The following is a 48,147-nucleotide window of genomic DNA, read 5'->3' as shown; positions in this document are numbered from 1 at the left end:
GGTGGATGCCGACCGGTCCGTCCCTGCCGCGCACGGGGCGGCGGGGACGGGCCGGGGAGCGCCGCTCAGAAGCGGCCGAGCTCCTCCCGCAGCGCCGAGCCGAGGTCGGGGTGGCGGAACCGGTAGCCGCGGTCGATGGCCCGGTCCGCCGAGACCCGCTGGTCCGCCAGGGCCATCAGCTCCGCGCCCTCGGAGCCGAGCACCAACTTCGGCCCGAACCCCGGCGTGGGCAGCAGGGCGGGTCGGCCGAGGACCTTCCCGAGGGTCCGGGCGTAGTCGCGTCCGGTCACGGGCATCGGGGCCACGGCGTTGACGGGTCCGTGCAGGCCGGGGGAGAGCACCGCGTGGGCGAGCAGTCCCACCACGTCGTCCAGCGAGATCCAGCTCAGCCACTGGTCGCCCGAGCCCAGCCGGCCGCCGAGTCCCGCGAGGAACAGGGGCAGCTGGGCCTTGAGGGCGCCCCCGGCGGGGGTCTGGACCACTCCCGTGCGCACCGTGACCACCCGGGTGCCGATGGCCTCGGCGTCCTGGGCGGCCTGCTCCCACGCGGTGCAGACCTCGGCGAGGAAGTCGTCGCCCGGCGGGGACTTCTCGGTGACGGTCCGCCCGTGGGTGTCCGCCCCGTAGTAGCCGACCGCGGAGGCGTTGACCAGCGCGGAGGGGGCCTCGTCGCCGAGGGCGGTGAGGGCACGGACGAGCAGCCGGGTGCCCAGCACGCGCGAGTCGTGGATCTGCTGCTTCGCCGTGTCCGTGAGCCTCCCGCCGATGCTGCGCCCGGCCAGGTTCACCACGACGTCCACGCCCCGCAGCGCGGCGGGGTCCAGCGTCCCGGACTCGGGGTCCCACGAGATCTCGAGAGGGGTGCGCGCCTCCCGGCGCACGAGGCGCAGCACCGTGTGGCCCCCGGTGCCGAGCAGCGCGGTCAGCTGGGCGCCGATGGTTCCGGAGGCGCCGGTGACGGCGACGGTCAGCGGCCGGGCGGGGTGCCGGGTGTGGAAGTCGAGGTCGGCGGCCAGCCGCCGGGAGCGGGCCTCGAACTGGCGTCCCAGCGCGGAGCTCATCAGCCGGTCCCCGAACGGCCTGCTGCCCGGCAGCGCCGCGTACTCCACCGTGTCCGTGACCAGCGTGCCCCCGTGCCCGTCGTCGTCGAACCGGTGGTGGTGCTCCCACGAGGCGAGCGGGCCCTTCACCATCCGGTCCCGGAACTCCCGGCCCGGGACGAAGCCGTGGTGCTCCGCGGTCCAGGGGACCGAGGCCAGCCCGTAGGATCCCGGCACCGCGACCCGGAGCCGGGACCGCGTCCCGTCCCGCAGCGGAGGGGAGGACTCCTCCACCACGGAGCCGGTCCACGCGGGGGTGAGCCGCGTGAGCGCTCCCGGGCGGGCGTGCCAGGCGAAGACGTCCTCGGGGGAGTGGGGCACGCGGGAGCTGAACGTGAAGGTGGTCATGCCTGCCACTCAACCCCCATTGCCCCGGTTCGTCCAGGACCCCGCGCCGTGGGCCGTCCGTGTCCTGACCCCGGCGGGACGGGCCCCGCGCGCGGGCCCTTCCCCGGGCAGGCCGGTTTCGCTAGGGTGGACGCACGTTTTCGCGAAGGAGGTTGCCATGACCACCCCGGACAACGACGACGCCCCGGACCTCGACGACGTCATCCGGCCCGAGGAGGACGCCCTGCCGCGTCCGATCCACCAGGGCCACGCGGGCATGCCGGAGCGGCTCGACGACGACGCCCTCGCCGCGGCCACCGAGCAGGAACGGGTGGCCGCGGGGCTCGAGGACTGGGCGCCCGGCCAGGTCCCCCCGGCCACGGACCCGCTGCCCGAAGGGTCCTCCGAGGCCGCCGAACGGGCCCAGCGCGGCCTGGACGAGTAGAGGACCGACCGACCGACCGATTGGCGGCCCGCCACACCGCGACCGTCCCACCCCGGCAAGGAGACCGACATGGCAGAGCGAGGGAACACCAAGCACGGCGCAGAGCTGGACGACCAGATGAAGCAGGAGGTCGCCGGCGAGGTGGGCGGCGTCCAGCCGGACCACGTGGAGGAGCACCGGCAGACCGACCCGTGGGTCGACGAGACCGACAGCCCGGAGGTGCGCTCCGCCGTCGAGGAGCGGGAGCGCGCCCCCCGCCCGGAGGACCGGCAGTAGCGTCCGCGGAGCCCGCTGAGCCCCGGTCCGCCCCGGAACGCGGACCGGGGCTCCGCCGTGCGCCCCGCTTGCCCCGGGGCGGGCGGTCGCCCAGAGTGGGGGACGTGAACACCCCCGGACGCATCGTGCTCATCCGCCACGGCCAGACCGACTGGAATCTCGAGGAACGCCTCCAGGGCGCCACGGACGTGCCGCTCAACGACGCGGGACGGGAGGAGGCCCGGGTCGTGGGCCGGCGCCTGGCCGCGGAGGCCGCCGGCTGGGACGTGCTGGTCTCCTCGCCGCTGGGACGGGCCGTGGAGACCGCGCGGATCATCGGCGGGGTGCTGGGCCTCGAGCCGGCGGCGACCTACGACGAGCTCGTGGAGCGCAGCTTCGGCCCGCACGAGGGCTCCCGACTGGCCGGTCTCGAGGGGGCCGCGCGCGAGCGCGTCCTCGCCGGCGGGGAGCCGGCGGACGCGGTCGCCCGGCGCGGACTGGCGGCCCTGCGCCGGATCCGCGACGACCACCCGGGGCGCGACGTCCTCGTCGTGGCGCACGGATCGCTCATCCGGCTGACGGTCTCCGAGCTCAACGGGGAGGCCCACCCCAGGGTCCGCAACTGCGAGGTGGTGCCCGTGCGGTCCGAGGCCCTCGACGCCACGCGGCTGCGAGATGACGTGTCGGAGTCCACCGCACCCTGACAGCCCCGTCTTCCTTCAATAAGCTGGGGGAACCAGGGACGGTCCCACGAGGTGCCGTCCACCCCTGGGGCGGCGAGGACGGCGCACGGAAGCCGGTCCCGGCCGCCCACGGCGACGAAGGCGTGATGCGGCTGTGGCCCCTGACCAGTACACGATCCCCGACGAGGACCGCACCGAGGCGCTCCGGGTGATCCCGGAGCCGCCCGAGTGGACCGGCGACCGGGCGTGGATCAACGAGTACTACCGTCACGTGCCGCAGGAGGACATGCTCGCGCGCACCGAGGAGCAGCTGCGCGAGCGGGCCGACCACCACCACGAGGTGGGGCGGGTCCGCGCTCCCCGGGAGATCGCGGTGGGCGTGCGCCAGGAGGACGAGACCTCCGCGGTGTTCGTGGTCACGGAGGACGTCCCCTACCTCGTCAGCACCGTGTCCGCGGAGATCGCCGCCAAGTGGGGCGGTGCGCGCCTGGTCATCCACCCCGTGTTCGTCGCCACCCGGGACGCGGACACCCACGAGCTGCGCGAGCTCCAGCCGGTGCCGGACTTCTCGGCCACCTCGAGCGGGGACACCACCGCGCTGCCGAGCCTGGCGGGGCTGCGCTCCGACGACGGCACCACGCACGTCGTCGAGTCCTGGATCTCCGTGGAGCTCTCCCGCCAGATCTCGGACGAGACCGCCCAGGAGCTCGTGGACCGGCTCTCGAGCCTGCTCGGGGACGTCCAGCGGGTCGACCACGACCAGGTCGAGCTCAAGGAGCGCGTCGACCGGCTCGCGGACGAGCTCGACCGGCTGCGGCAGCTGGACCTCCCCGAGGGCGGGCACCCGCCGCTGATCGGACCGTCCCAGGACTTCCTGCGCTGGCTGACCCGGGGCAACTTCATCCTCATGGGGTTCAAGGAGTACGACCTCGAGGACTCCGGTGACGGGCTGTCCCTGGTCAGCCGTCCCGACACGGGCCTGGGCCTGCTCGTGGAGCACGACCGCAAGCCGCACCGGCAGGAGCTGACCGGACTGGGGCGGGAGCACGCGCGCGAGGCGGGCACGCTGTTCATCACGAAGGCCAACCGCCGCTCGTCGATCCACCGCCGCGAGTACCTCGACTACGTCGGCGTCGCGAAGTACGACGACGAGGGCCGGATCGTCGGCGAGTACCTCGTGCTGGGCCTGTTCACCCGCCGCGCCTACAACACGCCGGCGCGGGAGACGCCGCTGCTCCAGGAGAAGCTGGCCGCGGTCGCCGAGCGCTTCGGCTTCCTCGAGGACTCCCACTCGGCCCGGGACCTCATGGGCAACATCGAGGACTACCCGCGGGACGAGCTGTTCCACATGACCGCGGACGAGCTCTACGACATCATGCGCGGCGTCATGGGCCTGGACGAGCGGCGGCAGACCCGCCTGTTCCTGCGCCAGGACCACTTCGGGCGGTTCATGTCCGCCGTGGTCTTCCTCCCCCGCGACCGGTACAACACGTCGGTGCGCGGGCGGATCGAGGCGGAGCTCAGGCGCACCTTCGACGCCGAGTCCATCGACTTCGACGCCCGGCTCTCCTCCTCGACGCTCGCCCGGCTGTTCTTCCGCATCCGGCTGCCGTACGCCGGGCAGGTGCAGTCCTTCGACCGCGAGGGCCTCGAGTCGCGGCTGCGGGCCGCGGTGCGGTCCTGGCCCGAAGCGCTGGCGCGGGCGATCCTGCGGGGGTTCCCGGAGGAGCTGGCACGGAACCACGCCGAGAACTGGGCGGAGGCGTTCCCCGACGCCTACCGGGCGGACTACGAGATCGAGGAGGCGATCGCGGACCTCCAGCGCTGCGAGGAGCTGTGGGGGCGGGACCCGGACCTGCCCGCGGAGGTGCGGGTCGTCGAGGACCCCGGGGTGGTGCGGCTCAACATCTACCTCACCCGGTCCATGTCCCTGACCGAGCTGCTGCCCCTGCTGCACAACCTCGGCCTGACGGTCCTGAACCAGAAGCCCTACGAGGTCACCCCCGCCGACGGCCGGCACTTCCAGCTCTACGACTTCAGCGTGCGCCTCCCCGAGGGCGTGGACCCGACCGGCCCGGAGGGCGCCCGGACCGAGGACCTCATCGAGGACACCCTCTGCGCCGTCCTGGCCAACCGCTCCGAGTCGGACTCCCTGAACCGCCTGGTCCTGACGGAGCGCATGACGTGGCGGACCGTGGCCGTGCTGCGCTCCTACGTCCGGTACCTCCTGCAGCTGGGGCACCCCAACTCGTTCGACTACATCTCGGACACGCTCCTGGCGTTCCCGGCGGTCACCCGGGCGCTGGTCGAGTTCTTCCGGGCGAGCTTCGACCCGTCGCTCGACGACGCGGTGCGCGGCTCCCAGCGGGACGCCGCGCAGGGCCGGCTCACCGAGGCACTGGAGGACGTGCCGACCCTGGACGCGGACAAGCTGCTCCGGGCACTGGCCGAGATCATGGCCGCCACGCTGCGGACCAACGTCTTCCGGGACCGCCCCACCATGGCGTTCAAGCTGGATCCCCGCCGGATCAGCACGGCTCCGCTGCCGCGACCGATGTTCGAGGTCTGGGTGTGGTCCCCGCGGGTCGAGGGCACGCACCTGCGGTTCGGGCCCGTGGCCCGCGGCGGCCTGCGCTGGTCGGACCGCCGGGAGGACTTCCGCACCGAGGTGCTGGGGCTGGTCAAGGCGCAGATGGTGAAGAACTCGGTGATCGTGCCGAACGGGGCCAAGGGCGGGTTCTACCCGAAGCAGCTGCCCGAGCCGGCCGTGGACCGGGACGCCTGGGTGCAGGAGGGGCAGGAGGCGTACAAGCTGTTCATCGCCTCCCTGCTGGACATCACCGACAACCTCGTCCGGGACGAGTCCGGCCAGGACGTCGTCGTGCACCCCGAGGACGTGGTGCGCCGCGACGGCCAGGACTCCTACCTGGTCGTGGCCGCGGACAAGGGAACGGCGTCCTTCTCGGACACGGCCAACGCGATCTCCGCGGAGTACGGGTTCTGGCTCGGGGACGCCTTCGCCTCGGGCGGCTCGGTGGGCTACGACCACAAGTCCATGGGCATCACGGCCCGGGGCGCGTGGGAGTCGGTGAAGCGGCACTTCTTCGAACTGGGCGTCGACACCCAGACCGAGGACTTCACCGTGGTGGGCGTGGGCGACATGTCCGGCGACGTGTTCGGCAACGGCATGCTGCTGTCCGAGCACATCCGGCTGCTGGCCGCGTTCGACCACCGCGACATCTTCCTCGACCCCGATCCGGACCCGGCCGTCTCCTACGCCGAGCGCGAGCGGCTGTTCGGCCGTCCCCGGTCCTCGTGGCAGGACTACGACCCGGAGAAGATCTCGGCCGGCGGCGGGGTGTACTCGCGCACCGCGAAGTCCGTGCCGATCTCCCCGGAGGTCCGGGAGGCCCTCGGCCTCGGGGACGGCGTCGAGGAGCTCTCGCCGATCGACCTGATGCGGGCCATCCTCACGGCACCCGCCGACCTGCTGTACAACGGCGGCATCGGCACGTACGTGAAGTCGGCGCTGGAGTCCGCCACGGACGTGGGGGACAAGGCCAACGACGCGATCCGTGTCGACGGCCGGGACCTGCGGGCCAAGGTCGTCGGCGAGGGCGGCAACCTGGGCTGCACCCAGCTCGGCCGGGTCGAGGCCGCGCTGAACGGGGTGCTGATCAACTCGGACGCGATCGACAACTCGGGCGGCGTGGAGTCCTCCGACCGCGAGGTCAACATCAAGATCCTGGTGGACCGCATGGTCGTCGCCGGAGAGCTCTCCGCGGAGGAGCGCGCCGGTTTCATCGAGGCCATGACCGACGAGGTCGCCGGGCTCGTCCTCGAGACGAACACGGCGCAGAACGTGCTGCTCACCACCGAGCGGGCGCGCGTGCGGAACCTCAGCGAGGCCTACATCCGGTTCATGCACTGGCTCGAGGAGACCGCCGACCTCGACCGCGAGATCGAGTTCCTGCCCTCCGACGAGGAGCTGCGCGAGCGGGTCCGCGACGGCCACGGGCTGACCTCGCCGGAACTGTCCGTGCTGGCGGCCTACGCCAAGATCCAGCTCTCGGAGGCCCTGGTCGAGGGGGGCCTCGCCGAGGACCCGTGGTTCGACGAGGTCCTGGGGGCCTATTTCCCGGAGCAGATCACGGACCGCTTCGGCGAGCTCGTCGGCACCCACCCCCTGCGCGCCGAGATCATCGGCACGGTGGTGGCCAACCAGATGATCAACTACGGCGGCATCCCCTTCGTCTACCGGGTGCTCGAGGAGACCGGGTGCGAGACCGTGGAGGTGGCCCGGGCCTTCGTGGCGGCGGTGCAGATCTACGAGATCGACCGCTACGCCCTCCAGCACCGGGAGCTGCCCGCGGACGTGCCCACCGAGATGTGGGACCGGATGTTCCTGGACATGCGCCGGCTGCTGGACCGTGTGGTGCGCTGGCTCATCAACCGGCAGGAGACCGCCCACCCGGTCGCCGAGGTCATCGACCGGTACAAGCCCACCGTGGACATCCGGTTCCTCGAGGACAAGCTGCTCGGGGAGAACTCCCGGCAGCGGGTCGACTCGCAGGCCGAGGCCGCCGAGCGCCAGGGCGTCCCCGGGCCGCTGGCCACGGAGTGGTCGCAGCTCCTGGACGCGTTCGCCCTGCTCGACGTCGCACGCCTCGCCCACGCCTCCGGTGAGGCGGTCGCGGAGGACGGCGGCCTCGACGAGGAGCAGATCAAGACCATCGCCAAGGTCTACTTCCGGCTCTACGACCGCTACCGCATCGACAGCCTGCTCAGCCGCATCACCGGCCTGCCGCAGACCACCCGCTGGGAGAACCTCGCGCGGATGTCGATGCGGGAGGACGTCTACGCGACCCTGGTGGCGCTCGCCGACCAGGCGCTCGAGGCGCCGGGGCAGGACGCGCGGGAGAAGGTGCGGGCGTGGGAGTCGAACAACGAGTCCCGCCTGGGCCGGCTGCGGGAGGTGCTGGAGGAGATCGAGTCCGAGGACACGGACGAGACCGCCACGGAGCTCGCGTCCCTGTCCGTGGCGCTGCGGACCATGCGCAGCGCACTGGCGGAGTAGGCCGGGGGCCGTGCAGGGAACGGCCGCGGTCGTCGGCTCGGGGCCCAACGGGCTGGCCGCGGCCGTGGTCCTGGCCCGCGCGGGCCTCGACGTCACGGTCCACGAGGCGGCAGGGGCCCCCGGGGGTGCGGCACGCTCCTCGGACGTGCTCGGCGCCGGCACCGTGGTGGACCTCGGCTCCGCCGTGCACCCCTTCGGGGTTGCCAGCCCGCTGTTCACGCAGCTGGGCCTGCACCGGCACGGCCTCGAGTGGCTGCACCCGCCGGTCGTCGCCGCGCACCCGCTCGACGACGGCCCCCCGGGGCTGCTGCACCGCTCGCTCGAGCGCACCGCGGCGGGGCTGGGCCCGGACGGCCGGGCCTGGTCCGCGCTGCACCGGGGCGTGGTGGAGCGCTGGGAGGAGACCGTCGAGGCGGTGCTCGGACCGCTCGTGCGCGTGCCCGAGCACCCGCTGGCCCTGGCGTCCTTCGGCCTCCGTGCGCCGTGGCCCGCCGCGGCCACGGCGCGGGCGCTGTTCCGCACCGAGCAGGCCCGGGGACTCTTCGCCGGCTCCGCCGCGCACGCGGTCCTGCCTCCGCGCCACGCGCTGACCTCCGCCTTCGGGACGCTGTTCGGCGCCGCGGCCCACGCCACGGGGTGGCCGGTCGCCCGCGGCGGGTCCCAGGCGGTGGTCGGCGCCCTCGTGGCCGACCTCGAGGAGCACGGCGGCCGGGTGGTCCTGGACTCCCCGGTGACGGACCTCGCCCAGGTGCGGCCGGCCGACGTGGTCCTGCTGGACCTCACGCCCCGGCAGGTGCTGGGCCTGGGCGGGCTCGAGCTCCCGGGCCGGTACCGGCGGGCGCTGGCCCGGTGGCGCTACGGGTCGGCCTGCTACAAGGTGGACCTCCTGCTGGACGGGCCCGTGCCGTGGCGCGACCCGGACGTGGCGGGCGCCGGCACCGTGCACCTGGGCGGGACGCTCGCGGAGATCGGCGCCGCCGAGACCGGGGCCCGCGCCGGCCGGCTGCCGGAGCGACCGTTCGTGCTCGTGGCCCAGCAGGGCGCGGCCGACCCCTCCCGGGCGCCCGCCGGGCAGCAGGTGCTGTGGGCCTACGCCCACGTCCCCCACGGGTGCGACGACCCCCGGGCGGGGGAGCGGGTGCTCGACCAGATCGAGCGCTTCGCCCCCGGCGTCCGCGACCGGGTCCTCGGGCGCGTGGACACCCCGCCGTCCCGGCTGGAGGCGTGGAACGCGAACCTCGTGGGCGGGGACATCGGGGGCGGGGCCCTGGACGGGCTGCAGCAGGTGTTCCGGCCCGCGGTGCAGGCCGACCCCTACGCCACGGGCGTGCCGGGCGTGCTGCTGTGCTCGTCGTCGACGCCGCCGGGCGGCGGGGTGCACGGCATGGCGGGGTACCACGCGGCCCGCAGCGCCCTGCGCGGGCTCTCGCGGAGCCGGCGGACCGCCGGCTGACCGGGGGCCGGGCGAGGCCGCCCGGACGGTGGCAGCCGTCCGGGCCCGGACAGAGGGGCGCGCCAGCCCCGGTCCGCGCTCCCTCGCGGCACAACCCGGTCCGGCGCCTACGATGAGAACGTGACCGCCGAGATCCTCGTGACCCTCCTGACCGCCGTCCTGCTCGTCGTCGGGTGCCTCGGCGTCGTCGTGCCGGTGCTGCCCGGCTCGATCCTGATCGTGGTGGGGCTGCTCGTGTGGGCGCTCACGGTTCAGGCCGTCGAGGGGTGGACCGTGCTGGCCCTCGGCTCCGTGCTGGCGATCGCCGGGATGGCCGCGGGTGCCGTGCTCACCGGGACCCGGCTGAAGCGACGGCAGATCCCCAACCGCTCCCTCCTCTACGCGGCGGCCGGCGCCGTGGTGGGGCTGTTCGTCATCCCGGTCGTCGGGATCCTCGTGGGGTTCTTCGTGGGTCTGCTGCTGAGCGAGACCGCCCGCCAGCGCGACCTCCGGGCGGCCCTGGACTCGAGCTGGGTGGGTCTCAAGGCGGCGGGCCTGGGCATCGTCGTGGAGTTCGCCTGCGCGCTCGCGGCCTCCTCGGTGTTCGTGCTGGGCGCGCTGGTGCTCTTCGCGACGGCCTGATCCGGGCCGTGGGACGGGCCCGGCGCGGGCACGGCGCGGGCCCGGACACCGCCGTGCGGATCCGGGCCCACGCCGTGCGGTGCCGGCTCAGCGCCAGGGCAGGGGGACCACCTCGACGTCCTGCCCGGCGGCCACGCCGCCCGGCGGGACCACGATGATGACGTCCGCGTGCGCGAGCCCGCGCAGCATGTTCGCCCCGACCCGGTGCCGGGGGGAGACCCGTCCCTCCTGGACGTAGCCGGGCACCAGGCCGGTGACCTGCTGGCCCGGCAGCTCCTCGGCCGCGGTCAGGGTGCGCGTGGCCGGGGCCGGGTCGCCGTGCAGCTTGGCCAGCAGCGGCTGGGCCACCGTGAACATGCTGGTCATCGCCGCCAGCGGGTTGCCGGGCAGGCCGACGACGAACGGGCCGTCCTCGGGCAGCCGCGCCAGGAACGTGGGATGGCCCGGGCGCTGGGCGAGGCCGTCGAGCAGGAAGACGGCCCCGAGCTCCTGCAGCGCGGAACGGACGTGGTCGGCGTCCGAGTGCCCGGTCCCGCCCGTGGTGATGACCACCTCGGTGCGTGCGTCGAGCACCGAGGCCATGCCCGAGGGCGCCTCCGTGAGGGCGGAGAGCATCGCCTTGGCGGTGTCCTCCACGCGCCGGAGCTGGTCCACGGACCCGCCCAGCATCTCCACGAACGTGGGCAGCTGCGGGCCGAAGGCGTCACGGACCTGGCCGGGCTCGGGGATCCCGTCCTCCACGACCTCGCTGCCCGTGAGCAGGATGGTCACGCGGGGACGGCGGCGGACGGGGAGCATGTCGTGGCCGCTGATCGCGGCGAAGGCGATGTGCGCGGGGTTGAGCAGGCACTCGCCGTGCAGGATGACGTCCCCGGCAGACACCTCCTCGCCGGTGCGGCGGATGTTCTGCCCGTAGGGGATGTCCTCGGCCGAGGGGGCGTGGGCGGCGATGGTCAGCACCGTGCCCTCCTCGGCCAGGACCGCGTACTCGTCCCGTAGCACGGCCCGAGCCCCGGCGGGGACGAGCCCACCCGTGACGATGCGCGTGGCCTGCCCCGGCTCCAGGTTGAGCACCGGGCGGTAGAGCTCGTTCGGCGGGATCGTCAGCATCTTGCGGGGGTCCGTCTCCACGGGCTCGGGGTAGACCACGGTCCACGGCTGGGGGCCGGCCACGGCGTAGCCGTCCATGGCCGAGGAGGCGTAGTGCGGGACCGGGATCGGGGCGGTGACGTCCTCGGCCAGGACCCCGCCGAGCGCCTCCTGGAGCGGCAGCCAGTGGCTCGGCAGCGCGGTGGCGATCTCGTAGGAGTACTGCCGCGCCCGGTGCCACTCGGCGTCGTGGACGGTCTCGACCTCCTCCGGTGCGGCCGCGGGCGTGTCGCTGTCGTCCTCGATGACGGGCAGCGCGTGCGTGTACGGGCTGTTGGTGTCGTGGGGCAGGGGAAGTCCGGACATCAGTTCTCCTCGGGGGTTCGGCGGTCGGCGGGGACGAGGTCGCCGACGGTCTGCAGGGCGCGGTCCAGGACCCGCTGCTCGTCCTCGCCCGCGGCCGCGGCACGGCCCACGTGGTAGCCGAGCAGGTAGGCGGTGGGCGGGACGGCCGGGCGGACGGTGCTGTGGGCGATCCGCCCGGTCAGGCCCAGCACGGCGTCCATGGGGAGGCCTGCGTCGGGCACGTCCAGGGCCGCGCGCACCGCCGCGAGCCACTGCTCCAGGGTCTCGTTCTCGGACGGGCTCAGGTCCTTGGGCATGCGCTGCTCCTCCCGGGCGGTGGGACCGCCCGCTCGTGGTCAGGTCAGGTGGTGCCTCTGCACATCGTCCCACGTATCCACGTCCGCGGTGGCGTCCTGGGGGACGGTGACGTCCCGGAGCGGGAGGTCGCGCACGAACGAGGACACCGAACGGTCCGTGGCGTCCCGGCCCGCGTACGCCCCGTGCAGCACGTCGCTCCGGTAGAGCGCCGCGAGGGGCTGGCGGCGCCCGTCGGGCGGGACGCAGACGTAGCCCGCGGCGTCCGGATCCTCTCGGGCGGCGTCCAGCAGGCGGGGCACGGCCCGCGCGACCCCGGGCATGTCGCACGCCAGGGTCATGGTCCAGTCCGCGCGGGGGAGTCCGTCGAGGAGGCGCAGGCCGGCGGCGATGCCCGCGGCCGGCCCGGAGAACGGCGGGTCCTCACGGGTCCGCAGCACGCCCTCGGGGACGGCCAAGTCCGGGGGCCCGACGACGACGACGCCCGCCGCCTCCCGGACCGTGTCCAGCGTGAGCTCCAGGAGGGTGCGTCCCCCCTGCCGCAGCCGGGCCTTGGGGCGGCCGCCCAGGCGGGAGGAGCGACCACCTGCCAGGACCACGGCGTGGAAGCCGGGGGAGCCGCCGGGGTCGTGCACGGGCTCATCCGCCCGAGAAGGGCGGCAGGACGTCGAGCACCGCGTCGTCGTGGACGGGGGTGTGCGGGTCGGGGCAGGCCACGCCGTCGAGCAGGTAGCTGGAGCGGGCCAGGACCTCCGCCAGCGGCGGCTGACCGGGCGGCGGGTGCGGGTGCCGCCGGGCCAGCAGCTCCTCGACCTCCCGGCGGGCGGGGGCGGGCCCCTCGAGCGGCAGGGACTCGCTGTCGGTGCCGGCGGCGGCGCGGGCGGCGGCGAAGTAGCGCACGAGCACGTGCCTCAGCCTCCGATCGCGCTCATCGAGCGCTCCGGCTGGACGTAGTCGGCGGAGTCCAGGCCCACGTGGTCCATGCCGTGGGCGGCCGGCTTGAGCCACATCGCGGCCCGCCACCGGTCGGCGAGCTCGGTGTCCGAGGCGCCGGCCCGCAGCAGGGGCAGGAGCTCGACCTCCTCGTGGGAGAACAGGCAGGACCGGATCCGGCCCTCGGCGGTGATCCGGGTGCGCTTGCAGTCGGCGCAGAAGGGCTCCGTCACCGAGGCGATGATGCCGACCGTCCCCAGGGGCACGTCCGCGCCGCCGGAGCGCACCGCGGCGGCCGCGGCGGTGGCCCCGGTGCCGGCCTCCGTGCTGACCCCCGTGGGGGTCGCGCGGGCGCCGACGTCGCGGGGCTCGGTGCCGGCCGCGGTCGCGGGGTGGACGTCCCACAGCTCGGCCGGGGCGCCGTCGCGCCGCCCCGGGTGCGGGGCGAGCCGGAACCGGCCGGCGAGCCGGTCCCGGATCTCGGCGGCGGTGACCATGTCCTCCCGGGTCCAGCCGTGGTCGGCGTCCAGCGGCATCTGCTCGATGAAGCGCAGGGCGAAGCCGCGCTCCAGCGCCCAGGCGAGCAGTTCGGGGGCTTCGTGGTCGTTGACCCCGCGCATGAGCACCGCGTTGATCTTCACCGGGGTCAGGCCGGCCGCGGCCGCGGCCTCGGCCCCGGCCAGGACGTCGGCGAGACGGTCGCGGCGAGCCAGCGCCCGGAAGGTCTCGGCGCACAGGCTGTCCAGGGAGATGTTGATCCGGGTCAGCCCCGCTTGAGCCAGGGCCGCGGCGCGGGCGGCCAGGCCGATGCCGTTGGTGGTCAGCGAGATCGGCAGGTCCGGGTGGGCGACCCGGATGCCGGCGACGATGTCCTCGAGGTCGCGGCGGACCAGGGGCTCTCCGCCGGTCAGGCGCAGCTCGGCCACCCCCAGCTGTGCGACGGCGACGTCCACAATCCGCACGATCTCCGCCGGGCTCATGAGCTGCGCCGCGGGCAGCCAGGGCAGGCCGTCGGCGGGCATGCAGTAGGTGCAGCGCAGATTGCACTTGTCGATGACCGACAGCCGCAGGTCGGTGGCGCGGCGGCCGTGGCGGTCCACGAGCCCGGCCTCTCGCGGCGCGCCGCTGGGCGCCGGACCGGCACTGCGGACCTGCGGAAGCCCCAGGGAAACGCTCATGTCACCGCCTCGGTGGTCTCGTCCGGCGCGCAGGGTGTCCCCGCGCCGGGCTGGTCCGCCCAGTCTAATCAGTCCCCTGCATGCCGAGAATGCCGTGCGTCCCGCCCGGCGTCACACCGACTCCGGCGGGGCCAGCGCGTCCAGCTGCGCGAGCGCTCCCGTCCACCGGGCCTCCCGCTCCGCGGGCGACTGCTCCCACCACGGCGTGCCGCGCTCGCCCAGGCCCAGCTTGGCGAGCCCCACCCGGTCCCGCACGGCTCGCAGCTCCTCCTCCGTGCCGTCCCGCCGCACCGTGCGCACGGCCGCGCGGGCCCGGCCCAGGTGGGACGTCAGCCGGGCCGCGACGTCCGCGGGCAGCCCGGGGTCCTGGCGGCGCCACCGCCGGCCGTCCACCACGATCCAGCGGCCGTCCGGCGTGTGCTCCACGTCCTGTCCCGTCATGGCACCGATCCTGCCAGGACCGGCCCGTCCCGGCACCTACGCTGGGGGGATGAGCAGGCACACGCAGCACCCGGTCCGCAGCGTCGACGAGCACCGCCGTGCGGTCGTGGACGCCCTGCGGGACCTGGGGGCGCGGGTGGAGACCGTCCTCCTGGGCGACGCGCTGGGCCGGGTCCTGGCCGAGGACCTCGTGGCGCCCCTCAGCCTGCAGCCCTTCGACAACTCGCAGATGGACGGCTTCGCGATCCGCGCCGCCGACAGCCGGGCGGCGCGGGGGGACGACGGGCTCGCGTCGTTCGTCGTCGTCGCCCCCGTGCCCGCCGGCCGCGTGCCCGGTCCGCTGGGCGCGGGGGAGGCGGCCCCCGTGATGACCGGTGCCCCGCTGCCGACGGGCGCCGACGCGGTGGTGCCCGTCGAGGAGGCGCTGCCGGGGGGCTTCCCGGAGCCGGGGTCCCTGCTGCGGCTCCCGGTCGGCCAGCCGGCCGGGCGGTTCGTCCGCCGGGCGGGGGAGGACGTCGCCGAGGGCGACACGGCACTGGTCGCGGGCCGGCGGCTGACGCCCGCCCGGATCGGTCTCGCGGCCGCCCTGGGGCGCGCGGAGCTGCCCGTTCGCGCCCGCCCGCGGGCCGTGGTCTACACGACGGGCGACGAGGTCGTGGCCCCCGGCGCCGAGCGCGGCCCCGCCCAGATCTTCGACGCGAACGCGGCCATCCTGGGCGCCCAGCTCGCGGAGGCGGGCGTGGAGGTGGCCGGGGCCCACCTGGTGTCCGACGACCCCGGAGCCTTCGCCGCGCGCCTGGCCGAGGACGCGGACGGGCGGCCCGACCTCTTCGTCTCCTCCGGCGGGGTCAGCGAGGGCGCCTACGAGGTGGTCCGGCAGGTGCTGGAGCCCCACGGCGAGTTCGTGCACGTCGCGATGCAGCCCGGTGGGCCCCAGGGGCTCGCGCTGGTCCACGGCGTCCCCTTCGTCTGCCTGCCCGGCAATCCCGTGAGCACCCTCGTCTCCTTCGAGATGTTCCTGCGCCCCGCCCTGACGGAGGTCGTCGGGTCCCCCGCGCCGCGGGCCCGCCGCACGGGGCCCCTCGCGGAGCCCGTCCGGCCGCTGCCCGGCCGGACCCAGGTCCGCCGGGCCGTGTGGGACGGCGCCACGGTGCGGACGGCGGGCGGGCCGGGCTCCCACCTGCTGGCCGCGGCCGCCCGCGCCAACGCCCTCGCGCTCGTGCCGCCGGGCGAGGCCGAGCTGCCGGCCGGGACTCCGGTGGAGCTGCTGCTGCTGGACTGATCCGCCGCTGGTCCCGCCCCTGCAGGACCGGCCCCTGCTGGTCCCGGCCGTTGCCGGGCCGAACGGCTGCCGGGCCGGACCGCTGCCGGGCCGGACCGCTGCCGGACCCGACCCGGGCGCCGGATCCGGGGACGCCGCGGTGGTGCCGGCGCCGCTCGCTAGACTGGTTCGCGCCCCCGCCCGGACGATCGCACAGAACAGGTCCTCATGACGTCCCTGCTCGCCCCGCTGCTCCTCGCCGCCACCGCCGTCATCCAGGCGCTCGGCCGCTACGAGTACCACCAGCACGGCATCACCGTGGTGGGTCAGATGGTCTTCCCGATCTTCTTCGCCGTCCTGGCGGTCTTCCTCGCCCGCCGCGGCGAGCCGGGCGCCTACGGCACCGCGCACCTCGCGGTGCTCGCGGCCGGCGCCGTCCTGTTCGTGCTGTCCCTGGTCGGCTGGAACGGCACGGTCCCCCAGCTCTACCCGTCCGTGGGGATCTACTACGCGGCGTTCGCGCTCCTGGCGATCCAGGCCGCGCTGCGCATCGCGGGGACTCCGAGGAGCCTGCGCGAGGACGCCTCGGCCGAGGGGCCCGCGCGGCGGGACTGAGCGGCTACGCCACGACCCGGCCGGCGCGCTCGAGCACCAGACCGGCCAGCTCCCCGGCCCGCGTCTCCGGCAGCCAGTGGCCCGCGTCGAGCTCCACGAACCGGTAGGGGCCCCGGACGTGCTCGGCCGTCAGCTCCGCGGCCCGCCGGCCCAGGGCTGCGTCCCGGCTGCCCCACACGTACGTGGTCGGTACGTCGACGGGCCCGGTGCGCAGCCCGGACAGCGGCAGGGCGCGGTACCAGTTCAGGGCCCCGGTGAGCGCACCGGGCTCCCGCATCCGGGCGGCGCAGCGGGCGGCCTCCGCCGCGGGCAGGCCGGAGCGGCGCAGCAGGTCCTCGAGGCGCGGACCGAGCAGCGACTCCGGGAGGCGGGGAAGCTGGAAGGCCGCGACGTAGGCGGAGCGCAGCGCCTGCGGCGACCGGGTCAGGGAGCGGGCCAGGGCGCGGGGGTGCGGGACGGAGGCCACGGTGAGGGACGCCGTCCGCTCCGGGTGCTGCGCCGCGAGGGCCCAGGCGACGATCCCGCCCCAGTCGTGGCCGACGACGTGCGCCCGCTCCAGCCCCGCGGCGTCGAGCAGCGCCACGGCGTCCCGGACGAGCAGCTCGAGCCGGTAGGCCCGCCGCCCGGCGGGTCGAGCCCCGGGGGCGTAGCCCCGCTGGTCGGGCACGAGCGTGCGCAGACCCGCGGCGTGCAGGACGGACGCCACCCGCGACCAGCTCGTGCCGTCCTGGGGGAAGCCGTGCAGCAGGAGCACCGGCTCCCCGTCCACGGGGCCGTCGTCGCGCACGTCGAGCAGCAGATCGCCGGACGGGCAGCGGATCAGCCGGTCCGGCCGCGCGGACCCGGCGCTCACTCGTCCGGGGCGCGCCGCACCTGCGACCACGGGGTGCGCCACACCCCCGGGTCCGCGACCGGGAACCGGCGCCCGGTCACGGAGTCCGGCACGACCCGGACGAAGATGCCCTTCCGGCCCGCCTGCCACGGGAAGAGCGGCAGGTCGAGGGTGTCCGTCAGCTCCTGGACCTGCTGGATGCGCTCGGCGCGGCCCCTGACCACCACGCTCCACGCCTCCGCGGAGGACTCGTCGTACCCGTCGGTCTCCACCGCCACCGGGACGTCGGTCAGGGCGGACGCGAGCTTCGTCCCCTCGGCCGAGCGGAAGACGAGGGTCCCGTGGTCCACCACGAAGTTGACGGGGAAGATGTCCGGGTGGTCCTCCACCCACACCGCGAGGCGGCCGACACCGGCGTCCCGCAGCAGCTCCCAGCACCTGTTGGCCGCCAGCTCCTCCACGTCGTGGCCGTGGGTGTCCGTCATCGTGTCCTCCGTCATGGTGTCGAGGTCGAGGTCGAGGTCGAGGTCGAGGTCGAGGTGCAGGTCGGGGTCGGGGTGCAGCTCGAGGCCGTGGTCGTCGGTGACCCGGCCCGCGGCCGCGTCCTGCTCGTGGTGCCGGCGGCGTCGGCGGCCCCTGGTCGCGTCCCGCCAAGCTAGCACCGCCCCGGGTGAGGGACCAGGCCATGACGCGGCGGTGCGCCGCCGCGCACGAGCCCCGGACGCCGTGGTCCGGGGACCTCGCTTCCGGGATCCGTGGTCCAGAATGGGGAGGGACGCACCGTCCGGGAGAGCCGAAGGGACCGAACCGACATGACCGATCAGCAGCAGGGACTCACGCACGTGCGGGCGGACGGGTCCGCGCACATGGTGGACGTGTCGGGCAAGGCCGTCACCACCCGTGAGGCCACCGCGACGGCCACGCTGCGCACCCGCCCCGACGTCGTCGAGCAGGTCTTCGCCGCGGACCTCCCCAAGGGGGACGCCCTGCCGGTGGCCCGGGTGGCGGGGATCATGGCGGCCAAGCGGACCCCGGACCTCGTGCCGCTGTGCCACCCGCTGCCGATCAGCAGGGTGACGGTGGACTTCGAGCGCCTGACGGACGGCGTGCGGATCACCGCGACGGTGCGGACCCGCGGGGTGACGGGCGTGGAGATGGAGGCGCTGACGGCGGCCTCGGTGGCGGCCCTGACGCTCTACGACATGATCAAGGCCGTGGACAAGCTCGCCGAGATCGACCGGGTCCGGGTGCTCGCGAAGTCCGGCGGCGCGTCCGGGGACTGGGCGCGGACCGGCGGGGACGCCGCGTGAGGGGCGCCGCCGTCATCGTCGCCTCCACGCGCGCCGCCGCCGGGCTCTACCAGGACCGCAGCGGGCGGATCGCGGCCGACTGGTTCGGCTCGCACGGCTTCGAGGTCGAAGGTCCGTTCGTGGTGGCCGACGGCGAGGACGTCCGCGCCGAGCTCGAGCGGCTGCTCGTGGCGCGCGCCCCGCAGGACCGTCCCCGGGTGATCGTGACCAGCGGGGGGACGGGTCTCGCCCCGGACGACCTCACGCCGGAGGTCACCCGGCCCTTCCTGGACCGTGAGCTGCCCGGCGTCATGGCGGCCCTGTGGGCCGAGGGCCGCCGGACCACGCCGCTGGCGGTCCTCAGCCGCGGTCACGCCGGGGTCAGCGGGCACACCTTCGTGGTCAACCTCCCCGGCTCCACCGGCGGTGTGTGGGACGGGCTGAAGGTGCTCGAACCGCTCCTCGACCACGTCTGCGACCAGCTCGAGGGCCGGCTCGACCGCGGTCACGACGGGCCCCGCCACGACCCCCGACCGCACGAGGAGACCGACCGATGAGCACACCCGGACCCGTCCAGGCGCAGACGGCCGTGATCGGCGCCTTCGTCACCGACGAACCGCTCGACCACGCCCGGGCCGTGGCGGCGGTGCAGGACGAGCGCACCGGCGCCGTGGTCAGCTTCAGCGGCGTCATCCGCGACCACGACGGCGGCCGCCCCGTCACCAGCCTCGACTACACCTGCCACCCCGGCGCGGACCGGGCCATCGAGGACGTGGCCCGCCGGGTCGCCGAGGAGTTCCCGGGCGTGCGGATCTGGGCCGCCCACCGGATCGGCCACCTGGGGATCGGGGACTCCGCCCTGGAGGCGGCCGTCGCCGCCGCCCACCGCAAGCTCGCGTTCGCCGCGTGCGACGCGCTCGTGGACCGGATCAAGACCGAGGTGCCCATCTGGAAGGAGCAGCTGTTCGCCGACGGCTCCACCGAGTGGGTCGGGCTGGACGCCTGAGCACCGTGGACCTGGACCCGCTCGTCGAACCCGCGGCCGCGCTCACCGAGGCCGAGCTGCGCCGCTACGCCCGTCACCTCACCGTGCCCCAGATCGGGGAGGAGGGCCAGCGGCGGCTGAAGAACGCCCGGGTGCTGTGCGTGGGCGCGGGCGGACTCGGCTCGCCGGCGCTGCTCTACCTCGCCGCCGCGGGGGTGGGGACCCTCGGGGTCGTCGACGACGACGTCGTGGACGCCTCCAACCTGCAGCGCCAGGTGATCCACGGGGAGGGGACCCTCGGCGTGCCCAAGACGCGATCCGCGGCCGCGCGGATCGCCGACCTCAACCCGCTGGTGCGGGTGGTCGAGCACCGCGAGCGGCTCACGGCCGGCAACGCCGTGGACCTCCTGGCAGCCTACGACCTCGTCCTGGACGGCACGGACAACTTCGGGAGCCGCTACCTCCTCTCCGACGCCTGCGAGCTGACCGGTCTGCCGCACGTGTGGGGCTCCATCCTGCGCTTCGACGGCCAGTACTCGGTGTTCTGGGCCGCCCACGGACCGACGTACCGGGACCTCTATCCCGTGCCGCCGGCCCCGGGGTCCGTGCCCGACTGCGCCGAGGCGGGGGTGCTCGGCGTCCTGCCGGGCCTGCTGGGCACCGCCATGGCGGTCGAGGCCGTCAAGCTCGTCACCGGGATCGGCACCACGATGCTCGGCAGGGTGGCCACCTACGACGCCCTCTCGGCCCGGTGGTGGGAGATCCCGCTCGCGCCCACGCCGGGCCGCGCGCCCGTGACGGCCCTCGCGGGGACCGGCGACGGCACCCCCGCCCGCTCCGCGCCGAGCCCCGGTCCGGTGCCGGAGGCCGTCCCGACCGTCACGGCCGGGGAGCTCGCGGAGCTCCTGGCGGCGCGCGAGCGCGGCGAGACGGACTTCGAGCTGGTCGACGTCCGGGAGCCCTACGAGGCCCGCCTCGCGGCGATCCCCGGCGCGCGGCCGGTCCCGCTCGGACAGTTCGAGTCCGGCGAGGCCCTCGCGCGGATCGACCCGGGCCGCCGGGTGCTGCTGCACTGCAAGGCGGGCGCCCGCTCCGAACGGGCGCTGCGGCTGCTGCGGGCCGCGGGGCACACCGACGCGGCGCACCTCGAGGGCGGGGTGCTCGCGTGGATCGAGCAGGTCGATCCGTCCCAGCGGCCCTACTGAACCGGCCCGGCCGGGCCCTCCCGGCCCCTGCTGCCCGGACCTCGGTGCGCGGAGCCGGGACCGGGCGGGGGCCGGCGGGCAGGCCGTAGGCTGATCATCCCCATGTCGCCGACCGATGGACACCGCATGCCCCCTCCGCACCCCCGTCACGCCACCGGTCCCGAGAGTGCCCGGGAGGCCGCGGCGGCCCTGCGCGAGGCCCGGCCGGGTGCCCTGGCCCAGGCTCTGCGCGTGGCCCGTGCCCTCGGCGAGGAGCTCCCCGTTCCCGGCGCCGGCCGCACCGGGCAGCTGTGGCTGCGGCTCTCCGAGCTCGCCCGGCTCGACCTGTCCCTCGCCCGCGTCGTGGAGCCGCACCTGGACGCCCTCGCCGTCCTGCGCCAGGCCGGGCTGGAGGAGCTCGCCGGTCTGCCCGCCGCGTGGGGCGTGTGGGCGGCCGAGGCTCCCGGTCACGAGCTCGCGGCCCGCCGCGGGCCCGGTGGCTGGGAGCTCACGGGCAGCAAGGCCTGGTGCTCGCTCGCCGCGCACCTCGACCGCGCCGTCGTCACCGCGAGCACGGGAACCGGGCGCCGCCGGGCCTTCGTCGTGGACCTCGCCCACCCCGGAGTGGTCCCGGGGAGCACGCTGGAGTGGCGGCCGGCCGGGCTGGGGGACGTGCCGACCGGCGGCGTGCGGTGCACGGCGGTGCCGGCCGTGCCGGTCGGGGAGGACGGGTGGTACCTGGAGCGCCCCGGCTTCGCGTGGGGCGGGATCGGCGTGGCCGCGTGCTGGTACGGCGGCGCGGCCGGGGTCGCCGACCTCCTGTGGGACGACGCCGTGCGCCGCCGCGAGCCGGGGCGGCGACCGCTCGACCAGCTGGGCCACGCCGCGCTCGGCACCGTCGACGCACGCCTCCACTCCGCCCGCACTGCGCTGCGCACGGCGGCGGAGCAGGTCGACGCAGGCCGGGCCGGCGGGGAGCGCGGCGCGGTCCTGGCCCTGCGCACCCGGCGGGTGGTCGCCCGTGCCGCGGAGGCCGTGGTCGGGGAGGTGTCGGCCGCCACCGGGCCGGGCCCGCTCACCGGCGCCCCCGAGCACGTCCGCCGGGTGAGCGCCCTGCAGGTGTACGTCCGGCAGGAGCACGCCCAGCGGGACGCCGCCGCGCTGGGGCGCGCGCTGCTCGGGGGCGCCGCCGGGGACCGTCCGTGGTGAGCTTCGACCACCGGGAGCCGGGCACCCCCGAGCCGGTGTGGGCGCAGGCGCCGCGCCTGCGGGCGGCGCGTCCGCTCGGGCTCGACGGGATCGACCGCCTCGTGGTCCTCGCCGCCCACCCCGACGACGAGAGCCTCGGCGCGGGCGGGCTGATCTCGCTCGCGTCCCGGGCGGGAGCCCGGGTGCGGGTGGTCGTGGCGACCCTGGGCGAGCGCTCGCACCCACTGTCCCCGACCCGGACGCCCGCCGATCTCGCCCGCGTGCGCCGGGCCGAGTGCGCGGCGGCCACGGAGTTCCTGGCCGACGGTGTGGCTCCCGAGCTGCTGGGGCTGGCCGACGGAGCCCTGGACGCCGCGGGCGAGGCGCTGCGCGCACCCGTGGCCGAGGCCGCGGCGTGGGCCGCCGCCGGGCGGCGGGGCGTGCTCGCCGCCCCCTGGGGCGACGACGGGCATGTCGACCACGAGGTCCTGGGCCGGGCCGCTCGGGCGGCCGCCGCGGCCCACGGTGTCGAGTGCCTCGAGTACCCCGTCTGGCTGTGGCACTGGGGCGGGCCCGAGGACCTGCCCCCGCACGGGGTCCGGGTCCTGGCCCTGGACGGCGCGGCCCGCCGGGCCAAGGACCGTGCGCTGGCCGCGCACGCCTCGCAGGTGCTGCCGCTGTCCCCGGCCCCGGGCGACGAGGTCCTCCTGGGCCCGCACGTGCTGGCACGCTTCCGCCGCCCGGCCGAGCACTTCTTCGTGACGCCGCGGCCGGGCGGCGCGCCCGACCCCGCCGCCGTGTTCGACGAGGTCCACCGGGGGGACGGAGACCCGTGGCGCGTCGACTCCTCCTGGTACGAACGGCGCAAGCGCTCCGTGACCCTGGCCGCCCTGCCCCGGTCCCGGTACCGCCGTGCCCTGGAGGTCGGCTGCTCCCTCGGCGCCCTGACCGCCGAGCTCGCGGACCGGGCGGATTCCGTGCTGGCCGCGGACGCGAGCGGCGTCGCGGCCGAACGCGCCCGGCACCGGCTGGCGGATCGTCCCGGCGTACGGGTCGAGCAGCGCCGGCTCCCCGAGCAGTGGCCGCCCGGCACGTTCGACCTCGTGGTGCTCTCCGAGACCGGCTACTTCCTCGACGCCGCGCAGCTGACCGGTCTCCTCGACCGGGTGGCCGGGACCCTCGAGGCGGACGGCCACCTCCTGCTGTGCCACTGGCGCCACCCGGTCGAGGGCTGGCCGCTCGACGCGGCCGACGTGCACGCGGCCGTGCACGCGGACGCCCGCTTCGGATGCCTGCTGAGCCACACGGAACGGGACTTCCTGCTGGAGGTCTTCGGACGGGGTGCCCGCCGGGTCCCCGGTGACGGCACGTGCTGAGCGGGATGGAGCGCGTGGTCGTCGTGGTCCCGGTCCGCAACGAGGAACGGCTGCTCGGCCGGTGCCTGGCCACGGTGCAGGACGCGGCCGAGCTGCTGCGGACGGCCCGGCCGCGGGTGCGGCTGGACGTCGTCGTGGCCCTGGACCGCTGCACCGACGGCAGCGCCCGGATCGCCGCGACGGCGGGGGTGGACGTCGTCGCCGGGACCTGGGGCACCGCCGGGGCCGCACGGGCCGCCGCGGTGCGCGCCGCCGGAGCTGCCGGGGACCGCACCTGGATCGTGTCGACCGACGCCGACAGCGCGGTGCCCGCCCACTGGCTCACCGGCCACCTCGGCGCGGCCGGGTGCGGGACGGAGCTGCTGCTGGGCACCGTGGAGCCGGACCAGCGGGACCTGCCCGCCGGCGTTCTGCGGCGCTGGCACGCCCTGCACCGCCTCGAGGAGGGGCACCCCCACGTGCACGCGGCGAACCTGGGCGTCCGCGCCGACGTCTACACCGCGTGCGGGGGCTTCCGGCCGCTGCCGCACGGCGAGGACGTCCGCCTGGCGGCGGCGGTGCGGGCGCGCGGGCACCGCGTGCTCGCCACGGACCGGGTCCGCGTGCTGACGTCGGGCCGGAGCGTGGGCCGGGCCGAACGGGGCTTCGCCGCGTATCTGCGGGCGCTGGCGGGGGACCGGCAGACCCTCGGCGCCGGGACGGACCGACCGGGGCCCGGCTACGCGGGGAGCGGACAGCCCTGGCCACGAACCGGTGACGTCTGCCTACGGTGGGGTCGTACCGAACCGACGAGAGGATCCCGCATGTCCGAGAACAGCATTTCCGCCAGCCGCGTCATCGACGCCCCCGCCGACGCCATCTTCGACGTCCTCAGCCTGCCCTCGCGCCACCAGCAGATCGACGGCTCCGGCACGGTCGTCTCCGGCGACGACCAGCGCATCCAGGACGTCGGCCAGGTGTTCGTGATGAACATGAACGGCGAGCACATGGGCGGCGACTACGTCATGGAGAACACCGTCTCCGGCTACGACAGGAACAAGCTCCTCGCCTGGAAGCCCAAGCCGCAGGGCGCCGAGCTGGAGGGCTGGGAGTGGATCTGGGAGCTCGAGCCCCAGGGCCCCGGGTCCACGCTGGTCACCGAGACCTACTCGTGGGAGCACGCGACCCCCGAGGCCAAGGAGGCCGTGTCCTTCCCGCTCTTCGCGGAGGGCGCCCTGGAGCACTCCCTCGAGCGGCTCGCGGCGGCGGTCTCCGAGAAGTGAGCGCCTGAGCGGCCCGCGCACGACGGAGCCCGGTCACCCCTGCCGGTGACCGGGCTCCGTCGTGCCTGCGGTCACTGTTGCTGGTGGGTGGCGCGGACGGAGGCCGCCGCGGGGTCGACCCAGAGGATCTCCCACTGGTGTCCGTCCGGGTCCCGGAAGCAGCGCGAGCGCAGGAAGCCGTAGTCCTGGGTGTCGCCCTCGGTCCCGCCCGCGCGGACGGCCCGGTCGACGATGGTGTCGATCTGTTCGGGGGAGTCGACGCTGAGCGCGTTGACGACGGACGCGTCGGCCGGGGTGCCGGGGGTCCCGGGACGCACCAGGCGCAGGTGGCGGTCCTCGCTCAGGACCATGACGTGCTCGTCCTCACGGATCTCGACGGTCCCGGCGCCGGCGCCCTCGAACGTGGGGTGCAGGCCCCAGCCCAGACGGGAGTAGAACCGCTTCGACCGCTCGAGATCCGTGACGGGGAGGGTGATGAAATCTGTCGGTGCCATGGCGTGCCCTTCGTGGTGCGGCAGGACTCGTTCCCAGGATGGTCCGCGACCGGCGGGGGCGCAACGGTGTGACGGGCCCCGCACCGGCATGTCAGGACGGCATCGGCCTGCCACCGGCCCGGCGCCTCGACCTCACCGGAATGGGACGGCGCCGCACGGGGTTGGAACGGGCATGCAGGTCATCGGAGTCGAGTCGTTCGGAGGGCCCGAGGTCCTCGCCCCCCACGAGGTGCCGGACCCCCATCCCGGGCCCGGGGAGGTGCGCATCCGGGTCAGGGCGGCCGCCGTCAGCCCCACGGACACCGTGTTGCGCGCCGGCGGTCAGCCGCTGGAGCACCTGCGACCGCCGTACGTGCCGGGGATGGACGCGGCCGGGGTCATCGACGAGGTCGGCGAGGGCAGCGCCTGGCACGCGGGGGAGGCGGTCATGGCCATCGCGCTGCCGCGCGGGGAGCACGGGGGCGCCTACGCGGAGCTCCTGGTCGCCCCCGACGACTCGATCGCCCGCCTCCCGGCGGGCACGGACTTCGCCACGGCCGCCACGCTTCCCATGAACGGGCTCACGGCCCTGCAGGTCCTCGAGGTGCTGGACCTGCAGCCCGAGCAGACCCTGGCCGTCACCGGGGCCGCGGGGACCCTGGGCAACTACGTGGTGGAGCTGGCCAAGCACGAGGGACTGACCGTCGTGGCCGACGCATCGGACCAGGACCTCGAGCTCGTGGAGAGCCTGGGCGCGGACCACGTGGTCGCCCGTGGCGACGACGTGGCGGAGCGCATCCGGGAGTTCTTCCCCGACGGGGTCGACGCCCTGGTGGACGCGGCCGTCCTCGACGAGAAGGCGGCTCCCGCGGTCCGGGACGGCGGGGGCTTCGCGACCGTCCGCCGCTGGCAGGGCGAGCCGGGCCGCGGCATCACCGTGCACCGGATCAGCGTGCCCCGGGAGTACCACTCGGGCCACAAGCTGGACCTGCTGCGCGGGTACGTGGAGGACGGCGTGCTCTGCCCGCGCGTGGCCGACGTCCTGCCCGCCGCCAACGCCGCCGAGGCGCACCGCCGCCTCGAGGCCGGGGGCGTGCGGGGCCGGCTCGTCCTCGTGTTCTGAGCCGGGCGGGTCTCAGAAGTGGGACCGGTACTGGTGGTCGATCCCGACCTGGTCGACCCTGCGGTGGAAGCGCATCCCGGTGAGTCCGCCGAGCACGGCGGCGAGCAGAGGGATCAGGACGGCGACCAGCAGGGCGATGATGCCGCCGGTGGTCAGCGCGCCCTCGCCGACGGGGACCCGGGGGAAGCTGTTGAGGTCGCGCAGGACGTTGAACTGCTCACCCGCGAGGGCGCCCAGGACCGCCAGGACGATCGCCATCAGGATCGCCCACAGCCACACGGCGACCCCCTGCTTGGCGCCGTCGAACCGGGCCATGCGCCCGGCCACGTAACCCCCGGCGAAGTAGGCGACGAAGAGGACGAGAGCGAGGGCGATCCCGCTGACGATCCCCACGGTGCCGGCGTCCTGGGACACCTGCTCCGCGATCTCCCCGGGATCCGTGCTGGTCGCGACCCCCACGCCCGCGCCGATCGCGGCGAGCAGGGCGGTGAGCAGCACGGCGATGCCGGTGGCGGTCATCCAGCCGAAGAACGCGGAGCCGAACTTCATGCCCCCGTACTCCTGCTTCTCCGCGGCGACCACCTCGTTCCGCCGACCTCGCGGGGTGGACGCCCCCGAGCGGGCCGGGGGGACGCCCCCCGGCTCCTCCGGATCCCCGGGGACGGTTGATCCTGACGGGCCCTGGTGCGCCATGACGTTCTCCTCGTCCTTCGACCATCAGTGTGCTGAACAGCTTCCTCCGAACACCCGGGGACCGCAACGGTCCGCCGCCGACCTCGCGGGCGCCGGTGCCCCCACCGGTGCTCGGTAGTAGGCTGATGGTTCCGGCAGCACCTCGAGAGCAGCCCGCCCGCGGCGGGCGGAGAGGACCGACCATGGAGTTCGCTCCCCGCACCGCCGTCGTCACCGGCTCGGACTCCGGCATCGGGCGCGCCACGGCCGTCGCGCTCGCCGCGGCCGGGATGGACGTCGGCATCACGTGGCACCGGGACGAGGCCGGCGCGGAGCGCACGGCGGAGGAGGTCCGTGCCTGCGACCGCCGGGCCGTGGTGGCGCGGCTGGACACGACGGAGCTGGACCGGTGCGGCGCCGCGGTCGACGACCTCGTGGACCGCCTCGGCGGCGTGGACGTGTTCGTGCACAGCTCCGGGACGGGCGCGAACGTCCCGTTCCTGGAGACGCCCCTGGCCACGTGGCGCAACGTCCTGGCCACCGACCTCGACGGCGCGTTCCTGTGCCTGCAGGCGGCGGCCCGGCACATGGTCGCCGCCGGCCGGGGCGGCCGGCTCATCGCCGTCACGAGTGTCCACGAGCACGTCCCCCGGGTCGGCTCGAGCGCCTACGACGCGGCCAAGCACGGCCTCGGCGGTCTCGTGAAGACCATCGCCCTCGAGCTGGGGGAGCACGGCATCACCGCGAACTCGGTGGCACCGGGGGAGATCGCCACCCCGATGACGGGGCAGGAGGACGAGGACCCGCGGAGCGCCCACCGTCCCGGGGTGCCGCTGGGACGACCGGGGGACGCCCGTGAGATCGCCTCGGTCATCGCGTTCCTGGCCTCCCCGGCGGCCTCCTACGTCACCGGCGCGTCCTGGGTCGTGGACGGCGGCATGGTGCAGATGGGTCCGCAGGCAGGCTCCCACCTGACGAGCGACGAGTGGCGGCAGGGATAGTCGTGGAGAGATCGATCGCCGACCAGGGCGTGCACGAGCTCGGCGGGCGGCTGAGCGTGCTGACCCGGCAGAAGCAGGACCACGTCGAGCTGGACCGCCTGCTGCGGCAGCTGGACGGCGCGGACGCATCCGCCCAGGGGCTCGTGCTGCTGCGGATCCACCGTCTGGTGTTCCCGCACGCCTTCGCCGAGGAGGCGGTGCTGTGGCCCGTCGTGCGGCGGGTGCTGCCGGACGGTCACGAGCTGACGCTGGAGGTGGAGCGCGAGCACCAGGAGGTCAACGAGCTCGTCACCGCGCTCGAGGCCATGGCCGCGGAGGACCCCGCCCGGGGGCCCCTGCTCGCCCGGCTCGCCGCGGTGCTGCGGGAGGACGTGCGCGACGAGGAGGACGTCCTGCTCCCGCGGCTGCAGCGGGCCCTGGGCCGCCGCCGGCTGCGCGCTCTGGGCCTGGCCTGGGAGGTGGTCCGCCGCACCGCGCCCACCCGCGCCCATCCGGTGGTGGCCCGGCGGCCGCCGGGCAACGTGGTCGCGGCCGTTCCGCTGTCGGTGCTCGACAGGCTCCGGGACCTCGTGGACGGGGCCGTCCTCCGCGGCCCCGGACGGAGCGCGCCCGCCCTGCGCTCGGTCAGCACCCGCCTGGCCGGGCTCGCCCACCGGGTCGAGCACCTGTCCGTGATGCGCCGGGGCGAGGACCCCTCGACGAGGCCGCCCCGCACCTGAGCACGGCCTGCGGTGCGGGACGCCGGACGTCGCCCGCGAGCACCCGGCGTGCGGATGCCCGGCTCGTACCGGTCCGGTCCGGGGCGGGCCACGGGCCTCGACGCCCTCGCGGTGGTCGACTACGGTGGAGGGCGGTCGAGCAGTGGCCCACCGATCGTGCGCGCCCGAAACGCACCGAGAACCCAGGAAGCCGCTGTGGACCACATGTCCTCCCGCACCGCCCGCACGGAACGCCGCCGCGCCCACCGTCCCGGAGGTGCCGCGTGAGCGATGCGCTGACCGTGACCTCCGACGACCTGCCCGACCCGTCGTCGCCCTCCGGTCCCCCGGAGGCGGCGGCCGATCCCGGTCCCGACAGCGTCGACGCCTTCCCGCCCGACCTCTCCAGGCTGAGCCTCGTCGAGCTGCACGTGTGGCACAGCCGCATCTCCGGGCAGCTCTCCCAGGACCTCGCCGACCCGGCCGGACCCCATCCGACCACGCGGGACCGGCACCAGGAGCTCGTGGCCGAGCTCGACGCCCGGGGGACGTGGCTGCGGCCTCCCGGTGACGCGACCTGAGCGGGACGTCCCGGCCGGGCCGGCGGATAGACTCGCGGGGCCAGCGCCGGAGAGCGCCGGCCCCGGCCGGCACGCGCCGGGACCTGCGACGGACGGAATCCCATGACTGAGCAGGCGGGCGGGTCGTCCGCCGAGCAGTTCCAGGACCTGCTGCTCAACAGCGACGACATCACCGACTTCCTCGACGAGTTCACCCGGATGATGGCCCGGAGCCTGTCGGCCGACGGCGACGAGGTGTGGTGCGCGGTCACGCTGCTCCGTGACCGGCGGGCCGGGACCGTGGCCTCCAGCAGCGAGCGCGCCGGGCTCCTCGACGAGATCCAGTACGCGTACGGCGACGGGCCGTGCCTCACGGCGGCCCGGGAGCACCGCCTGGTGCACATCCCGGACCTGCGCGCGAGCGACGTGTGGCCCGACTACACCGACGACGCCGACCGCCACGGCATCCGCTCGGTGCTGGCCGTCCCCTTCGAGCTGGCCGGCGAGGCCGACGCCGGTCTCAACCTCTACTCCGACCGGCCCGGCAAGTACGACGCCGCCGCCATCGGCGCCGTCGAACACGAGGTGCGCTCCGCGTCGAAGGCCCTGCGGCTGGCCCTCCGCCTGGCCGGCCACCGGGACGCCGAGGAGCACCTGGGCGCGGCCATGCGCTCCCGGACCACCATCGACCTGGCGGTCGGCATCGTGATGGGCCAGAACCGCTGCAGCCAGGAGGAGGCCTTCGGCATCCTGGCCGCGGCCTCCAGCCACCGCAACGTCAAGCTCCGCGACCTCGCCGCCGAACTGGTCGCCACCGTGGGCAAGGGGCCCGCCACGACCCACTTCGACCGCTGACCGGCGGCACCGCGCACGGCGGGCACCGGAGACGTCGTGCCGGGCGGGACCGCCTGTCACGGGACGCGGCAGGCCGGGCTTAGAGTGGGCATCGACCCCTCCCGCCGCGCCGGGCCTCCTGCTGCGCACCGGCACGGCCGTGACCGGCCCCGCCGTCGTCGTGCTCGCCCGGACGCCCGACGCGGCCCCCGTCCGCTCCCTCCGGAGCACCGACCGAGATCTGAGGCCCTGGTGAGCTCCACCGCCGTCGCGCCCCGCACCGCACGATCGACGGCGCTGACCGTCCTGGCGTGGCTGCTGCTGGCGGCCGTGCTCGTGCGGTCCGTCTGGCTGGCCCTCGACGTCAGCCTCGACCTGGACGTCTACCGGCTCGGCGGCATGGCCGTGGTGGACCGGCACGGGTTCGACGACGAGCTCTACGGACCGGGCCTGAGCGTGCACGACGACGGAGGGCTGCCCTTCACCTACCCCCCGTTCGCGGCACTGCTGTTCGTGCCGCTCGCCTACCTCCCGGAGCCGCTCACCGAGCTCGCCCTCGTGCTCGCCACGATCGCCCTCGCCGCGGGTCTCGCCGCCGTCCTCCTGCGCTACGCGCGCGACCGCGGCCGCCCGCTGCCCCTGCAGACGCTGCTGGGCCCGGCCACGGCCGTGGCCGCGGGCACCGCGGTGCTGCTGTGGTCGGGGCCGTGGATGCGCAACGTGGGTCTCGGGCAGATCAACGCGCTGCTCATCGCCCTCGTGCTCTACGACCTGCTGCGCACCCGTGACGACACCCTCCTGGGCAGGATCCCCCGCGGGTTCTGGATCGGGCTGGCCGCCGGCATCAAGCTGACCCCCCTGGCGTTCGGCCTGGTGTTCCTGGTGCGCGGGCAGCTCCGGCCGATCCTCACGATGGGTCTCACGTTCGCCGCGACCGTGCTGATCGGGTTCCTGGCCCTGCCGCGGGACGCGGTCGAGTTCTGGACCGAGGCCGTGGTCAGCGACGAACGCGTCGGCGACACCGGGTACATCGACAACACGTCCCTGCAGGGGGTCCTCCTGCACCTCGGCGTGCCCGCGGACGCGGAACCCCTGCTGCGCTGGGCGCTGCTCCTCGCGCTGGTCGTGGGCGCCGCCCTGCTCATCCGGGTCCTGGCGGCCCGGCAGATGATCCTCTCGGTCGTGGCGGTCAACGCCCTCGTCATGCTCTACATGTCCCCGGTCACCTGGTCCCACCACCACCTGTGGTGGGGGCTCGTGTTCACGGCGCTGTGGGTCGAGGCGTGGCCCGGATTCCTCCGGGGCGGCCCACGCCGGCTCGCGCTGCTGCTGGGCGGGGTCGCCCTCGTGGGGCTGTACGTCGGGCCGATCCGCTGGGACGCGTGGCTGAGCCCCCTGGGCGTTCCCGCGCCCGCGGTCGAGGTCGTGGCCACCCTGTCCTACCTCGCCCTGTTCCTGCTCCTGGTCCTGTGGGTGGTCACCGGGCTCCGGGCCGGGGCCCGGGAGGTCGGCGGCCCCGGCCGTGGCTGAGGCCGTCCCGCCCGGCGACTGGACCGGCTACGACCGCGGCAGCCGGGGCTACCGCAAGGTGCTGCTGGCCCTGCTGTGCGCCGGCGTGGCGACGTTCGCCCAGCTCTACTCGGTGCAGGGCGTGCTGCCGCTCATGGCCACGGACCTCGGGATCGACGCCGCGCGCGCGTCCCTGGGCGTCTCCGCCGCGACCCTGGGACTCGCCGTGGGCGTCCTGCCGTGGTCCGTGGTCTCGGACCGGTGGGGCCGGCTGCGGACCATGGTGGTGGCCGTCGTGGCGGCCACCTGTCTGGGGCTCGTCATGCCCCTGGCGCCGACCTTCGAGACCGTCGTGGCGCTGCGCTTCGCGGAGGGCGTCGCTCTGGGCGGGATCCCCGCCGTGGCCATGGCCTATCTCGCGGAGGAGCTCGACCGCCGGCACGCTGCGGTGGCCGCCGGCACCTACGTGGCCGGCACGAGCCTGGGCGGACTCGCCGGGCGCATCGTGGCCGCACCCGTGGGCGACGCGTTCGGCTGGCGGACGGGCACGATCACCGTCAGCGTGCTCGCCGCGCTCGCCGCCGTGGTCTTCGTGCTGATCGCCCCACGCCAGCGGGGGTTCGTGCGCCAGACCGTCCGGCTCACCGGGCCGGCCGGGCTCCTGGGGCGTCTGCGGGCCAACCTCGGCGACCCCGGCCTGGTGGTGCTCTACCTGCAGGGCTTCCTGCTCATGGGCGGGTTCGTGGCGATCTACAACTACCTGGGCTTCCACCTCGGGGAGGAGCCGTTCGGCGTGTCCCAGACCGTGGTGAGCCTCCTGTTCCTCGCCTACCTCTCCGGCACCTGGTCCTCGGGGACCGCCGGGCGGATCGCCGCGGCCCGCGGGCGCCGGGTGGTCCTGGCGAGCAGCGGGGCCGTCATGCTGACCGGACTGCTCGCCACGCTGGTCCCGTCGATCCCCGTGATCGTGCTCGGGCTGCTGCTGTTCACCGCCGGCTTCTTCGCCGCGCACGCGATCGCCTCCGGGTGGGTGCCGGTGCGGTCCCGCACGGGCAAGGCGCAGGCCTCGTCCCTCTACACGCTCTTCTACTACGCCGGCTCCTCCGTGCTGGGCACGGCGGGCGGCGTCTTCTACACCGCCACCGGGTGGACCGGGGCGGTGGGCTTCGTGGCGGGGCTCGTCGTCCTCGCCATGCTCCTCGTGCTCACGGTCCTGCGGGAACCGGACCCGGCCTGACCGGTCCCCTCGCCCCGGCGAGCGCTCACTCGTCGCTGCCGCCCCACCGGAGGGGGAACACCTCGAAGGAGCTCGCGAGCGGCACGCCGAGGCGCTCGCCGGTGGCAGCGGCGCCGTCCCGCAGGAAGGCGTCCGGGTCGAAGTCCTCCCAGCCCAGCCCCTCGAGGTAGGCGCGGTGGGCGCGCAGGGACTCCACGCCGGCCCCGAAGGTCTCCGTGACGTCCGCGGCGTGCCGGGCACCGGGGGAGGCCGCCGCCCACACCGCCGTGACGTCCGGCCACGGCTGCAGGCCCGCCTCGACCTGCTCCGGGAACACCCACCGGTTCCCGGCGTCCCGCGCGGCGTCCAGCGTCGCCCGGCCCGTGGCGACGTGGTCGGCCTGGTTCAGGGCGGTGGCGCCGTCCCAGGTGTCGCGGAAGTTGTTGGTGATCACCACGTCCGGGCGGTGCCTCCGGACCACCTCCGCGATCCGCCGCCGCAGGGCCACCCCGTACTCGAGCACCCCGTCCGGCAGGTGCAGGAACTCCACCTGCTCCACCCCCACGATCCGGCAGGACTCCCGCTGCTCGTCCTCGCGCAGCGGGCCGCACTGCTCGGGCTCGAGCCCGTCGATGCCGGCCTCCCCGCTGGTGACCAGGCAGTAGACCACGTCCTTGCCCTGTGCGGTCCAGCGGGCCACGGCCGCTGCGGCCCCGAACTCCATGTCGTCCGGGTGCGCGACCACCACGAGGGCGCGCTGCCAGGTCTCGTCGACGTGCGTGAGCGGTGTCTCAGTCATGGTCCCCATCATGGCCCCGACCCCGGGGACCGGCAACGGGGACCGGCAACGGGGCCCGGCCGGCCGGTCGGCCGCCCGGCCGCCCGTGACGTTCCCGGAGCGACGTGGCGGCCGCCGCGAGGCGATGAAGGGGTCAGCCGCCGTGCCGGACGGCGGGCACCACCGGCAGCGGCTCCGTCGGCGCGTCCGCCGGCGACACGGTCCCCACGGCCCCGTCCGCGCGCCGACCGCGGTCGCGGGCCACGCCCACGAGCTGCCACAGGGCGTAGCCGAACAGGGCCGCGGAGGCCAGGACGATCCCGCCGCGCTTCTGCTCCGCGTCCAGGAGCGTGGCCGCGTGGCCGGCCCAGGGCACGTGGTACTGCACCACTCCGCGGAGCTGGGTGGCGGTGACCGGGTCCGCGTCCGGGGCGGCGTTCGCGTCCCCCCGGGTCGTGAAGCTCCGGCGCCCCTCGCCGTCCACCGCGACGCCCACGATCCGGTGGGTCACGAGGGTGGGGTCGTCCGGGTGGGGCATGAACGTCACGACGTCCCCGGTGCTCAGCCCGGCGGCGTCGGCCTCGCCCTCGAGGGGCTGGACGACGACCTGGCTGCCGGTCGGGACCGTCGGCTCCATCGAGCCGGAGAGCACCGTCAGCGGCACCCACCCCAGCACGAGCGGGACGACGACGACGGCGAGCAGGAGCGCGGCCACCGCGGCGAGGAGGGCGGCGAGCACGGCGTGCACGGCGCGGCGGGCCACGGCCCTCACCGGGACACCCCGTCGACGCCGGCCGCACCGGCCCCGGGGGCGGCCGTCACCGTGCCGCAGGACAGGCGGTTCCAGAAGTTCGCCGACCGCGTCACCGACCACAGGTCCGCGCTGTCGACGTAGGTGTCGCTCGCGGCGGACGGGTACGCCCGGATCATGGCCTGGTACTCGCCGTTGCCGGGCAGCTCCGACCGGCTGACGCCCAGCGCCCGGAGATCGCCGGACCCGCTCCTGACCTCCGTCCAGTCGGCGGTGCCGACGCGGCGCACCATGAGGCTCCAGCGATGGACGGCCGGCGTCGCCACCGGGTCCGTCACGCTGCTGTCCGGCCAGGCCCAGCGCAGGGTCGCCGTCTCGGTCCACCGTGCGGTCGTGCAGGCCAGGTGCCGCTGGGGATGCCGCTGCGCGGGAGGAAAGCCCACGGTGTGCGGAACCGTCCACTCGTGCGCCCGCGACCAGGAACCGGTCCCGGCGGAGACGGTCTCCAGCGTGGTGACCACGTCGAAGGTCCGACCCGCGGAGGCCAGCAGCACGTCCCGCTCGGAGGCCGTCGTGGCGACGCTCAGGCACAGCGGCCGGTGCTCTCCGGCGGGGAGCGGATCGCGCGGTCCGCCGCCGACGGACGTCACCGGGGTGCCGGCCGTGCCCCGGACGACGGCTCCCCACCGGCCGGTCGTGCCCGAGCAGCCCGTCGCTCCGGTGCGGTAGGCGATCGACGGGCCGGTGCCGAGGAAGTCCGCGACGTCCCCGGGGACGGATCCGGCGGCGGGCCGGACCTCGACCGCGGCGGGCCGGTACTCGAGGTCGGCGGCCGAGGCGTTGTCCAGGCGGGCGGCGTCGCCGGCCGCGGTCAGCGCCACGTCGAGCCCGCCCATGGCCAGGGCCGGCACGGCGAACGACTGCCGGTCGACCCACGCCGCATCGGTGCCGGTGCCGGGGGTCGTCAGGACGATGGTGGCGAGCACGGCGAGGACACCGAGCACGTAGGCCGTGAGGTGGCGGTACTGGCGCATGGCGTCTCCTGGGGGTCAGTTCTGGGCGAGCGTGACGGTCGGCGTGCCGAGGTCGAGCGTGACGTGCTGCAGCTCGGAACCCCACCAGTCGGCGGGGTCGGCGTCGTGGCGCGCGGCGCCGCTGCGGGTGGCCGGCACGCGGTAGGTGACCTCCACGTCGTAGGCCGCGCCGTGGTGCTCGGGCGTCACGGTCCACGTGCCCGCCGCGCCCGGGGCGGCCGGGAGGGCGGGCGCGGCGGCCACGGGAACCACCCGCGCGCTGCCGAGGACAGGGCTGCCCGCGGGGACGCCGGGATCCACGCGCAGGGTGGCGGTGAGCCGGGTGCCTTCCACGGCGAGCACGGCACGGGTCGTGACCGTGACCGCGTCGCCGACCGTCACGTGCGGGACCGCGGCCAGGGCGGTGACGTCGGTGCTGCCCGAACCGGACCCGGACCGGTCGTGGACGGCCGTCGTGGGTCCGAGCTCGACGGCCAGGCGGCCGGTGCTGACGGCCTGTGTCCCGAGCGGGGCCTCGGCGGACCAGCGGGCGGCCGTCCCGAACCCGCTGCCGAGCAGCGTCAGGGCCAGGAGGGCGGCCCCGGCGGCTGCCAGGGTGCGGCCGGTGGCCGGGGGGCGGGGCCCGGGGGAGCGGGTCATGGGAGCCTCTGCGGGGGGAGGGGACGGGGCGGGGGTGCGAGGAGCGGAGCGCCCCGGTGCGGCGGCGGAGCCGCACCGGGGGCCGGACCGTCTCACACGGTCTGCGTGAGGAGCAGCCTGGTGTCCTGCAGGGGCAGGCCGGTGATGTTCTGGCCGGCGGTCCCGTCGACGCTGTCGGCGTTCCAGAGGAACGTCGCGGTGACGGTGACGTCCTGGTCGTCGTCGACGTCACCGGCGACGGTGTACAGGTCGTCACCGTCGGAGTCCACGTCCTGCAGGCCCGTCATCGTGAGGCTGTAGGCGAGGTGGCCGGCCTCGACGGCCTGCTGGAGGGCGTCCGGCAGGTCGAGGGCCAGGGTCCCCTTCAGGTTCTCGCCCTCCGCCTGCACCGTGGTGACGGTGCTGAAGGTCAGCGTGTCGCCGGGGACGGCCCGGAAGACGGCCGGGTCGATGGTGTTCTCGCCGTCGGTCCAGACGGGCGTGCTCGGCGTGCCGAGCCGGAGCTCGCCGGTGGACAGCGAGGTGCCGGCGGCGAAGACGTCCTTGTCGTCGGACCACTGCGAGAAGGTGCCGCCGCCGGCGGCGAGGAGACCGACGGCCACGGCACCGGCCAGGACGGCCCTGCCGGCGCGCCGGTTGCCGCCACCCGGCGCGGTGGACTCGGACTGGGGGTTCTGCGGTGCAGCGTTCATGGTTCCGCCTTCGAGCGAGAGGAGTTGGGAGTGCAGTGGAGGAGCGGTGCGCCGGGTCGGGGCGCGGGCGCCCGGTGGGGTGCCCGCGGGATGCGGCGGGCACCGGTCCTCCCTTGCGCGGGGACCGGGCCCGCCGCGCCTCGCGCACCGAGCCGCGGCACCGCCGTGGAATCGGGGTGGACCGCCCGGGGAGTCCGCCGGCAACCCGGCCCGCCCTCCCCGTGACACGTCAACTCTAGACAAAAGTCTATGCAAACGAACAGAGGTGTCCTGTCCCCACTTCGCCCGACGTTACTGTTCGGTAATGTCCCCGCTCCGGCCGGTCCCGGTGCGGGCCTAGGATGCCGGGGGAGGGCTTTCACCCCGAAGCACCCGGACCGGAGGACCACCATGACCCGTGCATCCCAGCGACGCCGCGTGCACCGGTACACCGCCGACGGCGACGGTGCCGGGCGGGCGGACACCCTGGCCGGCGAGGAGCCCCTGGAGATCCGGCTCGACGGCAGCCCGTTCACCGTCACCATGCGCACCCCCGGCAACGACTTCGACCTCGTGGCGGGGTTCCTCGTCTCCGAGGGCGTGGTGCGGGGGCCGTCCGACATCGTGCGGATGGACTACCGCAGCGGCGTCGGCCCGGACGGGCAGCGGACCTACAACGTGGTCGAGGTGCGGCTCGATCCCGGCGTCGTCCTGCCGGACACGTCCATGGAGCGGCACGTCTACACGTCGTCGTCGTGCGGGGTGTGCGGCACGGCGTCCATCGAGGCCGTCACGAAGGTGTCGTCCTTCGACCCGGCCGAGGACGCGGTCCGGCTGCCCGTGCCCGCGCTCCTGGGGCTGCCGGACCGGCTGCGGACGGGGCAGAAGCTGTTCGACACGACGGGGGGCGTCCACGCCGCGGGGCTCTTCCGCTTCCCCGGCGGTCCGGACGGGGCCGGCCGCGAGGGCGCCGCCGAGCCCGAGCTGCTGTGCGTGCGCGAGGACGTGGGGCGGCACAACGCCGTGGACAAGGTCGTGGGCTGGGCGCTGCGCGAGGACCTCCTGCCCCTGCGCTCGACCGTCCTGCAGGTCTCGGGCCGCGCGTCGTTCGAACTGGTGCAGAAGGCGTACATGGCCGGGATCCCGGCGCTCGCGGCCGTCTCGGCACCCTCGGCGCTCGCCGTGGACCTCGCGGACCAGGCCGGTGTCACGCTGCTCGGGTTCAGCCGCGGAACGTCGTTCAACGCCTACGCCCACCGGGAGCGGCTGGCCGCCCGGCGAGGTCCGGGAGGGGCTCCCCCGCTGACTACCATGGAGTCATGAAGCCCTTCCTGCTGCTCGCCACCCGTGCCGAGGACGACATCGCGGACGAGGAGTACGAGACCGTCCGCCGGTTCAGCGGCCTGCCGGAGAGCAGCCTCCACCGGGTCCGTCTCGAGGCGGGGCCCATGCCGCCGATCGACCTGGGACGCTACTCCGGAGTCATCATCGGGGGGTCCCCCTTCAACTCCTCCGACCCGCCGCAGCAGAAGTCCGCGGTCCAGCGGCGGGCCGAGTCCGAGATGCGGGACCTGCTCGACGAGGTCGTCGCCCGGGACTTCCCCTTCCTCGGCGCCTGCTACGGCGTCGGCACCCTCGGCACGCACCAGGGCGGGGTCGTCGACCGCACCCGCGGCGAGGAGATCGGGGTGGTCGAGGTGTCCCTCACGGAGGAGGGGCTGCGGGACCCCCTGCTCCGGGAGTTCCCCCCCGCGTTCCACGGGTTCGTGGGGCACAAGGAGGGCACGCGCCGCCTCGCGCCGGCCGCGGTGCTGCTGGCCACCGGCACGGGCTGCCCCGTCCAGATGTTCCGGATCAAGCAGAACCTCTACGCGACCCAGTTCCACCCCGAGCTGGACGCCCCCGCACTGCTCAACCGGATCGAGGCGTACAAGGAGCACGGCTACTTCCCGGCGGGCGCGGCCGAGCAGGTCAAGGACCGGATCCGCAACGGCCCGGCGGTGACCGAGCCGGAGAAGATCCTCGCCGCGTTCGTGGACCGCTACGCCGGCTGACGCCCCGCAGACCCCTCCGGCGTTCGCGCCGCAGACGTTCCGAGAACATTTTGCGACTCTGAGAGAGCGCTCTCTTGACGCTGTGACCCAACGCACATACAGTCGTGGCACAGCACAGAGAGCGCTCTCTCAGTACCACGAGCTCCTCTCCGGCCGTTCACACACCAAGGAGTGATCGTGGGACACAAGCGACTCAAGAACATGACAGCCCTGGCGGGCGCGGTGACGCTCGCCGCCGTGGCCTCGGGCTGCGGCGCCGGTGCGGGCGAGCCGGCCAGCGCCGACAACCCCGTCGAACTGACCGTGACCACCTTCGGGACGTTCGGGTACGACGAGCTCTACGGCGAGTACGAGGAGCTCAACCCGGGCGTGACCATCAAGGCCACCAACATCGACCGCGGCTCCAACGCGCGGACCGACGCCTTCACCAAGATCGCCGCCGGCTCCGGTCTCAGCGACGTCACCGCCATCGAGGAGGGCTGGCTCGGCTCGATCATGGAGGTCTCCGACCAGTTCGTCGACCTCAACGAGCACGGCGCCGCCGACATCAAGGACCGCTGGGTGCCCTGGAAGTTCGAGCAGGGGACCGACCCCGAGGGCCGCGTCATCGGGTACGGCACCGACATCGGCCCCCAGGGCCTGTGCTACAACGGGAAGCTCTTCGAGGAGGCCGGCCTGCCGAGCGACCGCGAGGAGGTCGCGGAGCTGTTCGGTGGCGACGACGCCACCTGGGAGACCTACTTCGACCTCGGCCGCGAGTACCAGGCCACCACGGGCAGGGCCTGGTACGACCAGTCCGGGTTCGTGTGGAACTCCATGGTCAACCAGCTCGAGGAGGGCTACTACACCGCCGACGGCGAGCTGAACGTGGAGGGCAACGAGGAGCTGCGCGAGCGCTTCGACCTGCTCGCCGCCGGCACCCTGGACGGCCTCTCCGCCAACCAGACCCAGTTCGACTGGGGCAACGGCCAGGCCTTCGTGGACGGTTCCTTCGCCACCTTCGTCTGCCCGGGCTGGATGCTGGGCACCATCGAGGGCCAGCTCGAGTCCGCCGGCGGCGGCGAGGACAGCGGCTGGGACTTCGCCGACGTCTTCCCCGGCGGCGCCTCGAACTGGGGCGGGGCGTTCCTCGCCGTCCCGGAGACCTCCGAGCACCCGGAGGAGGCGGCGAAGCTCGCGGCCTGGCTGACCGCGCCCGAGCAGCAGGTCAAGCAGTCGGCCGCGGCGAACAACTTCCCGAGCACCGTCGAGGCCCAGCAGAAGCTGGTCGAGGAGGCCGCCCCGAACCCCGTGTTCAACGACGCGCCCACCGGGGTGATCCTCGCGTCCCGCGCCGAGGGCGTCGTCGCGCAGTTCAAGGGACCGGACGACTCGGTGATCCAGGAGAACGTGTTCCTGCCGCCGCTCAAGCGGCTCGACGCCGGGACCGCCACGGCGGACGAGGCCTGGGACGAGGCGCTCACGCTCCTCGACGACCTCGTCGTCAACAACTAGCAGGACCGGCCACGGGGTCTCCGGAATCCGCCGGAGACCCCCTCACGGAAGCGCGAGAAGCCTCATGACCACCACCTTGAACCGGCCCGGCGCCGCGGCTCGCCCCGTGACGCCGCCGGCCCCGCCCCGACCCACCCGCAGACAGCGGCTCAGCGTCCTGGACCTGAAAGCCTCTCCCTACCTCTACATCGCACCCTTCTTCGTCCTCTTCGCCGCGGTGGGGCTGTTCCCCCTCGGCTACACGTTCTTCGTCTCGCTCTTCGACTGGCACCTGCTGACGGGCCGGGGCGAGTTCGTGGGACTGGGGAACTTCGCCGAGGTGCTGCAGGACCGCTTCTTCTGGAACTCGCTGTTCAACACGGTGAGCATCTTCCTGCTCTCCAGCATCCCGCAGGTGACGGTCGCGGTCGTGATCGCGGCGGTGCTGGACCAGAACCTGCGCGCCAAGACCCTGTGGCAGATGAGCGTCCTGCTGCCCTACGTGGTCACCCCCGTTGCCGTCGCCATGATCTTCACGAACATGTTCGGCGAGCAGTACGGGCTCATCAACAACATCCTCGGCAGCCTCGGGATCGACCCGATCATGTGGAAGAACGAGACGCTGCCCAGCCACATCGCCATCGCCGCGATGGTGAACTGGCGGTGGACCGGCTACAACGCGCTGATCCTGCTCGCGGCGATGCAGGCGGTGCCCCGGGACCTCTACGACGCCGGCGCGATCGACGGCGCGGGCCCGGTCCGCCGGTTCTTCAGCATCACGCTGCCGAGCATCCGCCCCACGATGGTGTTCGTGGTCATCACCACCACCATCGGCGGCCTGCAGATCTTCACGGAGCCGAGGCTCTACGACCCCGTGGCCGCCGGCGGCACGCAGCGCCAGTTCCAGACCACGGTCCTCTACCTGTGGGAGATGGCGTTCCAGCGGCAGAACTTCGGCAAGGCCTCGACCATCGCCTGGCTGCTCTTCCTGATCATCGTGCTGTTCGGCCTGGTCAACTACCTGGTCTCGCGCCGCATCGCGACGGCGTCCGAGCGGCGGGAGCCGCGGCGGAGGAACGGACGGGGGTTCCGGCGGCGTGGTGCAGGGGCCGAGGCCCCTCCGGCGGTGACGAACGCCGGCGCCGGGGCACCACCGGCAGCACCGGCCCGCAGGACCTCGAGGAGGACACGATGACCACCACCACCACGCCGACGAGGACACGGGCGCGGCGGAGCCGGGCGCTGCCCGTGCGCCGGCGGATCCTCGGCGACGGGCACCGCCCCGGCTTCCTCACCTACGGTCTGCTGACCGCCTTCTTCCTGGCCAGCGCCTACCCGCTGTGGTGGTCGGTGATCATCGGCAGCCGCTCCAACGAGGCCCTCGGGCGCACCTGGCCGCCGCTGCTGCCGGGCGGCAACTTCTGGACGAACGTGGGCGAGGTCTTCGACACCATCCCGTTCTGGCTGGCCCTCGGCAACAGCGTGCTCATCTCGGGCATCATCACGGTCTCGGTGGTCACGTTCTCCACGCTGGCCGGGTACTCGTTCGCGAAGCTGAGGTTCAAGGGCCGCGACGGGCTGATGGTCGCGGTCGTCGCGACCATGGCCATCCCCACGCAGCTGGGCATCATCCCGCTGTTCATGCTCATGCGCGAGCTGGGCTGGACCGGTGAGATCGGCGCGGTCGTGATCCCCACGCTCGTGACCGCGTTCGGCGTGTTCTTCATGCGCCAGTACCTCGTGGACGTCATCCCCGACGAGCTCATCGAGTCGGCACGGATGGACGGGGCGTCGATGATCGCCACCTTCCGGCACGTCGCGCTCCCCGCGGCCCGCCCGGCCATGGCCATCCTCGGGCTGTTCACGTTCATGACGGCGTGGACGGACTTCCTCTGGCCGCTGCTGGTCCTCGACGCGAGCAACCCGACCCTGCAGACGGCGCTCAGCCAGCTGCAGTCGGCCCGGTACGTGGACTACTCGATCGTCCTGGCCGGCGCCGTCATGGCCACGCTTCCCCTGCTGGCGCTCTTCGCCGTCGCGGGCAGACAACTCATTTCCGGAATCATGCAAGGAGCAGTGAAGGGCTGATGCCACGAACCGCAGGACACCCAGCAGCGCACCACCGCACCTGGCCCGAGGGCTTCCTCTGGGGCTCGGCCACCGCCGCGGCCCAGGTGGAGGGGGCGGGGCACGAGGGCGGCAAGGAGGACTCCGTGTGGGACGCCTTCGCCCGCCTCCCCGGCGCCGTGGCCAACGGCGACACCCTGGAGGACGCCGTCCGGCACTACCACCGGATGCCGGAGGACGTGCGGATCATGAAGGAGCTCGGACTCGGCTCCTACCGCTTCTCCACCAGCTGGGCGCGGGTGCGGCCCGGGGACCGGGCCCCGAACGCCGAGGGACTGGACTTCTACTCCCGCCTGGTCGACGAGCTCCTGGAGGCCGGCATCCTGCCCTGGCTGACCCTCTACCACTGGGACCTGCCGCAGGCGCTCGAGGCGAAGGGCGGGTGGGCGCACCGGGACACCGCCCACCGCTTCGTCGAGTACGCCGACGACGTCCACTCCGCGCTCGGCGACCGGGTGCGGCACTGGACCACGTTCAACGAGCCCTTCTGCTCGTCGCTGCTCGGCTACGCGGCCGGGGTGCACGCGCCCGGCCGCCAGGACCCGCGCGCCGCCGTGGCCGCCGTGCACCACCAGCACCTCGCCCACGGCCTCGCGGTCGAGCACCTCCGGTCCCGCGGGGTCGAGCAGCTCGGCATCACCCTCAACCTCAGCAACTCGATCCCCCGCGACGCCTCCGACCCGGTGGATCTCGACGCCGCACGGCGGTTCGACTCGCTGCAGAACCGCCTCTTCCTGGACCCGATCCTGCGCGGCGCGTACCCCGAGGACACCCTGGCGGACCTCGAGCCGTTCGGCCTGCGCGACGTCGTCCGCGACGGCGACCTCGAGATCATCGGCGCCCCCCTGGACTTCCTCGGCGTGAACCACTACCACGACGACCTGATCAGCGGACACCCGGACCCGTCCGGCGGCGACGGCCACTCCGGCGGTGCCACCCGTCCCACGTCGTCGTGCTGGATCGGCTCCGAGGACATCGCGTTCCCGAGCCGGGGCCTGCCGCGCACGGCCATGGACTGGGAGGTGAACCCGGACGGTCTCCGCAGGCTCCTGGTGCGCCTCGGGCAGGAGTACCCCGCGCTGCCGCCGCTGTACGTCACCGAGAACGGCGCGGCCTACGACGACGTCGTGAGCGCCGACGGCGCGGTGCACGACACGGAGCGCACCGAGTTCGTGCTCGGCCACATCGCGGCCGTGGGGGAGGCGATCGACGAGGGCGCGGACGTCCGCGGCTACTTCGTGTGGTCCCTGCTGGACAACTTCGAGTGGTCGTGGGGCTACGGCAAGCGCTTCGGCGTCGTGCGGGTGGACTACGAGACCTTCGAGCGCACGGTCAAGGACAGCGGACGCGCCTACGCCGGGGTCATCGCGGCGGCGGAGCGCACGCCGGTGGCACCGTCCACCGGCGCCTAGCATGGATGTCAGGGCACACGACGAGAGCACCGGAGATGACCATGATGCAGGACACAGGCGGTCCCCGGCCCGTGCCGACCCTCGAGATGGTGGCGGCGCTGGCCGGGGTCTCGCGGGCGACCGTGTCCCGGGTGGTCAACGACTCGCCCAGCGTCGACCCCGACCTCGCGCAGTCGGTGCGCGAGGCCATCACCGCCCTGGACTACACGCCGAACCGGGCGGCGCGGTCGCTGGCGAAGCGGCGGGCCAACTCGGTCGCGCTGATCATCCCGGAGTCGACGTCGAAGGTGTTCGCGGACCCCTTCTTCACGACCGTGGTCCAGGGCATCGCGATGCACCTGACGGACACCGACTTCACCCTGAACATGGTCATCGCCTCCGAGGCGAAGCCCGAGAAGACCCGGAGCTTCCTGCTGGGCGGCAACGTGGACGGCGCCCTGGTGGTCTCGCACCACAGCGGCGACCACTCGTGGACCCACCTCTCCGGTTCGCTGCCCATGGTGTTCGCCGGCCGCCCGCTCGTCGGCGCCCAGGACGCCTGCTACGTGGAGGTGGACAACGAGGACGCCGCGTGCAGCGCCACCCGGCTGCTCACCTCGCGCGGGCGCCGGAGCATCGCGACCATCGCCGGTCCGCAGGACATGCCGCCGGGCATCGACCGGCTGGCCGGCTGGCGGACCGCGCTGCGTGAGGCAGGCCTGGACGACCACCTGGTGGAGGTCGGGGACTTCACCCTCGCGTCGGGGGCCGGCGCCATGCAGCGGCTGCTGGACCGCGGCCGGCCGATCGATGCCGTCTTCGCCGCGAACGACCAGATGGCGGCCGGGGCGTACACCGTGATCCAGGGCCGCGGCCTGCGGATCCCGGAGGACATCGCCGTGGTCGGTTTCGACGACGACTCCTTCGCCACGTCGGTCACGCCCGCGCTGACCACCGTGAACCACCCGATCATCGAACTCGGCCGGAAGATGGCCGAGACCCTCGTCGACATGATCGAGGGGCGGCCGACGGACCGCGTGACCATCATGTCGACCTCGCTGGTGCTGCGGGACTCCGTCTGACCGGCCCTCCCCGTCCGCCGGCACCGTCGACGGCCCTCCGTGCTCCCGTCCGAAAGGCGACCATGCCTCCTGCACCCTCGACCGCCCCGGCTGACCCTCCTGCTCCGGCCGCCCTGTCCGCCCCGGCGGAGCGCGACGACCCCACGGCGGCGACGGGCAGGCCCGTGCGCTGGGGCGTCGTCGCCACCGGTTCGATCGCCGGCCGCGTCGTCGAGGACCTGGCGCTCCTCGACGACGCCGTGCTCACGGCGGTCAGCTCCCGCTCCGCGACCTCCGCCGCGGCCTTCGCGGGGCGCTTCGGCGCGGTGCGCGGCTACCACGACCACGGCGGCACCACGGGCTGGGAGCGTCTCGTCGCGGACCCCGACGTCGAGGTCGTCTACGTCGCCACGCCCCACGCCCAGCACCGTGCGGTGGCCGGGGCCGCCCTCGCGGCCGGCAAGCACGTGCTCTGCGAGAAGCCGCTGACCATGAACGCCCGGGAGGCCCGGGAGCTGCGGGAGCTCGCCCGGGACCGCGGCCTGTTCCTGATGGAGGCCGTGTGGACCCGCTTCCTGCCGAGCTTCGGGCGCGTCCTCGACGTCGTCCGTTCCGGTGCGATCGGCCGGGTGCGCTGGCTCCAGGCAGACCTCGGCGCCCCGGTCCCCTTCGACCGCGCGTCCCGGATCTGGGATCCCGCGGCGGGAGGCGGAGCCCTGCTCGACCTCGCCGTGTACCCGCTCACCTGGGCGCTCGCAGCGCTCGGCGCACCGGACGGCATCACGGCCCGCGGCGTCCTCCACGAGGACGGCGTGGACCTGCACAACGGCCTGACCCTCTCGTACGCGGACGGCGCGCACGCACACCTCACGACGTCCATCGAGGCGGACTGCCCGGGCACGGTCACCCTCAGCGGGACGGACGGCTGGCTGCGCACCGGGGCGCCCCTGTACAACCCCGGTGAGCTGGTGGTCCGGTCCGGGCGCGCCGCGCCGCGGACGGAGCGCTTCCAGCCCGTCGGGCACGGTTTCGCGCACGAGCTGCGGGAGGTCACGCGGTGCCTCCAGGCCGGACTGACCGAGAGTCCCCGCATGCCCCTCGCGGACACGGTGCTCGTGCTGGAGCTGCTCGACGAGGCGCGCCGGCAGATGGGCCTGCGCTACCGCAGCGACGCCCCGTGATCCGTCCGGCCGCCGCGGCGACGGGCACGGCGACGGGCACGGCGACGGGCGCCGGGGCCGCACCCCGACCTGTCGCGTGTCCCACCCGCGCCGGCTGCGGCTAGCGTGGGAGGCATGACCACACGCGCAGCCCCCTGGGGGCAGGGTTCCCCCGACGACCACCGGGAGGATCCCCGTCCCCGGCTCCTGCCGTACCACCGGCTCGGCCACGCCGACCCCGAGCACCGGTGGTGGAAACCGCTCGTGGAGCTGCTGCTCTTCGGGGCCTTCTACCTGGTGCTGGCCATCGTGTTCGGCATCGTGTGGGCCGTGGGGCTCATGGTCTCGCGCGGCGAGGAGGCCCTGGACGAGATCTTCCTGGGACCCGCGGAGCTCGAGATCATGGACCCCGCGATCTTCTTCATGCTCTTCTTCTCCCTGGTCCTCATGATCCCCGCGCTCCTCGCGGCCCGGGCCATCATGGGCCCCCGGCCCGCCGGGCTGCTGCTGTCCGTCACGGGGCGGCTGCGCTGGGGATTCCTCGGCCGGTGCCTGCTCGTGGCCCTGGCCGTCTACGCGGTCGGCCACGCGGCCGCCGCCCTCGTGGAGTACGCACTGCTCGGTCCGCCGGCCGCCCCGCGGCCGGTCGAGGGCTTCTGGTGGCTGATCGCGATGATCGTGCTCGTGGTGCCGCTGCAGTGCGCGGCCGAGGAGCTCGTCTTCCGGGGCTATCTGCTGCAGACCGTCGGACGGTGGCTGCGCCGGCCCGTGTTCGCGATCCTGCTCCCGGTGCCCCTGTTCACGTTCGGGCACCTGTACGACACCTGGGGGCTGCTCGCCGTGGCGGTCATGGCGGTCGTCGCCGGCTATCTCACCTGGCGCACCGGTGGCCTCGAGGCGGCGATCGCCCTGCACGTGGTCAACAACGTGATCGCGACGCTCTTCGGCGCCCTCGGACTGGCCGACCCGGACGCCGAGGAGTCCTCGTGGATCGCGCTCGTCATCTCGGCGGCCATGCAGGTGCTCTTCGCGTGGCTGGTGGTCCGCGCCGCAGGCCGGCGCGGCGTGGAGGTGACCCGGACCGTGCACCCGCCGCGGCCGCCCGTGCTCCCCGTGGTGGGTCACGTCCCCGGGGGCCACGGTCCGGGCGGACCCGCCGGGACGGACCACCTTCCCGGCGGCTGGATCTGCCCCGGCCCGCCGGCCTGTCCCGGTCGCCGGGCGGAACCGGTGCCCGGGCCCGGGACGCAGCGCCTTCCGTAGACTGGCGGCATGGACTCCCGCGCCACCCCCACCGCCGCGCCCCGGCCCGCCGTCGAGGACCTCGGCCGCTACGTCATGGACTCGCCGAGCTCCTTCCACGCCGCGCACGCGGCGTCCGTCCGGCTGGACGAGGCCGGGTTCGTCCGGCTGGACGAGGCGCAGGACTGGGCGCGGACGGGCGTGCGCGGACGTCGCTACGTCGTCCGCGACGGGGCGGTCGTCGCGTGGTGCACGCCCGCGGAGGTCCCGCCGGCGGCGGGGTTCCGGATCCTCGGCGCGCACACCGACTCGCCGGGCTTCAAGCTCAAGCCCCGGCCCAGCACGACCGCCCACACCTGGTACCAGGCGGGGGTCGAGACCTACGGCGGGGCGCTGCTGAACTCGTGGCTGGACCGCGAGCTGCGCCTGGCGGGCCGGCTCGTGCTCCGCGGGCAGGACGGCGCCCCGGTCGAGCGGCTGACCGCGACCGGGCCCGTGGCCCGCATCCCGCAGCTCGCCGTCCACCTGGACCGCGACGCCAACAAGGGGCTGCAGCTGGACCGGCAGCAGCACGTGCAGCCGATCTGGGGCGTGGGGCAGCCGGAGGACGCGGACGTCCTCGCGCTGCTGGCCGAGCACGCGGAGGGCGGTCCCGTGGACCCGGCCCGGATCGTCGGCTACGACGTGGTGCTGGCGGACTCGCAGCCCCCCGCCGTGTTCGGGCGGGGCGGGACGCTGTTCGCCTCCGGCCGGCTGGACAACCTGTCCTCCGTGCACGCCGGTCTGGGCGCCCTCGTCCGGGAGGCGGAGACGGTCGAGCAGGGCCGGCACATCGCGGTGCTCGCCGCGTTCGACCACGAGGAGATCGGCTCCCGCACCCGCTCCGGCGCCGCGGGGCCGTTCCTCGAGGACGTGCTCGTGCGCATCGCCGAGGGCCTGGGCCGCAGCGCCGCCGAGCACCGGCGCTCCCTGGCCGGGTCCGTGTGCCTGTCCTCCGACGCCGGGCACCTGGTGCACCCCAACTACCAGGGCCACCACGACCCCGTGAACCGGCCGGTGCCCGGGGCGGGACCGCTGCTGAAGATCAACGCGGACCAGCACTACGCCACGGACGCCGTGGGCGCCGGGATCTGGGCCGAGGCCTGCGAGCGCGCCGGCGTGGGCTACCAGGAGTTCGTCTCCAACAACCGTGTGCCGTGCGGGTCCACGATCGGCCCCATCACCGCGGCCCGGCTGGGCGTGCGCACGATCGACGTCGGCATCGGCCTGCTGTCCATGCACTCCGCCCGGGAGCTGTGCCACGTGGACGACGTCGCCGCCCTCGGCGCCGTCGCGGGTGCCTTCTTCACCGCCTGACGCGCTGCGGGAGGCGCTGGCGCACGCGCTGCCGGCAGGGGGCGGGTACGGACACGGCGAGGGGCCGCGG

Annotated in this window: 48 protein-coding genes; 32 read left to right on the top strand and 16 right to left on the bottom strand. The window is 74.7% G+C overall.

Going from position 1 to position 48,147, the window contains the following annotated elements; translation table 11 throughout:
* Positions 1–65 precede the first annotated feature (65 nt).
* Positions 66–1,448: a TIGR01777 family oxidoreductase gene (locus ACH9D3_RS08690; protein WP_396410625.1), complete on the bottom strand. Its 1,383-nt coding sequence runs from the start codon at positions 1,446–1,448 to the stop codon at positions 66–68.
* Between the two features lie 157 nt (positions 1,449–1,605).
* On the opposite strand from ACH9D3_RS08690, the gene ACH9D3_RS08685 reads away from it, so the two are divergent.
* The 6 genes from ACH9D3_RS08685 to ACH9D3_RS08660 all read left to right on the top strand — a co-directional run bounded on the left by ACH9D3_RS08685 (position 1,606) and on the right by ACH9D3_RS08660 (position 9,961).
* Positions 1,606–1,872, top strand: a complete 267-nt coding sequence (locus tag ACH9D3_RS08685) for a hypothetical protein (RefSeq protein ID WP_396399651.1) — start codon at positions 1,606–1,608, stop codon at positions 1,870–1,872.
* Between the two features lie 69 nt (positions 1,873–1,941).
* On the top strand, positions 1,942–2,148 hold the full coding sequence (locus ACH9D3_RS08680; protein WP_396399650.1) for a hypothetical protein: 207 nt from the start codon (positions 1,942–1,944) through the stop codon (positions 2,146–2,148).
* A gap of 104 nt (positions 2,149–2,252) precedes the next feature.
* Positions 2,253–2,831 carry a histidine phosphatase family protein gene (locus tag ACH9D3_RS08675; protein ID WP_396410624.1) on the top strand — a complete coding sequence of 193 codons (579 nt, stop codon included), beginning with the start codon at positions 2,253–2,255 and terminating at the stop codon, positions 2,829–2,831.
* Between the two features lie 133 nt (positions 2,832–2,964).
* A complete protein-coding gene (locus ACH9D3_RS08670) occupies positions 2,965–7,887 on the top strand; it encodes an NAD-glutamate dehydrogenase domain-containing protein (protein ID WP_396410623.1) in 4,923 nt (1,640 codons plus the stop codon).
* Positions 7,888–7,897: 10 nt separating this feature from the next.
* The gene (locus ACH9D3_RS08665; protein WP_396410622.1) at positions 7,898–9,340 is read left to right on the top strand and encodes an FAD-dependent oxidoreductase; all 1,443 of its coding nucleotides are present in this window, start codon (positions 7,898–7,900) and stop codon (positions 9,338–9,340) included.
* A 120-nt stretch (positions 9,341–9,460) separates the two neighbouring features.
* The gene (locus ACH9D3_RS08660) at positions 9,461–9,961 is read left to right on the top strand and encodes a DUF456 domain-containing protein (RefSeq protein ID WP_396399646.1); all 501 of its coding nucleotides are present in this window, start codon (positions 9,461–9,463) and stop codon (positions 9,959–9,961) included.
* An 87-nt stretch (positions 9,962–10,048) separates the two neighbouring features.
* Here the strand turns inward: ACH9D3_RS08660 and ACH9D3_RS08655 are convergent, their stop codons facing one another.
* The 6 genes from ACH9D3_RS08655 to ACH9D3_RS08630 all read right to left on the bottom strand — a co-directional run bounded on the left by ACH9D3_RS08655 (position 10,049) and on the right by ACH9D3_RS08630 (position 14,262).
* Complete coding sequence (locus ACH9D3_RS08655; RefSeq protein ID WP_396410621.1) at positions 10,049–11,416, bottom strand: molybdopterin-binding protein; 1,368 nt, start codon at positions 11,414–11,416, stop codon at positions 10,049–10,051.
* Complete coding sequence (locus tag ACH9D3_RS08650; RefSeq protein WP_396399644.1) at positions 11,416–11,712, bottom strand: DUF6457 domain-containing protein; 297 nt, start codon at positions 11,710–11,712, stop codon at positions 11,416–11,418. Before ACH9D3_RS08650 ends, ACH9D3_RS08655 begins: the two co-directional genes overlap by 1 nt.
* Before the next feature lie 39 nt (positions 11,713–11,751).
* On the bottom strand, positions 11,752–12,345 hold the full coding sequence (locus tag ACH9D3_RS08645; RefSeq protein ID WP_396410620.1) for an NTP transferase domain-containing protein: 594 nt from the start codon (positions 12,343–12,345) through the stop codon (positions 11,752–11,754).
* 4 nt (positions 12,346–12,349) lie between these two features.
* The gene (locus ACH9D3_RS08640) at positions 12,350–12,616 is read right to left on the bottom strand and encodes a MoaD/ThiS family protein (protein WP_396410619.1); all 267 of its coding nucleotides are present in this window, start codon (positions 12,614–12,616) and stop codon (positions 12,350–12,352) included.
* Between the two features lie 5 nt (positions 12,617–12,621).
* Positions 12,622–13,821 carry a radical SAM protein gene (locus ACH9D3_RS08635; protein ID WP_396410618.1) on the bottom strand — a complete coding sequence of 400 codons (1,200 nt, stop codon included), beginning with the start codon at positions 13,819–13,821 and terminating at the stop codon, positions 12,622–12,624.
* Positions 13,822–13,932: 111 nt separating this feature from the next.
* Positions 13,933–14,262 carry a biopolymer transporter Tol gene (locus ACH9D3_RS08630; RefSeq protein ID WP_396410617.1) on the bottom strand — a complete coding sequence of 110 codons (330 nt, stop codon included), beginning with the start codon at positions 14,260–14,262 and terminating at the stop codon, positions 13,933–13,935.
* Positions 14,263–14,311: 49 nt separating this feature from the next.
* On the opposite strand from ACH9D3_RS08630, the gene ACH9D3_RS08625 reads away from it, so the two are divergent.
* The gene (locus ACH9D3_RS08625; RefSeq protein ID WP_396410616.1) at positions 14,312–15,544 is read left to right on the top strand and encodes a molybdopterin molybdotransferase MoeA; all 1,233 of its coding nucleotides are present in this window, start codon (positions 14,312–14,314) and stop codon (positions 15,542–15,544) included.
* Positions 15,545–15,751: 207 nt separating this feature from the next.
* Positions 15,752–16,138, top strand: coding sequence for a hypothetical protein (locus tag ACH9D3_RS08620; RefSeq protein ID WP_396410615.1), 387 nt, complete (start codon positions 15,752–15,754; stop codon positions 16,136–16,138).
* Between the two features lie 4 nt (positions 16,139–16,142).
* Here the strand turns inward: ACH9D3_RS08620 and ACH9D3_RS08615 are convergent, their stop codons facing one another.
* Positions 16,143–16,991 (bottom strand): alpha/beta fold hydrolase, encoded by an 849-nt coding sequence (locus ACH9D3_RS08615; protein WP_396410614.1) that lies wholly within the window; start codon positions 16,989–16,991, stop codon positions 16,143–16,145.
* Positions 16,988–17,632, bottom strand: a complete 645-nt coding sequence (locus ACH9D3_RS08610) for a pyridoxamine 5'-phosphate oxidase family protein (RefSeq protein WP_396410613.1) — start codon at positions 17,630–17,632, stop codon at positions 16,988–16,990. Before ACH9D3_RS08610 ends, ACH9D3_RS08615 begins: the two co-directional genes overlap by 4 nt.
* Before the next feature lie 150 nt (positions 17,633–17,782).
* Here ACH9D3_RS08610 and moaC point away from each other — a divergent pair, with 150 nt between their 5' ends.
* The 7 genes from moaC (at position 17,783) to ACH9D3_RS08575 (ending at position 24,254) form a co-directional block, all read left to right on the top strand.
* Positions 17,783–18,280 (top strand): cyclic pyranopterin monophosphate synthase MoaC, encoded by a 498-nt coding sequence (gene moaC / locus ACH9D3_RS08605; protein ID WP_396410612.1) that lies wholly within the window; start codon positions 17,783–17,785, stop codon positions 18,278–18,280.
* The gene (locus ACH9D3_RS08600) at positions 18,277–18,816 is read left to right on the top strand and encodes a molybdopterin-binding protein (RefSeq protein WP_396410611.1); all 540 of its coding nucleotides are present in this window, start codon (positions 18,277–18,279) and stop codon (positions 18,814–18,816) included. Before moaC ends, ACH9D3_RS08600 begins: the two co-directional genes overlap by 4 nt.
* The gene (locus ACH9D3_RS08595) at positions 18,813–19,265 is read left to right on the top strand and encodes a molybdenum cofactor biosynthesis protein MoaE (protein ID WP_396410610.1); all 453 of its coding nucleotides are present in this window, start codon (positions 18,813–18,815) and stop codon (positions 19,263–19,265) included. Before ACH9D3_RS08600 ends, ACH9D3_RS08595 begins: the two co-directional genes overlap by 4 nt.
* A 5-nt stretch (positions 19,266–19,270) precedes the next feature.
* Positions 19,271–20,449, top strand: coding sequence for a molybdopterin-synthase adenylyltransferase MoeB (gene moeB, locus ACH9D3_RS08590; RefSeq protein WP_396410609.1), 1,179 nt, complete (start codon positions 19,271–19,273; stop codon positions 20,447–20,449).
* Between the two features lie 126 nt (positions 20,450–20,575).
* Positions 20,576–21,637 carry an acyl-CoA dehydrogenase family protein gene (locus ACH9D3_RS08585; protein WP_396410608.1) on the top strand — a complete coding sequence of 354 codons (1,062 nt, stop codon included), beginning with the start codon at positions 20,576–20,578 and terminating at the stop codon, positions 21,635–21,637.
* Positions 21,634–22,992 carry a PIG-L family deacetylase gene (locus ACH9D3_RS08580; protein WP_396410607.1) on the top strand — a complete coding sequence of 453 codons (1,359 nt, stop codon included), beginning with the start codon at positions 21,634–21,636 and terminating at the stop codon, positions 22,990–22,992. The genes ACH9D3_RS08585 and ACH9D3_RS08580 overlap by 4 nt, the downstream gene beginning before the upstream one ends.
* Positions 22,986–24,254 carry a glycosyltransferase gene (locus ACH9D3_RS08575; protein WP_396410606.1) on the top strand — a complete coding sequence of 423 codons (1,269 nt, stop codon included), beginning with the start codon at positions 22,986–22,988 and terminating at the stop codon, positions 24,252–24,254. The genes ACH9D3_RS08580 and ACH9D3_RS08575 overlap by 7 nt, the downstream gene beginning before the upstream one ends.
* A gap of 71 nt (positions 24,255–24,325) precedes the next feature.
* Here ACH9D3_RS08575 and ACH9D3_RS08570 read toward each other — a convergent pair whose 3' ends face one another.
* Positions 24,326–24,748: a VOC family protein gene (locus tag ACH9D3_RS08570; RefSeq protein ID WP_396410605.1), complete on the bottom strand. Its 423-nt coding sequence runs from the start codon at positions 24,746–24,748 to the stop codon at positions 24,326–24,328.
* Positions 24,749–24,920: 172 nt separating this feature from the next.
* On the opposite strand from ACH9D3_RS08570, the gene ACH9D3_RS08565 reads away from it, so the two are divergent.
* A complete protein-coding gene (locus ACH9D3_RS08565) occupies positions 24,921–25,850 on the top strand; it encodes an alcohol dehydrogenase catalytic domain-containing protein (RefSeq protein WP_396410604.1) in 930 nt (309 codons plus the stop codon).
* Positions 25,851–25,862: 12 nt separating this feature from the next.
* Here the strand turns inward: ACH9D3_RS08565 and ACH9D3_RS08560 are convergent, their stop codons facing one another.
* Positions 25,863–26,543, bottom strand: a complete 681-nt coding sequence (locus ACH9D3_RS08560) for a hypothetical protein (protein WP_396399626.1) — start codon at positions 26,541–26,543, stop codon at positions 25,863–25,865.
* A gap of 182 nt (positions 26,544–26,725) precedes the next feature.
* Here ACH9D3_RS08560 and ACH9D3_RS08555 point away from each other — a divergent pair, with 182 nt between their 5' ends.
* The 6 genes from ACH9D3_RS08555 (at position 26,726) to ACH9D3_RS08530 (ending at position 32,361) form a co-directional block, all read left to right on the top strand.
* Positions 26,726–27,523 carry an SDR family oxidoreductase gene (locus ACH9D3_RS08555; RefSeq protein WP_396410603.1) on the top strand — a complete coding sequence of 266 codons (798 nt, stop codon included), beginning with the start codon at positions 26,726–26,728 and terminating at the stop codon, positions 27,521–27,523.
* Between the two features lie 2 nt (positions 27,524–27,525).
* Positions 27,526–28,242, top strand: coding sequence for a hemerythrin domain-containing protein (locus ACH9D3_RS08550; protein WP_396410602.1), 717 nt, complete (start codon positions 27,526–27,528; stop codon positions 28,240–28,242).
* Positions 28,243–28,505: 263 nt separating this feature from the next.
* Positions 28,506–28,802 (top strand): hypothetical protein, encoded by a 297-nt coding sequence (locus tag ACH9D3_RS08545; RefSeq protein ID WP_396410601.1) that lies wholly within the window; start codon positions 28,506–28,508, stop codon positions 28,800–28,802.
* A 102-nt stretch (positions 28,803–28,904) separates the two neighbouring features.
* Positions 28,905–29,636, top strand: coding sequence for a GAF and ANTAR domain-containing protein (locus ACH9D3_RS08540; protein ID WP_396399624.1), 732 nt, complete (start codon positions 28,905–28,907; stop codon positions 29,634–29,636).
* A gap of 231 nt (positions 29,637–29,867) precedes the next feature.
* Positions 29,868–31,145 (top strand): glycosyltransferase 87 family protein, encoded by a 1,278-nt coding sequence (locus tag ACH9D3_RS08535; protein ID WP_396410600.1) that lies wholly within the window; start codon positions 29,868–29,870, stop codon positions 31,143–31,145.
* Positions 31,138–32,361: an MFS transporter gene (locus ACH9D3_RS08530; RefSeq protein WP_396410599.1), complete on the top strand. Its 1,224-nt coding sequence runs from the start codon at positions 31,138–31,140 to the stop codon at positions 32,359–32,361. Before ACH9D3_RS08535 ends, ACH9D3_RS08530 begins: the two co-directional genes overlap by 8 nt.
* Positions 32,362–32,386: 25 nt before the next feature.
* Here ACH9D3_RS08530 and ACH9D3_RS08525 read toward each other — a convergent pair whose 3' ends face one another.
* The 5 genes from ACH9D3_RS08525 to ACH9D3_RS08505 form a co-directional block, all read right to left on the bottom strand.
* Positions 32,387–33,139 (bottom strand): PIG-L family deacetylase, encoded by a 753-nt coding sequence (locus ACH9D3_RS08525; protein ID WP_396410598.1) that lies wholly within the window; start codon positions 33,137–33,139, stop codon positions 32,387–32,389.
* Positions 33,140–33,272: 133 nt separating this feature from the next.
* A complete protein-coding gene (locus ACH9D3_RS08520) occupies positions 33,273–33,890 on the bottom strand; it encodes a signal peptidase I (protein WP_396410597.1) in 618 nt (205 codons plus the stop codon).
* The gene (locus ACH9D3_RS08515; RefSeq protein ID WP_396410596.1) at positions 33,887–34,903 is read right to left on the bottom strand and encodes a hypothetical protein; all 1,017 of its coding nucleotides are present in this window, start codon (positions 34,901–34,903) and stop codon (positions 33,887–33,889) included. Before ACH9D3_RS08515 ends, ACH9D3_RS08520 begins: the two co-directional genes overlap by 4 nt.
* 15 nt (positions 34,904–34,918) lie before the next feature.
* Positions 34,919–35,542, bottom strand: coding sequence for a hypothetical protein (locus ACH9D3_RS08510; RefSeq protein WP_396410595.1), 624 nt, complete (start codon positions 35,540–35,542; stop codon positions 34,919–34,921).
* Between the two features lie 92 nt (positions 35,543–35,634).
* Positions 35,635–36,234: an alternate-type signal peptide domain-containing protein gene (locus ACH9D3_RS08505; RefSeq protein WP_396410594.1), complete on the bottom strand. Its 600-nt coding sequence runs from the start codon at positions 36,232–36,234 to the stop codon at positions 35,635–35,637.
* Positions 36,235–36,624: 390 nt separating this feature from the next.
* Between ACH9D3_RS08505 and fdhD the strand changes: the two genes are divergently transcribed.
* The 10 genes from fdhD to ACH9D3_RS08455 all read left to right on the top strand — a co-directional run bounded on the left by fdhD (position 36,625) and on the right by ACH9D3_RS08455 (position 48,077).
* Positions 36,625–37,536 carry a formate dehydrogenase accessory sulfurtransferase FdhD gene (gene fdhD / locus ACH9D3_RS08500; RefSeq protein ID WP_396399616.1) on the top strand — a complete coding sequence of 304 codons (912 nt, stop codon included), beginning with the start codon at positions 36,625–36,627 and terminating at the stop codon, positions 37,534–37,536.
* Positions 37,533–38,267 (top strand): glutamine amidotransferase, encoded by a 735-nt coding sequence (locus ACH9D3_RS08495; protein ID WP_396410593.1) that lies wholly within the window; start codon positions 37,533–37,535, stop codon positions 38,265–38,267. Before fdhD ends, ACH9D3_RS08495 begins: the two co-directional genes overlap by 4 nt.
* A gap of 201 nt (positions 38,268–38,468) precedes the next feature.
* On the top strand, positions 38,469–39,761 hold the full coding sequence (locus tag ACH9D3_RS08490; protein ID WP_396399666.1) for an ABC transporter substrate-binding protein: 1,293 nt from the start codon (positions 38,469–38,471) through the stop codon (positions 39,759–39,761).
* 64 nt (positions 39,762–39,825) lie between these two features.
* On the top strand, positions 39,826–40,935 hold the full coding sequence (locus tag ACH9D3_RS08485) for an ABC transporter permease subunit (protein WP_396410592.1): 1,110 nt from the start codon (positions 39,826–39,828) through the stop codon (positions 40,933–40,935).
* Entirely contained in the window at positions 40,932–41,828 is an 897-nt protein-coding gene (locus tag ACH9D3_RS08480; RefSeq protein ID WP_396399613.1) for a carbohydrate ABC transporter permease, read from the top strand. Before ACH9D3_RS08485 ends, ACH9D3_RS08480 begins: the two co-directional genes overlap by 4 nt.
* Positions 41,828–43,279 carry a GH1 family beta-glucosidase gene (locus ACH9D3_RS08475; RefSeq protein ID WP_396410591.1) on the top strand — a complete coding sequence of 484 codons (1,452 nt, stop codon included), beginning with the start codon at positions 41,828–41,830 and terminating at the stop codon, positions 43,277–43,279. Before ACH9D3_RS08480 ends, ACH9D3_RS08475 begins: the two co-directional genes overlap by 1 nt.
* A gap of 41 nt (positions 43,280–43,320) precedes the next feature.
* Positions 43,321–44,340 (top strand): substrate-binding domain-containing protein, encoded by a 1,020-nt coding sequence (locus ACH9D3_RS08470; RefSeq protein WP_396410590.1) that lies wholly within the window; start codon positions 43,321–43,323, stop codon positions 44,338–44,340.
* Between the two features lie 62 nt (positions 44,341–44,402).
* Entirely contained in the window at positions 44,403–45,500 is a 1,098-nt protein-coding gene (locus ACH9D3_RS08465; protein WP_396410589.1) for a Gfo/Idh/MocA family oxidoreductase, read from the top strand.
* 114 nt (positions 45,501–45,614) lie between these two features.
* Complete coding sequence (locus tag ACH9D3_RS08460) at positions 45,615–46,742, top strand: CPBP family glutamic-type intramembrane protease (protein ID WP_396410588.1); 1,128 nt, start codon at positions 45,615–45,617, stop codon at positions 46,740–46,742.
* Between the two features lie 9 nt (positions 46,743–46,751).
* Positions 46,752–48,077, top strand: coding sequence for a M18 family aminopeptidase (locus ACH9D3_RS08455; RefSeq protein WP_396410587.1), 1,326 nt, complete (start codon positions 46,752–46,754; stop codon positions 48,075–48,077).
* Positions 48,078–48,147 lie beyond the last annotated feature (70 nt).

The organism is Kocuria kalidii, from assembly GCF_044462225.1.
Lineage (GTDB): Bacteria > Actinomycetota > Actinomycetes > Actinomycetales > Micrococcaceae > Kocuria > Kocuria kalidii.
This window is presented reverse-complemented; position numbering and strand designations above follow the sequence as displayed.

Excerpts from the sequence above, each read along its gene's own strand:
- ACH9D3_RS08690 (WP_396410625.1), bottom strand. The coding sequence starts at position 1,448 with ATGACCACCTTCACGTTCAGCTCCCGCGTGCCCCACTCCCCCGAGGAC.
- ACH9D3_RS08685 (WP_396399651.1), top strand. The coding sequence starts at position 1,606 with ATGACCACCCCGGACAACGACGACGCCCCGGACCTCGACGACGTCATC.
- ACH9D3_RS08680 (WP_396399650.1), top strand. The coding sequence starts at position 1,942 with ATGGCAGAGCGAGGGAACACCAAGCACGGCGCAGAGCTGGACGACCAG.
- ACH9D3_RS08655 (WP_396410621.1), bottom strand. The coding sequence starts at position 11,416 with ATGTCCGGACTTCCCCTGCCCCACGACACCAACAGCCCGTACACGCAC.
- ACH9D3_RS08650 (WP_396399644.1), bottom strand. The coding sequence starts at position 11,712 with ATGCCCAAGGACCTGAGCCCGTCCGAGAACGAGACCCTGGAGCAGTGG.
- ACH9D3_RS08635 (WP_396410618.1), bottom strand. The coding sequence starts at position 13,821 with ATGAGCGTTTCCCTGGGGCTTCCGCAGGTCCGCAGTGCCGGTCCGGCG.
- ACH9D3_RS08630 (WP_396410617.1), bottom strand. The coding sequence starts at position 14,262 with ATGACGGGACAGGACGTGGAGCACACGCCGGACGGCCGCTGGATCGTG.
- ACH9D3_RS08625 (WP_396410616.1), top strand. The coding sequence starts at position 14,312 with ATGAGCAGGCACACGCAGCACCCGGTCCGCAGCGTCGACGAGCACCGC.
- ACH9D3_RS08620 (WP_396410615.1), top strand. The coding sequence starts at position 15,752 with ATGACGTCCCTGCTCGCCCCGCTGCTCCTCGCCGCCACCGCCGTCATC.
- moaC (WP_396410612.1), top strand. The coding sequence starts at position 17,783 with ATGACCGATCAGCAGCAGGGACTCACGCACGTGCGGGCGGACGGGTCC.
- ACH9D3_RS08595 (WP_396410610.1), top strand. The coding sequence starts at position 18,813 with ATGAGCACACCCGGACCCGTCCAGGCGCAGACGGCCGTGATCGGCGCC.
- ACH9D3_RS08585 (WP_396410608.1), top strand. The coding sequence starts at position 20,576 with ATGCCCCCTCCGCACCCCCGTCACGCCACCGGTCCCGAGAGTGCCCGG.
- ACH9D3_RS08570 (WP_396410605.1), bottom strand. The coding sequence starts at position 24,748 with ATGGCACCGACAGATTTCATCACCCTCCCCGTCACGGATCTCGAGCGG.
- ACH9D3_RS08565 (WP_396410604.1), top strand. The coding sequence starts at position 24,921 with ATGCAGGTCATCGGAGTCGAGTCGTTCGGAGGGCCCGAGGTCCTCGCC.
- ACH9D3_RS08560 (WP_396399626.1), bottom strand. The coding sequence starts at position 26,543 with ATGGCGCACCAGGGCCCGTCAGGATCAACCGTCCCCGGGGATCCGGAG.
- ACH9D3_RS08555 (WP_396410603.1), top strand. The coding sequence starts at position 26,726 with ATGGAGTTCGCTCCCCGCACCGCCGTCGTCACCGGCTCGGACTCCGGC.
- ACH9D3_RS08540 (WP_396399624.1), top strand. The coding sequence starts at position 28,905 with ATGACTGAGCAGGCGGGCGGGTCGTCCGCCGAGCAGTTCCAGGACCTG.
- ACH9D3_RS08525 (WP_396410598.1), bottom strand. The coding sequence starts at position 33,139 with ATGACTGAGACACCGCTCACGCACGTCGACGAGACCTGGCAGCGCGCC.
- ACH9D3_RS08515 (WP_396410596.1), bottom strand. The coding sequence starts at position 34,903 with ATGCGCCAGTACCGCCACCTCACGGCCTACGTGCTCGGTGTCCTCGCC.
- ACH9D3_RS08510 (WP_396410595.1), bottom strand. The coding sequence starts at position 35,542 with ATGACCCGCTCCCCCGGGCCCCGCCCCCCGGCCACCGGCCGCACCCTG.
- ACH9D3_RS08505 (WP_396410594.1), bottom strand. The coding sequence starts at position 36,234 with ATGAACGCTGCACCGCAGAACCCCCAGTCCGAGTCCACCGCGCCGGGT.
- fdhD (WP_396399616.1), top strand. The coding sequence starts at position 36,625 with ATGACCCGTGCATCCCAGCGACGCCGCGTGCACCGGTACACCGCCGAC.
- ACH9D3_RS08495 (WP_396410593.1), top strand. The coding sequence starts at position 37,533 with ATGAAGCCCTTCCTGCTGCTCGCCACCCGTGCCGAGGACGACATCGCG.
- ACH9D3_RS08490 (WP_396399666.1), top strand. The coding sequence starts at position 38,469 with ATGACAGCCCTGGCGGGCGCGGTGACGCTCGCCGCCGTGGCCTCGGGC.
- ACH9D3_RS08485 (WP_396410592.1), top strand. The coding sequence starts at position 39,826 with ATGACCACCACCTTGAACCGGCCCGGCGCCGCGGCTCGCCCCGTGACG.
- ACH9D3_RS08480 (WP_396399613.1), top strand. The coding sequence starts at position 40,932 with ATGACCACCACCACCACGCCGACGAGGACACGGGCGCGGCGGAGCCGG.
- ACH9D3_RS08475 (WP_396410591.1), top strand. The coding sequence starts at position 41,828 with ATGCCACGAACCGCAGGACACCCAGCAGCGCACCACCGCACCTGGCCC.
- ACH9D3_RS08470 (WP_396410590.1), top strand. The coding sequence starts at position 43,321 with ATGATGCAGGACACAGGCGGTCCCCGGCCCGTGCCGACCCTCGAGATG.
- ACH9D3_RS08465 (WP_396410589.1), top strand. The coding sequence starts at position 44,403 with ATGCCTCCTGCACCCTCGACCGCCCCGGCTGACCCTCCTGCTCCGGCC.
- ACH9D3_RS08460 (WP_396410588.1), top strand. The coding sequence starts at position 45,615 with ATGACCACACGCGCAGCCCCCTGGGGGCAGGGTTCCCCCGACGACCAC.
- ACH9D3_RS08455 (WP_396410587.1), top strand. The coding sequence starts at position 46,752 with ATGGACTCCCGCGCCACCCCCACCGCCGCGCCCCGGCCCGCCGTCGAG.